At 41.9% G+C, this 57671-nt stretch carries 44 protein-coding genes (2 of these 44 running past the window's edge); 32 read left to right on the top strand and 12 right to left on the bottom strand.

Annotated features, from left to right (window positions below; genetic code table 11):
• The 8 genes in view from AOG27_RS09520 to tldD are tightly spaced (at most 1 nt apart) and all read left to right on the top strand, a layout consistent with a single transcriptional unit that may run on beyond the window.
• A protein-coding gene (locus AOG27_RS09520; RefSeq protein ID WP_054552787.1) for a rod shape-determining protein crosses the window boundary here: on the top strand, nt 1-463 show its 3' end. The gene continues 581 nt to the left of window position 1, outside the view; the window shows 463 of its 1044 coding nt (coding positions 582-1044); its start codon lies beyond the left edge, outside the window; the stop codon is at nt 461-463.
• Nucleotides 463-1305, top strand: coding sequence for a rod shape-determining protein MreC (mreC, locus tag AOG27_RS09515; protein WP_054552786.1), 843 nt, complete (start codon nt 463-465; stop codon nt 1303-1305). Before AOG27_RS09520 ends, mreC begins: the two co-directional genes overlap by 1 nt.
• Nucleotides 1298-1777 (top strand): rod shape-determining protein MreD, encoded by a 480-nt coding sequence (mreD, locus tag AOG27_RS09510; RefSeq protein ID WP_054552785.1) that lies wholly within the window; start codon nt 1298-1300, stop codon nt 1775-1777. Before mreC ends, mreD begins: the two co-directional genes overlap by 8 nt.
• Complete coding sequence (locus tag AOG27_RS09505) at nt 1777-2346, top strand: Maf family protein (RefSeq protein WP_054552784.1); 570 nt, start codon at nt 1777-1779, stop codon at nt 2344-2346. Before mreD ends, AOG27_RS09505 begins: the two co-directional genes overlap by 1 nt.
• Before the next feature lies 1 nt (nt 2347).
• Nucleotides 2348-3820 carry a ribonuclease G gene (gene rng / locus AOG27_RS09500; protein WP_054552783.1) on the top strand — a complete coding sequence of 491 codons (1473 nt, stop codon included), beginning with the start codon at nt 2348-2350 and terminating at the stop codon, nt 3818-3820.
• A complete protein-coding gene (locus AOG27_RS09495; RefSeq protein WP_054552782.1) occupies nt 3820-7677 on the top strand; it encodes a YhdP family protein in 3858 nt (1285 codons plus the stop codon). Before rng ends, AOG27_RS09495 begins: the two co-directional genes overlap by 1 nt.
• Nucleotides 7667-8497 (top strand): carbon-nitrogen hydrolase family protein, encoded by an 831-nt coding sequence (locus AOG27_RS09490; RefSeq protein WP_054552781.1) that lies wholly within the window; start codon nt 7667-7669, stop codon nt 8495-8497. Before AOG27_RS09495 ends, AOG27_RS09490 begins: the two co-directional genes overlap by 11 nt.
• The gene (tldD, locus tag AOG27_RS09485; protein ID WP_054552780.1) at nt 8494-9933 is read left to right on the top strand and encodes a metalloprotease TldD; all 1440 of its coding nucleotides are present in this window, start codon (nt 8494-8496) and stop codon (nt 9931-9933) included. The genes AOG27_RS09490 and tldD overlap by 4 nt, the downstream gene beginning before the upstream one ends.
• Nucleotides 9934-9987: 54 nt before the next feature.
• On the opposite strand, the gene AOG27_RS09480 is transcribed toward tldD, so the two are convergent.
• From AOG27_RS09480 to gorA, 4 genes are all read right to left on the bottom strand, one after another.
• The gene (locus AOG27_RS09480; RefSeq protein ID WP_054552779.1) at nt 9988-10719 is read right to left on the bottom strand and encodes a glutaredoxin family protein; all 732 of its coding nucleotides are present in this window, start codon (nt 10717-10719) and stop codon (nt 9988-9990) included.
• Between the two features lie 125 nt (nt 10720-10844).
• On the bottom strand, nt 10845-12518 hold the full coding sequence (locus AOG27_RS09475; protein WP_161804347.1) for a hypothetical protein: 1674 nt from the start codon (nt 12516-12518) through the stop codon (nt 10845-10847).
• Between the two features lie 205 nt (nt 12519-12723).
• Entirely contained in the window at nt 12724-13764 is a 1041-nt protein-coding gene (locus AOG27_RS09470) for a helix-turn-helix domain-containing protein (protein ID WP_152967132.1), read from the bottom strand.
• 121 nt (nt 13765-13885) lie between these two features.
• A complete protein-coding gene (gene gorA / locus AOG27_RS09465; protein ID WP_054552776.1) occupies nt 13886-15247 on the bottom strand; it encodes a glutathione-disulfide reductase in 1362 nt (453 codons plus the stop codon).
• Nucleotides 15248-15398: 151 nt separating this feature from the next.
• On the opposite strand from gorA, the gene prlC reads away from it, so the two are divergent.
• The 5 genes from prlC (at nt 15399) to AOG27_RS09440 (ending at nt 22159) form a co-directional block, all read left to right on the top strand.
• Nucleotides 15399-17450 carry an oligopeptidase A gene (gene prlC / locus AOG27_RS09460; RefSeq protein ID WP_054552775.1) on the top strand — a complete coding sequence of 684 codons (2052 nt, stop codon included), beginning with the start codon at nt 15399-15401 and terminating at the stop codon, nt 17448-17450.
• Between the two features lie 107 nt (nt 17451-17557).
• Nucleotides 17558-18736 carry a response regulator gene (locus AOG27_RS09455; RefSeq protein ID WP_054552774.1) on the top strand — a complete coding sequence of 393 codons (1179 nt, stop codon included), beginning with the start codon at nt 17558-17560 and terminating at the stop codon, nt 18734-18736.
• Nucleotides 18737-18779: 43 nt separating this feature from the next.
• Nucleotides 18780-19535 carry a class I SAM-dependent methyltransferase gene (locus AOG27_RS09450; protein ID WP_054552773.1) on the top strand — a complete coding sequence of 252 codons (756 nt, stop codon included), beginning with the start codon at nt 18780-18782 and terminating at the stop codon, nt 19533-19535.
• 117 nt (nt 19536-19652) lie between these two features.
• The gene (locus AOG27_RS09445) at nt 19653-21578 is read left to right on the top strand and encodes a methyl-accepting chemotaxis protein (RefSeq protein WP_054552772.1); all 1926 of its coding nucleotides are present in this window, start codon (nt 19653-19655) and stop codon (nt 21576-21578) included.
• A 107-nt stretch (nt 21579-21685) separates the two neighbouring features.
• Nucleotides 21686-22159 carry a peroxiredoxin gene (locus tag AOG27_RS09440; protein WP_054552771.1) on the top strand — a complete coding sequence of 158 codons (474 nt, stop codon included), beginning with the start codon at nt 21686-21688 and terminating at the stop codon, nt 22157-22159.
• A gap of 84 nt (nt 22160-22243) precedes the next feature.
• Here AOG27_RS09440 and AOG27_RS09435 read toward each other — a convergent pair whose 3' ends face one another.
• Entirely contained in the window at nt 22244-24379 is a 2136-nt protein-coding gene (locus AOG27_RS09435) for a S8 family peptidase (RefSeq protein ID WP_054552770.1), read from the bottom strand.
• 323 nt (nt 24380-24702) lie between these two features.
• On the opposite strand from AOG27_RS09435, the gene AOG27_RS09430 reads away from it, so the two are divergent.
• The 6 genes from AOG27_RS09430 (at nt 24703) to AOG27_RS09405 (ending at nt 29165) form a co-directional block, all read left to right on the top strand.
• Complete coding sequence (locus AOG27_RS09430) at nt 24703-25887, top strand: NAD(P)/FAD-dependent oxidoreductase (protein ID WP_054552769.1); 1185 nt, start codon at nt 24703-24705, stop codon at nt 25885-25887.
• 155 nt (nt 25888-26042) lie between these two features.
• Complete coding sequence (locus AOG27_RS09425; protein ID WP_054552768.1) at nt 26043-26570, top strand: hypothetical protein; 528 nt, start codon at nt 26043-26045, stop codon at nt 26568-26570.
• Nucleotides 26571-26598: 28 nt separating this feature from the next.
• Nucleotides 26599-27285 carry a hypothetical protein gene (locus tag AOG27_RS09420; protein WP_054552767.1) on the top strand — a complete coding sequence of 229 codons (687 nt, stop codon included), beginning with the start codon at nt 26599-26601 and terminating at the stop codon, nt 27283-27285.
• Between the two features lie 352 nt (nt 27286-27637).
• Nucleotides 27638-28093: a hypothetical protein gene (locus tag AOG27_RS09415; RefSeq protein ID WP_054552766.1), complete on the top strand. Its 456-nt coding sequence runs from the start codon at nt 27638-27640 to the stop codon at nt 28091-28093.
• Nucleotides 28094-28310: 217 nt separating this feature from the next.
• Entirely contained in the window at nt 28311-28658 is a 348-nt protein-coding gene (locus AOG27_RS09410; RefSeq protein WP_054552765.1) for a hypothetical protein, read from the top strand.
• A gap of 297 nt (nt 28659-28955) precedes the next feature.
• Complete coding sequence (locus AOG27_RS09405; protein WP_054552764.1) at nt 28956-29165, top strand: hypothetical protein; 210 nt, start codon at nt 28956-28958, stop codon at nt 29163-29165.
• Nucleotides 29166-29503: 338 nt separating this feature from the next.
• Here the strand turns inward: AOG27_RS09405 and katG are convergent, their stop codons facing one another.
• From katG to AOG27_RS09385, 4 genes are all read right to left on the bottom strand, one after another.
• Nucleotides 29504-31717 (bottom strand): catalase/peroxidase HPI, encoded by a 2214-nt coding sequence (gene katG / locus AOG27_RS09400; RefSeq protein ID WP_054552763.1) that lies wholly within the window; start codon nt 31715-31717, stop codon nt 29504-29506.
• A gap of 182 nt (nt 31718-31899) precedes the next feature.
• On the bottom strand, nt 31900-34659 hold the full coding sequence (locus tag AOG27_RS09395; protein WP_054552762.1) for a prolyl oligopeptidase family serine peptidase: 2760 nt from the start codon (nt 34657-34659) through the stop codon (nt 31900-31902).
• Between the two features lie 119 nt (nt 34660-34778).
• Nucleotides 34779-36338 carry a histidine kinase gene (locus AOG27_RS09390; protein WP_054552761.1) on the bottom strand — a complete coding sequence of 520 codons (1560 nt, stop codon included), beginning with the start codon at nt 36336-36338 and terminating at the stop codon, nt 34779-34781.
• Nucleotides 36325-36954 carry a response regulator transcription factor gene (locus AOG27_RS09385; protein ID WP_054552760.1) on the bottom strand — a complete coding sequence of 210 codons (630 nt, stop codon included), beginning with the start codon at nt 36952-36954 and terminating at the stop codon, nt 36325-36327. Before AOG27_RS09385 ends, AOG27_RS09390 begins: the two co-directional genes overlap by 14 nt.
• Nucleotides 36955-37180: 226 nt before the next feature.
• Here AOG27_RS09385 and AOG27_RS09380 point away from each other — a divergent pair, with 226 nt between their 5' ends.
• The 3 genes from AOG27_RS09380 (at nt 37181) to AOG27_RS09370 (ending at nt 42673) form a co-directional block, all read left to right on the top strand.
• On the top strand, nt 37181-37423 hold the full coding sequence (locus AOG27_RS09380; protein ID WP_054552759.1) for a YdcH family protein: 243 nt from the start codon (nt 37181-37183) through the stop codon (nt 37421-37423).
• 185 nt (nt 37424-37608) lie between these two features.
• Nucleotides 37609-39855, top strand: coding sequence for a S46 family peptidase (locus tag AOG27_RS09375; protein ID WP_054552758.1), 2247 nt, complete (start codon nt 37609-37611; stop codon nt 39853-39855).
• Nucleotides 39856-39994: 139 nt separating this feature from the next.
• The gene (locus tag AOG27_RS09370) at nt 39995-42673 is read left to right on the top strand and encodes a M14 family metallopeptidase (RefSeq protein ID WP_054552757.1); all 2679 of its coding nucleotides are present in this window, start codon (nt 39995-39997) and stop codon (nt 42671-42673) included.
• Nucleotides 42674-42821: 148 nt separating this feature from the next.
• On the opposite strand, the gene AOG27_RS09365 is transcribed toward AOG27_RS09370, so the two are convergent.
• The gene (locus AOG27_RS09365) at nt 42822-44282 is read right to left on the bottom strand and encodes a Gfo/Idh/MocA family protein (RefSeq protein ID WP_054552756.1); all 1461 of its coding nucleotides are present in this window, start codon (nt 44280-44282) and stop codon (nt 42822-42824) included.
• Between the two features lie 273 nt (nt 44283-44555).
• On the opposite strand from AOG27_RS09365, the gene AOG27_RS09360 reads away from it, so the two are divergent.
• The 6 genes from AOG27_RS09360 to AOG27_RS09335 are packed head-to-tail and all read left to right on the top strand — an operon-like array spanning nt 44556 to nt 51258.
• Nucleotides 44556-45821 (top strand): D-tagatose-bisphosphate aldolase, class II, non-catalytic subunit, encoded by a 1266-nt coding sequence (locus AOG27_RS09360; protein ID WP_054552755.1) that lies wholly within the window; start codon nt 44556-44558, stop codon nt 45819-45821.
• A gap of 23 nt (nt 45822-45844) precedes the next feature.
• Nucleotides 45845-46963 (top strand): SIS domain-containing protein, encoded by a 1119-nt coding sequence (locus AOG27_RS09355; protein WP_054552754.1) that lies wholly within the window; start codon nt 45845-45847, stop codon nt 46961-46963.
• Between the two features lie 17 nt (nt 46964-46980).
• Nucleotides 46981-47904: an ROK family protein gene (locus AOG27_RS09350; protein WP_054552753.1), complete on the top strand. Its 924-nt coding sequence runs from the start codon at nt 46981-46983 to the stop codon at nt 47902-47904.
• Nucleotides 47882-49045, top strand: coding sequence for an N-acetylglucosamine-6-phosphate deacetylase (gene nagA / locus AOG27_RS09345; RefSeq protein ID WP_054552752.1), 1164 nt, complete (start codon nt 47882-47884; stop codon nt 49043-49045). Before AOG27_RS09350 ends, nagA begins: the two co-directional genes overlap by 23 nt.
• Nucleotides 49046-49058: 13 nt before the next feature.
• Complete coding sequence (locus AOG27_RS09340) at nt 49059-50753, top strand: GMC oxidoreductase (RefSeq protein WP_054552751.1); 1695 nt, start codon at nt 49059-49061, stop codon at nt 50751-50753.
• Complete coding sequence (locus AOG27_RS09335) at nt 50746-51258, top strand: hypothetical protein (RefSeq protein ID WP_054552750.1); 513 nt, start codon at nt 50746-50748, stop codon at nt 51256-51258. Before AOG27_RS09340 ends, AOG27_RS09335 begins: the two co-directional genes overlap by 8 nt.
• Before the next feature lie 30 nt (nt 51259-51288).
• Here the strand turns inward: AOG27_RS09335 and AOG27_RS09330 are convergent, their stop codons facing one another.
• Nucleotides 51289-52620 (bottom strand): sugar MFS transporter, encoded by a 1332-nt coding sequence (locus tag AOG27_RS09330; RefSeq protein WP_054552749.1) that lies wholly within the window; start codon nt 52618-52620, stop codon nt 51289-51291.
• Nucleotides 52621-52779: 159 nt separating this feature from the next.
• Here AOG27_RS09330 and agaR point away from each other — a divergent pair, with 159 nt between their 5' ends.
• Nucleotides 52780-53544 carry a transcriptional repressor AgaR gene (gene agaR, locus AOG27_RS09325; RefSeq protein ID WP_054552887.1) on the top strand — a complete coding sequence of 255 codons (765 nt, stop codon included), beginning with the start codon at nt 52780-52782 and terminating at the stop codon, nt 53542-53544.
• Between the two features lie 46 nt (nt 53545-53590).
• Entirely contained in the window at nt 53591-53746 is a 156-nt protein-coding gene (gene tatA, locus AOG27_RS21215) for a twin-arginine translocase TatA/TatE family subunit (RefSeq protein WP_082389242.1), read from the top strand.
• An 11-nt stretch (nt 53747-53757) separates the two neighbouring features.
• On the opposite strand, the gene AOG27_RS09320 is transcribed toward tatA, so the two are convergent.
• Nucleotides 53758-54837 carry a mechanosensitive ion channel family protein gene (locus AOG27_RS09320; protein ID WP_054552748.1) on the bottom strand — a complete coding sequence of 360 codons (1080 nt, stop codon included), beginning with the start codon at nt 54835-54837 and terminating at the stop codon, nt 53758-53760.
• Between the two features lie 122 nt (nt 54838-54959).
• Here AOG27_RS09320 and AOG27_RS09315 point away from each other — a divergent pair, with 122 nt between their 5' ends.
• On the top strand, nt 54960-55925 hold the full coding sequence (locus AOG27_RS09315) for a YihY/virulence factor BrkB family protein (protein WP_054552747.1): 966 nt from the start codon (nt 54960-54962) through the stop codon (nt 55923-55925).
• Nucleotides 55926-56119: 194 nt separating this feature from the next.
• Nucleotides 56120-57671, top strand: the 5' portion of a protein-coding gene (locus AOG27_RS21910; protein ID WP_054552746.1) for a sensor histidine kinase. Its footprint extends 98 nt past the window's final position; only the first 1552 of its 1650 coding nucleotides appear in the window; it begins with the start codon at nt 56120-56122; the stop codon falls past the right edge of the window.

Below are 57671 nucleotides of genomic sequence, written 5' to 3'. Positions count from 1 at the left end.
TGATGAAGCTATCATTAACTATGTACGTCGTAACTTTGGTAGCTTAATTGGTGAAGCAACTGCCGAAAACATCAAACACCAAATCGGTTCGGCTTTCAAAACAGATGAGCCAATTGAAATTGAAGTACGTGGTCGCAACCTAGCGGAAGGTGTGCCGCGCTCATTCACCCTTAACTCACACGAAATCTTAGAAGCACTGCAAGAGCCATTAATGGGTATTGTAAGCGCGGTAATGGTTGCTCTTGAGCAATCTCCACCAGAGCTTGCATCTGATATCTCTGCTCACGGTATGGTATTAACCGGTGGTGGTGCATTATTAAAGGATCTAGACCGTTTATTAATGGAAGAAACTGGTATCCCAGTTGTGGTTGCTGATGATCCATTAACCTGTGTTGCACGTGGCGGCGGTAAGGCACTAGAAATGATTGATATGCACGGTGGTGACGTATTTAGCTACGACTAATGAAGTTACTTTTTGGTCGTACCATCTCTTTGCAACTGCGGCTTTTTGTCGCAGTGCTTTTGAGTGTCGTGCTGATCGTGGGCGATCGCTACACGCAAGGTGGTACAACAATCCGCACCAGCCTAAACACTCTAGTTAGCCCACTCATTTACCTTGCCAACTTGCCCTATGAGCTATTTAGTATTGGCGCGAAGAATCTGCATACCCGCGAACAGCTTTTAACCGAAAACGAAGCATTAAAAAAGAAGCAGTTACTACAAAGCGAACAACTACAACAACTGCAATTTCTATCTCGTGAAAACGATAAATTACGTGCTTTACTCGGTTCATCGGCTAAACAATCAAATCGTAAAATTATTGCACAAGTCCTCTCTGTTCACTCAAATCCGTATAGCCACCAAGTGGTTATTAACCGAGGTACAACCGATGGCCTAAGCGAAGGCCAAGCTGTGATTGACGAAATGGGTGTAGTGGGGCAAATCACTCAAGTGGGGTCAACTACTTCGCGCGTACTGCTGATGACAGATACAACTCATGCCACACCTGTGCGTATTTTACGTAACGATGTGCGTACCGTGGTTGAGGGCATTGGTAAAATTAACGTGGTAAAGCTTTCGCATGTACCGCATAGCCTTGATGTTCGCATTGGCGATATTTTGGTTACGTCTGGTCTTGGTGGTACCTTCCCAGAGGGTTATCCGGTTGCCGTGGTGACCGAAATTAACCGCGATGAAGGGCGTCCTTTTGCGCAAGTTTATGCTGAGCCAATTGCGCAACTTGACCGTATTCGCTTATTGGTTGTGCTGTGGCGTAATCAGCAGGAGAGCATCAGCAATGAATAGTCGTCACTCTTTGCTGATTGCTATCAGTATCTTTTTTGCATTGGTAATGGCACTAATGCCGTTACCAATTTCGTTTGAGCCATACCGCCCAGACTGGGTGTTAATGGTATTAATGTATTGGTCGTTAGCGGTGCCGCACCGTCTAAATATTGGCACAGCCTGGGTCGTTGGTTTATTAATGGACCTTGCATCAGGTTCGCCACTCGGTGTGAACTCACTGACTTATTCGGTGTGTATATTTATCACTGCGAGTAACTTCCAAAAAATTAGAAACTTTTCTTTATGGCAGCAAAGCATTTTAATTGCTTTGTTTTTAACGCTTTACCACCTCATGCAATTTTGGCTTAACCACTTTTTAATGGGCGTTTATTTTAGCCCGCATTATATGTGGCCAGTGCTAACCGGCATGCTTTGTTGGTGGTGGATATTCTTAATTTTGCGTAAATATCGCCGTCATTTCAGGATTAGATAATGCAAACCGCAATTTATTTGGCGTCTGCATCACCGCGCCGAAAAGAGTTGCTCAGCCAACTTGGCGTTGAGTTTTCTCAATTTAGCGTTGATGCTGATGAAAGCCAATTCCCAAACGAAGCCCCGCGTGACTATGTAGAGCGCCTAGCCAAACTCAAAGCACAATCGGGCGTTGCTATGGGTTACACCGACCGCCCAGTACTTGGCAGCGATACCGTGGTTGTCATTGATGATACCGCACTTGGTAAGCCGCTAGATCAAGCTGATTTTACCGCCACCATGAAGCGCTTATCTGGCCGTACTCATCAAGTGATGACGGCTGTGGCAATTGCTGATAGTGAGCAAGTAAAAAGCTGCCTTGTTGTCACCGATGTTACATTTAAACCACTCTGCGATGCTGAAATTGATGCCTACTGGCATAGTGGTGAGCCGCAAGATAAAGCCGGTGGTTATGGTATTCAAGGCTTGGGTGGTCGCTTTGTGAGTCACCTTTCGGGTAGCTATTTTGCGGTTGTCGGCTTACCTTTATATGAGACAGAGCAGTTATTAAACGAATTTTTAAGAGGGTAACATGAGCACCGAATTACTGATCAACGTTACACCGAGCGAAAGTCGCGTTGCGCTTATCGAAAATGGCGTACTGCAAGAAATCCAATTAGAGCGAATTGGCAACCTTGGGATCGTGGGCAATATTTACCTAGGTAAAATCAGCCGCGTACTACCGGGTATGCAGGCTGCGTTTGTTGATATTGGCTTAGAGAAAGCCGCCTTTTTACATGCATCAGACATTGTAAACAGTGCCTCAATTGTAGAAGGCGTTGACGAACAGCCAATCAAAAAAGTACAAGATATTCGAGAGCTTGTGCGCCAAGGTCAACATATCATGGTGCAAGTGGTTAAAGACCCGCTAGGTACCAAGGGCGCGCGCTTAACAACCGATATCACGATTCCTTCTCGTTATTTAGTGTTTATGCCAGATGCAACACATGTAGGTGTAAGCCAGCGTATTGAAACCGAAGAAGAACGTTCGCGTTTAAAGAAAATTGTTGCTGAATATGGTGATGATGACGGCAGCTTTATTGTTCGTACCGCAGCAGAAGGTGCATCTGAAGCAGAGCTACGTCACGATGCGGAATTTTTAAAAAAGCTGTGGCAAAAAATCGTCACTAAGCGCAAAAAAACCAGTAAAGAAAGTATCTTGCATGAAGACTTAACACTGGCGTTTCGTACTCTACGTGACTACGTAGGTGAAGACATGGAGCGTATTCGTGTTGATTCAAAACTAACCTATCAAGAGCTTAAAGAATTTACTGAAGAATTTGTGCCGCTGTTATCGGGAGCATTAGAATACTACCCGGGTGAGCGACCTATTTTCGATTTATTCGATGTTGAAACCGAGATCCAAAAAGCACTACATCGTAAAGTTGAGCTTAAATCGGGAGGTTATTTAATTATCGACCAAACCGAAGCGATGACAACCGTTGATGTAAATACCGGTGCGTTTGTTGGCCACCGTAACCTCGAAGAGACCATTTTTAATACTAATATCGAAGCAACCTCAGCGATTGCTCGTCAGCTACGTTTACGTAATTTAGGCGGCATCATTATCATCGACTTTATCGATATGATTAGTGATGAGCACAAACGCCGAGTATTGCATTCACTTGAATCTGCGCTTGCAAAAGATCGTGCAAAAGCCAACATAAATGGCTTATCTGCACTAGGCTTAGTAGAGATGACCCGCAAACGCACCCGCGAAAGCTTGGAGCACATTCTTTGTGATGTGTGTCCAGCGTGTTCAGGGCGCGGCTCGCAAAAAACGGTCGAAACGGTTTGCTACGAAATCTTGCGTGAAATCGTGAGGGTAAACCGTGCCTATGCAGCTGATAAGTTCATGGTTTACGCAGCGCCTTCGGTAAGTGAAGCATTGATCAATGATGAGTATCACAACCTTGCTGAGCTGGAACTATTTATTGGTAAGCAAGTCAGTATTCAAACAGAAAGTTTATACAACCAAGAACAGTTTGATGTGGTAATGATGTAATGAAGGCAAAAACGGTCTGCTTTTATTGTTTACGTAAGTTATGGCAAGTATTTGCTATTACTCTCGTACTGCTGGCCGTAATTGTCTCTGTGGTAAAGTATTCACTGCCATACGCGAATGACTATAAAGATGACATTGAAGCGTTTTTGTATGAACGTTTTGATGTAAATTTAGCGATTGGCTCAATCTCAGCCAGTTGGCAGGGGAAAGGGCCCGCCTTAGTCATCGAAGATATTTCCTTTGAAGATAACCAAACCTCACCCATTGCACTCACCATTGATAAAGCGAGCCTTGAAGTTAACTTATGGGAATCGGTAAAAACCCGTCAGCTTAAATCGAGCTACTTTGTGATCAATGGTTTTCATGCTGATGTCGATTTACCAACGATGCTTGATTTAGGCAATAATCAACAATCAGGTAACTTTGAGCAAAAAGAACTTATCGAAGGTTTGTTTCTTGGTGAAACAGGGCACTTTGCAGTGCAAGATAGTAGCCTTAACTTTATCCTCAATGATGGTAAAGAGCGTAAGCTCATTCTTGAAAACATTGTCTGGCAAAATACCCCTGAACAACATCAAGGCTCAGGTACATTAGCGTTACCAGGAATTTCTGTTGGTAGCTTTGACGCCCGTATGGCGCTGAATGGGTCGACCCTCGAAACCATGGCAGGTGATATCTATGTGCAAGCGGCGAACGTTGATGTATCTAAATGGCTGGCACAATATATTAATACCGACAAGCAGCATCTTAATTCAGACATCAACTTACAAACTTGGTTTAGCCTTGATAAAGGCCTGATCAGCGATGTAAAAGTGCAGTGGCTACCGAGTTTTATCAACTGGCAACAAAACCAAGAAGCGCATCAAATTAGTTTAAGCGAAGGTGGTTTTCATTTATTTCCAAAGCAAGGTGGCTGGCGCTTAAAAAGCACCGGACTTACCTTTGAAAGCGATTTAAAACAATGGCCAACCTTACAATTTGAAGCTCAGCTTGGCGATAAAAATCAAATTTGGTTAAAGCAATTTGATTTTGCATTGCTGGCCAAGTTATCGCAGTTAAGTAACTTTGAAGTACTTGCCCCGTTTTTAGCTCGTCAACCCAATGGTCAGTTAAGTGATGCCTACCTTGAGTTAGGTCAGCAGGATAACTGGCAACTTTGGTTTCAGGGCGAACAAATTAATTGGCTGTCGCTGCAAGGTGTTCCAGGTGGGCAAGCTATCCGCGTTAATGGCTTAATTAATCAATCAGCTGGGCGAATTCAGCTTTATGGCGAGAATAATCAACTATTAACAAACGGCAGCTTTAGCCAAGATATTGCCTATAACCAATTAAATGTAGAACTAGACCTTCATCATTACGATGATGGCTGGCGCATTAGTAGCGATAATATTTGGCTTGATAACGACGAAGTAACTGTGGCTGCTGAGATGATGCTCAGCCTGACTGATGAACCGCGGTTAGATTTATATGCTGAAGCCTATGCCCCTGATGCCAAAGTCGCAGGGCATTATTTTCCGTTACCTGTCATGAGCAAAAGCCTTGTTAGCTACCTCAATGGAGCCATTAAAGGTGGCGAAGTAAATAAAGCGCAAGTGTTGTTCTCAGGGCCATTTAAAGGATTTCCGTTCAAAGAGCAGCAAGGTCAATTTGAAGTGTTAGCGAATGTTGAAAACGCGAACTATAAGTTTTCACCAAGCTGGCCAGAAGTTGAAGATGCCAACGTCATTTTACATTTCGAAAATGAGCGCATGGATATCTATAGCAAGTCGGGCAAGCTGGTTAATCTAGTCCTTGGCGATAGCGTGCATGTCAGTATTGCCGATTTAATGAATGCAGATGTCTTAAAAGTTGCTATTAATAAACGCGCCCATGGCGATAAGCTTAATCCCTTCTTTTCTGCGACTCCGTTAGCAAAACCGTTAGCTGATGTATTTCAGGTAGTTCAAGCTAAAGGGGAAGCGCAGGCTGAAATTGAATTACTAGTAGATCTAGAATCAGGTCATGTTGATGCGATTGGTGAAGTTGAGTTAGCTAATATTCCGATTTACCTTGCACAGCCTGGGATCACACTTAATCACATGACCGGTATTGTTAAGTTTAACAACGATAAAATCGACTTAAAAAATGCCAAAGCAGATTGGATGGGTATGCCGCTCACTGCAAGTTATAACAGTGAAAGTGTGGCTGATAACTATCGCGCTGAAATTGCTATAAAGTTAGCGCTTGAAGCTGAGCCTTTAATTGAACAGGCCCATGGTTTACTGGCCGGTTACTTAAGCGGTCAAAGTGATGTTGATATTAATGTGTCGCTTAACTTTTTACCGAATGACTTTAATTACCGCGCCGATGTGAGTGGTAATTTAATCGGTGTGACTAGCCAACTACCTGCACCTTATAACAAAGGCGCAGAGCAGAAATGGCCATTAACTGCGGTCGTGCAGGGCGACCGTATTTCTAATTTGATCACCGCAAATGTTGATGAGCAGTTATTTTTTAATGCGATTTTAGATAATGGCGAAAAGAAATTTAGTAATGCCCACCTAATTCTAGGAGATCAAGATTTAGGTTTGAACCGTGAAGGTTTTGCGGTATCTATTGATTTACCAGAAACCGAAATAGTGCCTTGGTTTGGCTTAATTGATCAAATTATTGCGCTTACCAAAGTTAAGTCAGATGCGCCAAGTGTGATGCCTGCATTCAACAACGTAACGGGCAAATTTAATAAACTGGCACTACACAATATCGACTTTAATGATTTTGAATTTCGCTTAGCGCCAAAACAATCAGATTTAGAGTTAAAGCTAAATGCTAAAGAATTACGTGCCGATGCACTGATCCCAACCGGTGAAACACGCAGACCAATTCAAATTTTTACTGACTATCTGCGTATTAATTTTAACGAAGTTGCAGAGCAAACAGAGCAAAGCACTGAACCTGAAGATTTAAGCTGGTTAACCCGAGTCCCAGCCATCGAGTTTAACTGTGAAGATTGTAAAGTCGCTGAGTATCAGCTCGATAAAATTAAAAGTAGCTTAGTTGGGGAGAACGATAAACTTTTGTTTACTGAGCTGGTTATCGACAAAGGCGATCACGTATTGCGCGGTAAAGGGCAATTTGCCGATGGGCAAACACGCTTTAGTGGTAACTTACAAAGTGACGATATTGGTGCGCTATTTGATGAGTTTGATATCACTACTACAGTAAAAGACTCTGACGCCAATATTAAGTTTGATCTTGCATGGCAAGGCGCCCCTTATAGCTTTGATGTACCAAGTTTAGCCGGTGAGTTAGATTGGCGTTTAGGTGAAGGGCACCTTGCTGAGATCAGTGATGGTGGTGCGCGAGTATTCTCATTACTGAGTTTAGACTCGTTAGTGCGTAAGTTGAAACTGGACTTTAGGGATGTATTCTCCAAAGGCTTTTTCTATAACAGCATGCAAGGCACGATGCAGCTAGAAAAGGGCATTGCTTACACTCAAGATACCAAACTTGATGGTGTGCCTGCTGATTTAACGATTAAAGGCCATACAAACTTAAATACCTTTGAAATTGATTACGACCTAGCGGTTGCGCCGCAGGTAACGTCGAGTATTCCAGTGATTGTGGCATGGATGGTTAATCCGGTAAGTGGTCTTGCTGCGTTGGCAATCGACAAAGTGATTCACTCAGCGCGGGTGATCTCAGAGATCAACTTTAAAGTAACAGGCAGTATGAACGATCCTGTTGTCGAAGAAGTTGATCGTAAGAGCCGTGAAGTGACGTTACCGCAAGCCGCGCAAAGCCAGCCGCAGTCGTCGACGCAACTAAAATTAAAAGATGCCGCATCTTCAGCGAGTTTAGATAATAATGAAGGCTAATCCTCACCCACAGGTTGTTGCAGTACAAATGTGCTCAAGTATGAATGCTGAGCAAAATCTCGCTTTTTTAGCAGAGACATTGAATCAGTTACCTGCAACTCGGCCATTGCTAGTGTGTTTACCGGAAAGCTTTTTGATCTTTAGTAAGCAAAGCCAAGCAAGCTATCAATTAGGTCACCAAAGTGAGGCATATAAAGCGAAACTTGCCGATTTATGCAAGCAACATGATATTTGGTTAGCCGCTGGCACCCTGCCTGTTTCGCAGCAAAATGGTAAGTATTTAGCCGCCTCGTTTTTATTTAACAACCAAGGCGATGTGGTTGCGCAGTACAATAAAATTCATTTATTTGATGTAGATGTAGCCGACACTACCCGCAGTTACCGAGAGTCTGATGCGACGCAAGCAGGCAATGATATTGTGGTGGTCGACTCGCCATTTGGTAAAATTGGCTTAGCAGTATGTTATGATCTACGTTTTAGTGGCTTATTCACCGCCATGCAGCGCCAAGGGGCTGAGCTTATTTTAGTGCCCAGTGCCTTTACCACAGTCACCGGCGCTGCTCATTGGCATATTTTATTAGCTGCGCGGGCAATCGAAACACAATGCTATGTGGTTGCCGCAGCGCAGTGGGGCGAGCATGAAAATGGCCGCCACACATATGGCCACAGCATTATTATTTCACCATGGGGAGAAACGCTCAGTGAGCTTGCCTCTGGTACCGGGTTTATCAGCCATGAGCTTGATTTAAACCGCTTGAATACAATTCGCCAAGACATGCCTGTGCAGTCTCAGCAACGATTTAGAGAGCATTTATTATGAACACGGTTGAACAGCATTTATTACATGACAGCCAATTAACAAGAGAAGAATTAGAAAAAACGCTCGCTTTTATTCATCAGCACCAAGTTGACTATGCCGACCTGTATTTTCAATCGAGTCACCACGAATCTTGGGTGCTTGAAGACGGTTTAGTAAAAGAAGGCTCATACAACGTTGAGCGTGGTGTGGGTGTGCGTGCTGTTAGCGGTGAAAAAACCGGTTTTTCATACTCAGATGCGATTAACCTTGAAGCGTTAAACAAAGCTGCAACGGCAGCGCGCAGCATTGCCAATGCTGGCGAAAACAAAACAATTCAGGTGTTCAGTGATGTAGCTGCTAAACAACAGTATGCGCCGCATCAACCAATTCAAAGCATGAGCAACGATGACAAAGTAAGCCTGCTACGCGAACTTGAAAACTATATTCGTCAATTAGCACCGGATGCTGAGCAAGTGATCAGCTCAATGTCGGCGGTTTATGAAGAAGTGTTAATTGCTGCAAGTGATGGCACCTTTGCCACCGATATTCGTCCGCTTATTCGCTTAAACTGCTCAGTGTTACTGGAGAAGAACGGCCGCCGTGAGCGCGGTGGTGCAGGGGGCGGTGCGCGTTTAGATTATGGCTATTTTAAAGAATTAGTCGATGGCAAACCGCGTTGGATGGAATACGCCGAAGAAGCTGTTCGCCAAGCAAAAGTAAACCTTGAAGCAATCGATGCACCTGCCGGTAGCATGGAAGTTGTGCTAGGCGCAGGTTGGCCAGGTGTGTTACTACACGAAGCGGTAGGCCATGGCCTAGAAGGTGACTTTAACCGTAAAGGCGCATCAGCGTTTAGCGGTAAAGTAGGTCAAAAGGTGGCATCTGAACTGTGTACAGTCGTGGATGATGGCACCATTGCTGATCGCCGTGGTTCATTGAACGTGGATGACGAAGGGACACCAGCTGCGTATAACGTGCTTATTGAAAACGGTATTTTAAAGGGCTACATGCAAGATAAGCTAAATGCCCGTTTGATGGGTGTTAACCCTACTGGTAACGCACGCCGTGAATCGTATGCTCATTTACCTATGCCGCGTATGACCAACACCTATATGTTAGGTGGCGAGCACAGCCAAGCTGATATCATCAGCTCAGTGAAAAAAGGTATCTTCGCGCCTAACTTTGGTGGCGGCCAAGTGGATATTACGTCAGGTAAGTTTGTATTTAGTGCCTCTGAAGCCTACTTAATTGAAAACGGTAAAATCACGCAACCTATCAAAGGCGCAACACTGATTGGTAATGGCCCAGAAGTGATGCAGCAAATTTCGATGGTAGGTAACGACTTAGCGCTTGATAAAGGCGTTGGCGTGTGTGGTAAAGATGGCCAAAGCGTACCCGTTGGTGTGGGTCAGCCAAGCCTTAAAATTGATAACCTAACCGTGGGTGGTACGGCTTAATAATCCTCAATAATAGTTAAAATGAACGCGAGGGTAATCCCTCGCGTTTTTGTATTAGCTCATTAGCATCCATATACCTGCGGCTATCATAAATACGTTTTCACTCAGTGATATAAAGCCGAGCGGCACATTACTGTCGCCACCAACACAGGCGCATTTAAGCTCTCGTTTATCGATATACACAGCCTTAATAACTGATACCGCACCTATACCACCAATAAATAGTGAAAATGGTGCTACAGCTAAGGCGGGTAATTTAGCCACCATACCTATCGCTACATACGCCTCTATAAATGGATAAACATAGGCGTAGGGCACGACACGCATGGCTAGTAAGTCATAGGTAATAAATGAGTTAGAAAAGCTGTATAAGTATTGCAGCTTTTGTATCGCTAATACCGCCATGGATAATGCAACAAACAGCAGCAGGTTCTTCATAGAAAATAAAGCCTCACCACTGGCATAAGTGAAACCGCAGCTTAGTAGCATAGCTACTGCGAAAATGGCTAAAACAGGGGTATAACTGGTACCTTGTTGGCCAGCCTCGGGCAGATTAAAAAAGTCGCGTAAATCATCGTAACCACCAATGCGTTTATCGTTGATAAAGGTTTGTGGTGTGGTTTTTACATCATGCTGCTGTTTGAATTCGTCAGTTTGCTCACGGCTGGTTAAGTGACGATCATCAACATCGTAACCATGACGCTCTAGTAAATCTTTTGATTTTAAACCGAATGGGCAAATATGCTCATCGGTCACCATGCGATATAAAATTGCAGACTTAGACACAGTGCCTCCTTGTAAAAATGCCTTGTTTACTGCGTAATAACTACTTAATTACACAGTAAACAAGAGCAAACTCTTGCTATAACTGGTTACTTTATTAACAGTTACAAGGTTTGTGCCAGCACTGGTTATTGCTTAGTTATAGTTAAAACAGCATCCATTACCGGATCGATACCTGCAAAGTAGTCTTTTGCAGAAAGTGTAATTGGCATATCGGGCGCTAACCAGATTCGATGATCTTCCGCTCGGCTTTGCTGGTGGAATTGGCTCGAAATAAGGCCTGTTTGTTTACTGTATGGCAGGTTAAACCAGCCAGCTTCACCTGCCACATTCGGGCGGGTGCCTGATGGCTCACCTACAAAAATCGCTGGCACTATATTGGCAATCTTTACAGCTACATCATGGCCTGCCGAAAACGTATTGCGGCCAATTAATATAAATAGCTTTCCTTGTGGTTTTAATACGTTAAAAAATGCGGCCGTTGCCACCAAAGGCGGGGTGAGCGAGCCATTACCACCACTGTTATGGCGAAGATCCAATACCAGATGCTCAATGTCATCGTGTTTGATTTGTGTTTGTAGCTGCATGGCAAATTCAGCAAGGGTGAGATCTTTGTTATTTCGCACATCATTGAATTGTACATACAGTAATTTATTCGTTTTGATTTGTTCGCTCCAAAACGGCGTATTGTTTTTTGCTAAGTATCTAAGCGTAGGGTGCTCAGCAAGTTTTGGTAACTTAGGAAAACCTGCAAATTGCATTGATTTGAGCGCTGGTGTAACTGTGGTGATAGCGCCTTGTGGTGAGCTGAGCGTAAGTGTTACCTCGCTCCCTTTGCTAATGCCAAGCCCGTTTAGCACATTAAGCAAACTTAAATAATAGGGACCCAACCAAAGGGTTTGCATTTCATTATCGCGAGCATTAATACGTTTAGTTAACTCAAGAGCTTGCTGGGCGGGTGTATCGGCAAATGCCTCAACTTTATAACCAACATATTGCTGGTAATCGCTACTTGCTTTGCTGATGTATAAACCGTCACTAAATTGATAAAACTGAAATGGTAGTTGCTGAAAGTTGCCTGTTTCACCCCATGCTGGGATCAATAGATTATGACCATTGCCAAGTAATGCAATTAGCTCCATAAACTGAAAAACAATTTGCTGATCGGTTAGAATAGGAATCGACTTATCAATCTCAGCTACTTTTTCTGCAAACTGTTGTGAGCTCATGTTTTGATACATTGCCACGTGTAAACGTTTGATCTCTGAAACTAAAAACGCTAAATCGGCGCGCCATTTTTGATCTCGATTGAGTTCAGTATCCAAATTATTACCTGCAAGTGATTTATAACTGGCTGATTGTGCAAAGCGTTCAAAGTAAGGGTTAATACCAGATTTAAATAAGCTGGTGCCAGCAAGTGTTGGGCGGTCATCCCATCTTGCTGCTAGTGCTTTTTTAAGCCAATACTCGGCTTGCTGTTGGTTATCAAGCTCTGCGTATGCCTCTGCAATTTTAACCATTAAATCGTTTGGGTTACTGGCCCCATTAGGAATGCCTTTTAAGCTAGTCCCAATTGCAAGTGCGCGTTGCAAAGCATTGCTGGCATTTTGGTAATCGGCCAATTGAAAATAACTGAGGCCAAGTACATACCAAGTATCGCCATCGTGTTGATATTCATTAATGAGCATTTTTGTGAGTTTATTCACCTGAGCCCAGTTTTGTTGTTTAGCAAATTCTATTGCTGCTGTTTTCGATTGAAAGTAAGCGATTGGATCGCTTGCACCAACACGACTTGGCTGCACTTTTAAAGCTTGATTCGTCACCTCTAAAGAGTGATTCGTTGCTAAAGCAAAACCCGAAAAGTTTATTAATAGGCACAAAGTTAGTAGTAAAAAATAGGACTTGTACATCAGGAGTCTCAAAGTTGTTTTTTGTTTAAATTAGCGTTTGAGTTGTAAAAAAGCGTCCTAAAACAGGATTTAGGACGTTTTTTGTCTGTTTTATGAGCTAATTCTTTTGCGTTTGCTTCTTAAATTGACTCGGTGTTAATCCCGTTTCTTTTTTAAACACGGCATTAAAAGTCGATTTAGAATTAAAGCCTGCTTGAAATGCCAGCTCTATCAGGCTGAGTTTTTGAGGTGAGTCTTGCTCTATTTCGCGTTTAACATCATTCACTCTATGCTGGTTGATGTACTCACAAAAGTTGTTCCCCGTAGAGCTGTTAATAGCCCAAGATATTTCTTTACTACCGAGCCCGGTTTGATTTGCTAAGTCGTTTAGTGAGAGCCTAGGTTGTCGATAAAGCGATTCGTTAATAACCAAGTTATCAATGGTTGAGAAAATTTGCTGCGCTAGTTGCTCGTCAGCCGAATCAGTTTGTTCAGCTTCGGGTTCTTCAGGCAATGTGACTGGTTCGAATTGAAAGCTATTTTTGATGGTGTGAAACAACAAAAAGCTAAACATTAGCAGTAACAGTATTTCGTTTAATAAATACCAGTGCATCTTTAAATCGAGCGGCGTGATTGGTTGCACATTCATGCGCAGCAAATCAAATACGACAATAATGGCAAAAATAAATAATGCTTTGATCAGCCACTTTAATTTAAGGCTCTCAGCATCTGAGCGCGCATGCATAAGTTGTTTGTGATAGCGCTTTAAAATGCCATAAGCAAAGTAAAAGTAGCCAAGTTGACTGAGCGAACCAAGTAAAATGATCGCTTGCGTGTAATGGGTAAAGACCAAGGAAATAGCCGCAGGAATTAAGTGAACCGCGTAGTGTGATGTTTTAAAGGGCTGTTTACCTGTTATAGATAAGGTAAAAAAGTAAATCATAGGCCCATACAGTAATGTAAATGCAGGGGTAATTAAGTAACTAGAAAACCCTAACCCTTCTAGCAGGTTAAAGGCGCACACACAGCCTTGAAATGCAAACAGCAGCACCAAGGAACGACTTTGTTTTTGGCTATTAATTAATAATGCACCAAATAACATTTGGAACAGAAAGATACTCTGTACAAGGTGTACAGGGAATAAAGTGATTGATTGCAAAGTAGTTTACGTTTTTATTCTTTTAGCTGAGTTTAACAACTCCCCCTCACTTTGTAATCATAGGCAATAAAAAACCTTGTGGCAGCACCACAAGGTTTTAACATTGATTCGTAACGCGAGCTTATCTCATCGTTACAAACTCTTCTGAGCCCGTCGGGTGAATAGCCACAACAGCATCAAAGTCTGCTTTGGTTGCGCCCATCTTCATTGCAACGGCAAAGCCTTGGATCATTTCGTCAACGGTAAAGCCAATGCCGTGTAAGCCAACAACTTTTTCGTCTTCGCCTGCACACACTAGCATCATGTTACATGCTTGACGGTGCTGAGTAACCGCTGTGTACATTGCTGCAAAGCTTGATTTATATACTTTAACGTTATCGCTGCCGTATTGATCAATCGCTTGTTGCTCTGTTAAACCAATTGTGCCGATTGGTGGATGGCTGAATACCACAGTAGGTACTAGCTCGTAGTCCATTTTTAAATCATCAGGTAGTTCTTTATTGAATAAGCGCTCTGATAAAATACGACCTGCTTTAACGGCTACTGGCGTAAGTTCGATACCGTTTTCGATGATATCGCCAACTGCGTATACGTTTTCAGCTGTGGTGTTTTGGAATTCGTCTACTTTAACGTAACCAGCTTCAGTTACTTCAACACCTGCCGCAGCAAGATTGATCTTGTCAGTTGTTGGTGTACGGCCAATTGCCCAAATAACTTCATCAACGTTTTGGCTGTGACCATTTTCAAAGTGAATGGTTAAGCTGCCATCGCTTTCTTTAACTACTTCTTTAGGTGTGCACTCAGTGTGAAGAGTTGGGCCTTCTTTTGCCATAATATCGACAAGCGTATCAACAATGTATGGGTCAAAAGTACGTAGTGGTTTGTTTTTACGAACAAACAGGTGTGTTTCTGTACCAAGGCTATGAAGTACGCCTGCGATTTCAACGGCAATGTAGCCTGCACCAACCACAGCAACACGCTTAGGTTGTGCGTCTAGCTCAAAGAAGCCATTTGAATCAATACCAAGCTCAGCGCCTGGAATGTTAGGAATAGTAGGGCGACCACCAACAGCGACAAGGATATGGTCAGCAGTGTATAGCTCACCGTTTACTTCAACTGTTTTGTTATCAACAAACTTAGCAAAGCCATTGATTACAGTTACACCATTGCTAGATAAGTACTTGTTGTAACCTTGGTGAATACGGCCAATATACGCTTCGCGGCTTTCAACTAATTTAGCCCAGCTAAAACCTTTTAATTCAACATCAAAGCCGTAGTCAGGTGCATATGCGTTAATTGCTTCAGCAATTTGTGCGCCGTGCCACATTACTTTCTTTGGAACACAACCCACGTTTACACAGGTGCCACCCATGTGTTTTGCTTCAATAAGAGCGACTTTTGCGCCACGCATTGCTGCACGGTTTGCAGAGGCAATACCGCCACTACCACCACCAATTGCAATGTAATCAAAATGCTGAGCCATAGTTTGTCCTCAAAAATAGATAACTTTTTATTAATTAATCGATTTAGTAATAAGTTGATAATAGCATAATAAAGACCAAGGTTAAGCCCCTTGTATTTCATCAATTCGCCCCAACTTCAAAACCATCTTCGCATAAAATTTGAGAACGAAAATGACAATTGCAGAAAATAACCCGCTCATTGGTTTAGAAGGGCTACCGCCGTTTTCTAAAATTAAACCAGCACACGTAGTGCCAGCATTAAAGGCGGCGATTGCTGAGTGTCGTACCAAAATAGATGAGGTACTGGCAAGCAAATCATACACATGGAATGATTTGGTGCTTCCGCTTGAAGAAGCTGATGACAAGTTATCACGCTTATTTTCACCGGTATCACATATGAATTTTGTCGTTAATAACGACGAGCTACGTGAAGCCTATGAGCAATGTTTGCCGTTGTTATCTGAGTATTCAACCTTTGTTGGTCAGCATCAAGGTTTGTACGATGCTTACAACGCACTTCACAGCAGTGACGAATTTAAAACACTAACGACTGCCCAGCAAAAAACCATTACTAATGCACTGCGCGATTTTGAGCTATCTGGTATTGCCTTAAAGCCTGAACAACAAAAGCGTTATGGCGAAATCAGTGCGCGCTTATCTGAGCTGGCCTCTAAGTTTGGTAACAATGTAATGGATGCAACTCTTGCTTGGCAAAAGCATATTACAGATGAAAGCGAACTGGCTGGTTTACCAGAGTCTGCGTTAGCACTAGGTGCTGATACAGCTAAAAGCAAAGAGCTAGAAGGCTGGGTATTCACGCTAGATTTTCCATCTTACTTACCAATCATGACTTATGCTGATAACCGCGAGTTACGTGAAGAGTTTTACACTGCGTTTGTGACGCGTGCCTCTGATCAAGGCCCTAACGCTGGTGAATTTGATAACTCAGCTATTATGAGCGAAGAGCTTGCCCTGCGTCATGAACTTGCCAAGTTACTTGGTTTTAACAGCTACGCTGATATGTCATTGGCGACTAAAATGGCAGAAACGCCAGAGCAAGTTTTCTCATTCTTAGAAGATTTAGCTGCTAAGTCTAAGCCACAAGCTGAGCAAGAGCTTGCTGAGCTAACAGCTTACGCAAAAGATAAGCACGGTGTGACTGAACTGGCTGCGTGGGACTACGCTTACTACGGCGAAAAGCTCAAGCAAGAGAAGTACGCGATTTCTGATGAAGTGCTGCGCCCATATTTTCCAGCCAATAAAGTTCTAAGTGGCTTATTCACTACAGTTAATCGTTTATTTGGTATTAGTGTTAAAGAAGTGACAGAGTTTGATACTTACCACCCTGATGTACGTTTCTTCGAAATTTACGATAGTAGCAATACTTTACGTGGCCGTTTTTATCTAGATTTATATGCCCGCGATCGCAAGCGTGGCGGTGCTTGGATGGATGACTGCATGGGTCGAAAAGTACGTGCAAACGGCGAATTACAAACCCCTGTTGCGTACTTAGTGTGTAACTTTAATAAAGCAGTGGGTGATAAGCCTGCTTTGTTTACGCATAACGAAGTGACTACGTTATTCCATGAGTTTGGTCATGGTATTCACCATATGTTGACACAAGTAGATGCTGCGCCAGTGGCTGGTATTAACGGTGTTGCATGGGACGCGGTTGAGTTACCAAGTCAGTTCCTTGAAAACTGGTGTTACGAAGAAGAAGCGCTGAGCTTTATTTCGGGTCATTACGAAACAGATGAGCCATTACCAAAAGAGTTACTAGATAAACTTCTTGCGGCGAAGAACTTCCAATCAGGTATGCAAATGCTGCGTCAGCTTGAGTTCTCGTTGTTTGATTTTACTATTCACCATACTTACAAAGCGGGTGAGCCATGTCATATTCAAGCAACACTTGATGAGGTACGCAGTAAAACGGCTGTTGTTAAAGCGCCAGCGTTTAATCGTTTCCAGCATGGCTTTAGCCATATTTTTGCAGGCGGTTATAGCGCAGGTTATTACTCTTATAAATGGGCTGAAGTACTCTCGGCCGATGCGTTTTCTAAATTTGAAGAAGAAGGCATTTTTAACCCAGCAACGGGCGAAGCTTTCTTAAAGAACATTTTAGAAAAAGGGGGGAGCGAAGAGCCTATGGAGCTATTTAAAAAGTTCCGCGGACGCGAACCACAAGTTGATGCACTATTAAGACATAGTGGTATTGCAGCATAATACACATTACTTAAACTAAAGTGCCGTAAGGCGCTTTTTTATTAATAATTCTTAGCAAATTCAATCTTGCGTACTATTCTTTTTAAAAACAGTTGCAGGAATTAAGTATGTCAAAACTTGTATTAGCCATTGATGATGATAAGTATGTCCATCATGTGATTGAAGAATCACTATCGGGCTTTTGCACGTTGATCCATGCTAAAAATGGTGAAGAAGGATTAAGACAGGCGATAAAGTACAGCCCAGACATTATTTTACTTGATGTTGAAATGCCTGCTAAATCAGGGTACGAGGTGTGTAACGAATTAAAAGCTAACCCGCAAACTAAAGATATTCCTGTGATGTTTTTATCGGGTAAAGCGGACTTACCAGACCGTGTAAAAGGCTATAACGCAGGTGCAGCTGATTACATTGTAAAACCATTCAATGCTGAAGAGCTGATGGCACGAATTCGTGTGTTATATCAGTACCGCCAGCATTCAAAAAAATTAACCAGTGACGTTGAGCGAGCGCAAATAACCGCCGAAATAGCGATGACTGATTCAGGTGATATGGGACGCATCATGCGCTACGTTGGGCAGACTTATCATGCGCATGATATCAAAGCGTTATCTGAGCATATGTTTGAGTTTTTTAACCCGATGGAGCTTGATGTCGTGCTGGCGTTTTGGTATCACGATGTTGGCGTGTTTTGCTGTGCAGAAGGTGGAGTATGTCCTTTAGAGCAGGAGTTACTTGAAAAACATCGTGATGCGAATCGCTTTGTTGATTTTAGCCACCGCACCATTATTAATTACCCTAAAGTGTCAATGTTAGTCAAAAACATGCCATTAGATGATGCCCAACTTTATGGTCGTTATAAAGATTTATTCCCGCACATCCTCGAAGTCACAAACGCAAAAGTTCAAGATATGGAAATTAATGAGCGGGCACTGACTCAGGCACAGCAAATTGGGAATGCCTTTAATGAACTATCTCAACAAATGTATCAAAACAGTGACTCACGCGAACGAGCGGTTGAAAAACTAGCTGCGCAATTGGATGAGTTAAATAAGTCAGTCGCACAAAGCAATTTGTCGAGTAGTGATGAAGTAACTTTTCATCTACAGCAACTAGAGCAGACTAAGTTATTATTTTCTTCGCTCAATGATGATTTAGCGTTTATAAAATATCAGTTAAAACACATTATTGAAGCGCGTAGTGATCTTCTCGCCAGTTTGCAAAAAATGGCAGAGCCTAGTCACACTGAAGATGTCACTTCACAAACGGATATCGAGCTATTTTAAGCCATGCTATACTGACGCCGATTAATATAGCTCGGAGTTTTGTGTGGTAATTCATTGTCCTTTTAAAGAAATGCGCCCTTATTTAGATGCAATAGAGTTGCGTTTTGGTTTAGCTAAGTGGGCTGAGCAGAATGCGGGCTTTTCGCTTCATTATGACGACCAAGGTCTTAGCTTGAAAAAAAAGGACGAACCTAAGCTAGGTGCAATCCACGTTGATTTTGTAACGGGTGCTGCTGCTCACCGCCGTAAGTTTGGTGGAGGTAAAGGGCAAGCTATAGCAAAGGCTGTAGGGTTAAATAAAGGTGCCACACCAGTGGTGCTTGATGCCACCGCAGGCCTTGGTCGTGATGGCTTTGTACTGGCATCACTAGGCTGTAAAGTGATTTTACATGAGCGCCATCCACTAGTTGCCGCGCTATTATTTGATGGCCTAGAACGCGCCTATAACGATGCAGAAATTGGCCCTTGGATGAAAGAAAACATGAGCTTAGTGTTTGGCTCTAGTCATACGTTACTGGCGCAATGTAGTGATACTCCTGATGTTGTGTACTTAGATCCTATGTTTCCTCATCGTGAAAAATCAGCCCTCGTTAAAAAAGAAATGCGAGTATTCCAAGAGCTTGTGGGCTCAGATAGCGATGCCGATGATCTATTAGAGTTTGCTTATCCGCTTGCTAGTAAGCGAGTGGTTGTGAAGCGGCCTGATTACGCGCCATTTTTAAATGACAAAACCCCGAGTATGCAAATCAAAACCAAAAAGAACCGCTTTGATGTATATGTAAAAGCGGCAATGGTTTAAATCTAATGTTTTTGGATGTATCTGGTTTTTTCGTGTAGTTGTTTATGGTGGCATTTCATCATATTGTCATAAAAGGTTAATATTCTACGCGCGCAACGTTACTTGGGAATATCGTTTATGCGCGTGTCATCATTTACTCGGCTATTGGCCGTTTTACTTACTCTCGCTAGTATTTTATTAGCAGCCACTCTGTTTTGGGCAAGTCAAACCTTATTCGGTTTAGAGCAACAAGATAACGCTTATAACAAGCTAAAAAACACTATCATTATTGATTTAAAAAGCTACCTTGATGATTATTTAGAACAAGGTGACAGCCAACACTTAAATAAAGCTTCTACGCTGATAAGTGATGTTAAAAAGCAGCATTTAGCTAAGTTGCCTAGTGATCTTGCAAGTCAGCTTAATAGCCAGCTAACAGCACTCGATAAAGACATCAACGGTAAGTATCGCGCTTTAGGTAAGCTATCGGGTAACGAAATGGCACTGCTCGATAACTCGTTAAGACAAATGGCAGGTTCAGCTTCATCATTAATTAGCTATGCAAGTAAAGCCGAGCCGCAAACAACGCTTGCACTTGAGTATTACCAACTAGCTGCTGACTACTACAGCGAAGTCACTTCACTTGCTTTGTACACTTATAAGTTAGTGATCAACTTTGATCAAGACACTAAAAACAGCCTCAATCAAAGTGTTGAAAACCTAAATGCGCTTGGGGCTAAAATCGATAAACTCGAAAATTTAGGTGTAATGAGCGAAGTGGATGAAGACGCTTTATTTTTTGGCGAAGAAGCAGAAGATTTGGCCGGTGACATAAAAGCTGAGTTAAGTAGCTGGCCCAAACGCTTCCCACGTGATTTAGCATCCACTCTTGAGCAAGCAGAGCAGCGTCAAACCGGTATGCAAGCCTTGCGCGAGCAAATCGGCGCCTTGTCTACAACGGTGCTCGGTGCAGAGCAAAAGCTAAAAGATGAACAGAGCGACCTTAAGCAGCAAGTGTTTATCGTATTTTGTGTAGCCATTGGCATGCTGGTGGTTTTAGCAGCGGGTGTGTATTTCGTACAGCGTAACCAAGTGCTTAACCCGCTGCGTCAATTGCGTGATGGCTTTGCTTTCTTAATTGAGAGTAATGAGCTTAAAAACATTGAGAGTAAAAATCCGAAAACTGAAGTCGGTGAAATTGCCCATTACTTTAATCAATTGATTGAGCGCCAGCGTGGTGAAGCAGAAGAACGAGCACAAATGCTTAAGGTTATTAATGACTTTATGCTAGAGATGAGCGAGCACTTACATACGATTGCCCAGCAAACTGATGCTAGCCACTCTCAGGTTGAACAAAACCAAAGTTTACTTACTGATATTCAAGACATTGGTGAACAGGTTAATAACATCAATGGTCAAGTTGCTGATAACGCCAAACAAACCTTTGGTGCGATGGAGCAGAGCCTAGGCTTTGCAGATAGCATGTTAACCGCAAGCTCTCGTACTGAAGAACGCGTTGAGCAAGGCCTAGATAGCTTAAAAGAGCTATTAAAAGGCGTTGATGATGTGGGTCAAGTTATTGAGGTGATTAAAAATATTGCTGAGCAAACAAACTTATTAGCACTGAATGCAGCGATTGAGTCGGCGCGTGCAGGTGAGCATGGCCGAGGCTTTGCGGTGGTCGCTGACGAAGTACGAAAACTTGCCAGACAAACGCAGGGGTCACTTGATGATATTCACAATCAGTTAAACCGCTTAAGTGAAAACTCCACCATGGTATCGGAGCAAATTAGTGCACTGGCTACTGATGCCGAGCTGCAAACACAAAATGCTCAAGAGCTTAAACGTAACTCAGAAGGCGTTGCCGATAACGCGCAAGATGCTAATAAAGTCGCGTTTGATGCTATGGAGCTGGCTAAACAGCAAAACGCCTTACTCGAAAACTTCAGTCAATCAATGCAAAGCATGAAAGGGCAGGTAAGCGAATCAAACTCTCTGGTTAGTGATATTCAGCATCGCCTACAAGAGCAAATGCATACCATTAAAGCCAGCTTAGGTTTATAACCCTCCAAAGGGCGAGCAATGGTTTACGTTGTTTGTCCTTAAAATCATGCTGTATTCAATTTTTTAGGTATATACTCTGTACTCTTATTTTCTTTCAAGGAATTACGATGATCGAACAAGGCCAAACTATACCTACAGCAACCCTTAGTGAATTAACTAGCGAAGGCATGCAAACCTTAACAACAGAGGCATTATTTGCAGATAAAAAAGTAGTGTTGTTTGCCGTGCCGGGTGCATTTACACCAACATGTTCTAATGCTCACTTACCTGAGTTTATTACCCTGGCCGATAAAATTACTGCTAAAGGCGTTGATGCAATCTACTGTGTATCGGTGAACGATGCATTTGTAATGAAAGCATGGGGTGAAGCTCATAACGCTGAGCATATTCGTATGTTAGCAGATGGTGATGCAAGTTTTACCAAAGCACTTGGTTTAGATAAAGACACAGCTGGTTTTGGTGGTATACGTTCTAAACGTTATGCAATGATCGTTGAAAACCAAACTGTAACAGGGCTGTTTGTTGAACAAGACAAAGAGTTTGTAGTAAGCCGCGCTGAAGCTGTGCTAGAAAAGCTTTAATAGCAATTCGTGCTTAAGTTAGTACAAAAAAGCCGGACGTAAGTCCGGCTGAAAGTCCCTGGGGGTGACTTAGGAGATCAACTATTAAGGTTGATATTGCGCATCCAGTGTAACACCCGAGAAAGTACGGTAAGCATTTAAGCTTAAGTGCCAAGTACCTGCTTGTGGATTACTGAACGTACAAGTTTCTGCGTTACCGTTTTTGTAAGGGCGACAATCATAGCTTGATGATGTTGGTTGGCTACCAAACTTAACGAATAAGTCTGAATCGCCAGTACCGCCTGATGTCGTTACTGTAAAGCTTGCCATACCGGCAGGAACATCAATAGTGTAATGCTTCCATTGGCCTGCACTTGCAGAGATATCTGTTACTGTGCCACCACCTGCTTGTGGTGAACCTGAGCCTGAACCACCGCCAGAAGTTGTTAAATCACCTACTAGGCTAACACCTGAGTATGCAGAGTAACCATTCAGCATTACATGGTAAGTACCTGCTGTTGGGTTATCGATAGAACATACTTCGTTGTTACCGCCTTTATACGGGCGACAATCATAGGTTGATGTTGTTGGTGCGCTACCTGCACGAACGTAAAGGTCAGCATCGCCTGAGCCGCCACTCATTGTGAAGGTTACGTTAGTCGCACCTGTTGGCACTTCCATTGTATAGAAAGTTTGGCTGCTAGCAGAGCCACTTAAGCCAGTTAGTGCTTGACCATCTTCTAATACGTTACCCGTTGGTGGTGGCGGTGTTGTACCTGAGGCTGCTGCAACCGCGGCTGCCGCATCAACAATACCTGTACCACAGCTAGTACATGTTGCTGGGAAAGAACGAGTTGTCGATTTTAAGATACTTTCGATTTCATCAGGTGTTGCTGATGGCTTAGCTTGTTTGATTAATGCTGCGACACCCGCAACATGTGGAGCTGCCATCGATGTACCTTGTGAGTAGTGGTATGAATCACTGCTAGGGCTTGAAGAGCCTGAGTTGTGAGTAGATAACACACCTTCAGAGTCATTCGCAAAGCTTTGTGCGCCACCCGGTGCTGCAACGTCAATGTTGCTACCGTAGTTTGAGTAGTATGCACGACCACCGTTACGACCAACAGATGCAACGTTTACAACACCATTACAGTTACCAGGGTTGTAGTTTGCAGAGTTATCGTTGTCGTTACCTGCAGCGATTACAATTACAGAACCGTTGTTACGCGCTTGATTGATTGCATTTTGCGTTGTTGAGCTACATGAACCGCTACCACCTAAACTCATGTTAATAACATCAGCAGGGTTAGCATTTGCTGGTACGCCAGAAACTGAACCACCCGATGCCCAGATGATGCCGTCAGCGATATCAGAAGTTAAACCACCACATTTACCAAGTACACGCACTGGCACTACTTTTGAGTTGTAAGCAACACCGGCAACACCTTCACCGTTATTAGTGACTGCTGCAACAGTACCCGCAACGTGTGTACCGTGCCAGCTTGAGCTTTGTGCACTGTGTGTGTAACCACATTCGTTAGCGCTGATTGCATCACCCGGATCGCGTGCATCGCTATCACGACCACCGCCGTCGTTCGCTACAGACACGTTAGAGATCATGTCATAGCCTTGAAGAATGTTAGCATTTAAATCAATATGAGGGCGGTAACCAGTATCAAGTACCGCTACAACGACACCGCTACCCGTTGCTGTATCCCAAGCAGTAGGAAGGTTAAGACCGCCCGCTTGCTCGTAGTAGTGCCATTGGTCGTCATAACGAGGGTCGTTAGGCGTTGCAAATGGCTTTAACATTTGGTCGATTTCGATGTATTCAACGTTACCAGAAGCGACCATTTCTTGCATAAATTCTTGGGTTTCTTCAGCTGATAGTTTTTTATCAGCACGCATTACGTGGTGATTACTCATCGCCATTGCACGAACGTATTGTGCTTTTACTTTACCTTTTTTGCTGCTGAAGTTTTTAATAAAGCCTTTTGCTTTTTTGTTCATCATAGTCGGCGTTTGTTCTGCTGCCGACATGGTCATCATTTCATCACTATTGTTTTTATACTTGATGATAAATTGAGTACCAAAGCCTTCTTGGCCTTGTAATTTAGCTGCAGTTTCCTGCATAGATGGTGACATAAGTTGATCTGGAGTAGCCATAGCTGCTGTTGTTCCAAACAACGCAGTCAAGCTCAGTGCAATTGCGCATTTCTTCAAGTTGTTGTTAGTTGTCATAATGATCCCTAGATTGTTATGTAAATCTCCACGATGTTTTTCGTGAAGGGGGACAAAGGTAAAATATATGTTAATTTAGTTAAAATATCGTTTTATTATGGTTGTCTCTATTTTGGTTATAACTAAATGTATAGACGTCTAAATCAGTCTTTTTATGGTGTTTTTTGATTGTTTTCTCATAATAAAGTTATAATTTTATGGTTTTGAGTTTTTACTTTATTTCGTTTTTTGGTTTTATCTTTTTTGTAAAAACACCGCTGTGTTAACACCGCAGCGACAATAACTTGTTATAATCAGCTAAATTTTTTTAGTGAGTATGATTAATGACCCAAGTAGATGTAATTGTGATTGGCGCCGGCGCCGCAGGTTTGATGTGCGCTGCACAAGCAGGCTACCGTGGTCGCAATGTTACTGTGCTTGATATGGGCAAGAAGCCGGGCCGTAAAATATTAATCAGCGGCGGCGGGCGTTGTAACTTCACCAATGAAAACGCAAGCCCAGACAACTACTTATGTGGCAATCCTCACTTTGTAAAATCGTGTTTAAGCCGTTATACCCAACATGACTTTATAGAGCTGGTGGACCGTCACGGCTTGGCGTATCACCATAAAACGCTGGGTCAGCTATTTTGTGATAACAGCGCACAAGATATCGTTGACATTCTTTTAACTGAGTGTGAGTGGGCAGGTGTTAACATAGCGCTGCGTAACGAAGTACTCAGCGTGACAAAAACCGATGCGGGTTATGAAGTTATTACCGAGCAAGATAGCTATCAATGCGAGTCGTTAGTTGTCGCATCGGGCGGATTAACCATGCCTAAGCTTGGGGCATCACCAATTGGTTATAAAATTGCCGAGCAATTTGGTTTAACAGTGTTACCAACCATGGCGGCATTAGTGCCATTTACGTTGCACCAGCACGATAAAGATCGCTTTGATGGGTTATCGGGGATCAGCATTCCTTGTCTGGTTACCAGTGAAGATGGCACCCAGTTTAAAGAAAACATCTTGTTTACTCACCGCGGCCTTTCGGGCCCAGCTATTTTACAAATCAGCTCTTTTTGGCGTGCAGGGCAAACTGTGTACATCAACTTGTTACCCGAGCTCGATTTAAAACAGCAGCTTGAGCTTTGGCGTCAAAGCCAAGGGCAAAAGTCACTAAAAAATACCCTAGCGACCATTTTACCAAAACGCTTTGTTGAAATGCTGCACGACACGAAAGCGATCCCAGATTGCAATGTAAACCAGCTAAGCCATGCGCAAATCGACGCGTTACATGACTACATTCACAATTGGCAAATTAAACCAAACGGCACAGAGGGTTATAGAACAGCCGAAGTAACGCTTGGCGGTGTAGAAACCGACGAATTAAGCTCAAAAACCTTCGAAGCGAAAAAGTCACCGGGCCTTTATTTCATCGGCGAAGTCACTGACGTCACCGGCTGGCTAGGCGGCTACAACTTCCAATACGCCTGGAGCTGTGGCTTTGCAGCAGGGCAGTATTGTTGATTTGAGTTGCGAGTTGCGAGTTGCTAGTTGCGAGTTGCAAGGGGAAAGGTGTTAGTGGTTAGGTCATAGGAGCTAGGCTCTAGGAACTAGGTGCTAGGTTAGCACTTGCTTGTAGGTCGTGCTTCAGCGCGTGGCTGTTATTAATGGAGTAATAGATGAATAAAGTTTATAAATTTTATCCAGAATATGAAGATGAATTTATTACTCCGGTTGATACCTCAGAAACGAGTTTTTTATTTTCGACGGCTCTATCAGTTCAAAATCCATTACCATGTGGGAAGGTGTTACAAGTTGAGTTTCAAGGACGAAGAGGCTTTTCGCAAAACTCCTTCTATTGGCTTCATCCTCAATGTTTAGTTTGTGACCTAGTTGCATATAATAAATTAAACGATTTATTGAGTGGTTGCGGGTTTTGGTCGGAATTAATGCTAGATGGTGAAGCTCTATATTTGTTTTCTGTGACAAAAGAAATCAATGTACTAAATGAAGATGATTCTGACTTTGTAGAGCTGAATGGTTTCAAACTCGATATTAAGCGTTATAGCTTCAAATACTTTAATGAGTCTGAAGATCCTATTTTTCTAATAACTAATATGAAAGGTCACTATCCATTAATGTCAGGCTATTTAGTAAAAAAAATAAAAGAGTTTGAAATATCTGGGCTTAAATTCAAGTTACTTTAATTTGTTGTTTTTATTCGGTTATTATTCTATGAACAGCTTTAAAGCTTACTTATTTTTATGTTTTCTACTGGTGGTTACATTTCATTCGCACGCTGATGATGTTAGTTGGCAGTGGCCATCAGATTTGGAAAAAGCGATATTGAAAGCCGATACCTCAGTGCAAAATATAGAGCTTGGTTCTTACTGGGATACACGTTATAGGGCTGCTGTATTTTCTGTTGCAAACTCAATATCAATCGGTTGGTCTAGTAGAGGGTTTAATCCAGAAATATACAATACGGTTTTGAATAATATTTGGAATAATACGAGTCAAAAGCACTTGCTAAATGACAACTTAATTCGCTTATCTTCTTTAACGTGGAGGTTAAACCTTAAGAATAGATGCTTTGATGCTAACGTGAATAAAAGCCGTGCTCGTAAGTACATCATTGAAATGATTAACTCGGATGAGAATGTTTTAAAAAACTCTGCAATCAGTGGGCTCGGGTTATTAGGCGAACGTGAAGATGTTGATATGTTGATTGAGCTATTGATTAACAATCAAAATACCTTTGTTGGATCTTCTGCATTAAGCTCTCTTTTGCTTGTTGAAGGTGATTACGCGCTAGAAATGCTTAGGACTAATATACAAAAAGTCTCCAATGATTCTCTAAAGCAGCAGATTAACGAAGAGCTTAGCTTCATACGAGTCAGTGATGATAAGTGCGCTGAATAAAATCTATCGCATTCATAAAAAGTCAAACTATGCTTGTAGCACCAAGCACCAAGCACCAAGCACCTAGACAAGACTACATAAGGTTACATATTTATTTTTTCATGCATATGATTGGTGATAAGTAGTTAAATAAAACCATTAGAGTTAAGCTAAATTATTTTCTGACGCCATGGGCGAGGTAGTAGCAAAAAGAAAGACCTGACCCCATGAATTTTCAAGAGGTGACGTCAACTTTAGAATTCAAGGCAATGATGTTGTTGTTACCACCCCTAAAAATGAGTTTGTTACAATTTTAAAGGATGGGGTAAATCAAAACACTTCTGTAAAAAATGCTTTGGGAAAACAATAGACTATGATAAATGAAAATTTGAACAAATATTCTGGGAGTAAAGTTACCTCTATTTTATTGCTACTTCATAAAATAGAAGACGAGGTTGATTTTGAACACCCTGTTGAAGTTTGCCTGAAATTTGATAACGAAGAATTGCTAACTATCCAGTGTGCAAGAAATGGGCAATCAATAGATATAACTTCAGAGCATCCAAAAGAAATTAAAATGGAAGAATTGGGCGATTATGTGATTGCAGAGCTTCCAACTGATAGTAATCTAAATAATCTGGTAGGCAGTCGCCTCGTTAAAATATCAGAAGTATATTCAGAATACTGTAAATCAGTAATAGGTCTATTTTTTGAAACTTCTAGAAGCAAAAGCAGTATACTTAATTTGGGAGATGAGTTGTTTATTTTCTCTGACATTCCATCTGAAGTTATAAGCGAAGAAAAGTTAATAATAAGAAATTCAAAATAACTTTTACTTAGCTTAACGGGACATCCTCAGAGAATTTTGAATCCAAAGCCTCGCACTAGCGGGGCTTTGTTTTTTCTAGCTGTGGTGGCTTGGATTTTGTTTTCAAGACTGGCTAAGCTGCTCAATGAAAAAACGTTTTCTGGTATGGGTGAGGTAGTGACAAAAGCAAAACCTGCTCCCATGTGTTTGAAGCGCAGTAAAAGGAGCATGATTTATAATGACTGAAATTACAAAAACTCAAAGATTGGTCTGTAATGAATTTAATGCTGACTTTGTATCATCTCCCGAAGATATGAAAGTTGGGATTTCTCGTAACGTCAAGCAAGGGGTTATTCCTATTAATGGACTAAGACACTCCCCTGAAGGAGATGCAACAGGTTGGTACATTTGGGGGGGAGAAGAGTTTTCTGAAGAACCTGATTTTTTCGTTCCTCTTCATGTTGCTCATTTAGGTGAGTGGTGTCCTGATATTAAAAAGTATCTTGCGCTACCTCCGGGTTATAGGTTTTTAATCGCAGGAGACTATGTTGATGTTTGGTTTGATGGGTCTTTATTAAATATTTGACGACATAGTTTGAATTCTAAGCTTCGCACTCTAGGGTTTCGTTCTTAATAAACAGTGACTCAAAGAAGAAACTCGATATCTTATATTTGCACCTAGCTCCTAGCCCCTAGCCCCTAAACTAGACAACTATAAGGTTACCCATTTATTTTTCATGCATATGATAGGTGATAAGTAGTTAAATAAAACCATTGGGGTTAAGCTAAATTATTTTCTGACGCCATGGGCGAGGTAGTGGCAAAAAGCAAAAGCCCATGTGTATGTAAACACCTAGATCAGTAAGTATAAAGCTGGAAGAAAATGATTATTGAAATTACGAAGTGGTCCACGGGCTTTAGAAAAATATCTTTTAATAAGGTATTGCGTCGAGAGTTGAAAATGACGATTGCAGAGGCAAAGACCACTGTGAATGAAATTCTTGTGGGAAATACTGTAAGACTGCCATATACAAAAGAGTTGGAACTTGAGGTTAAGAAAGCAGAATTATCTTACGACCTTATTGATGATTAAAAATTAAGAGGATTCTACCTTAGTTTGAATCCAAATATTTTCTAACAGGAATCTGGGTTTGTTTTCAAAAAACAGCGACTCAAAGAAGTTACTGGATATCTTATATTTGCACCTAAAACCTAGACTTGCCACCATAAATAGCAACCAACATTATCGAACTTATAGCTAACATCTAATGTTACGGTGGCTTCATGCTATTGAGTAATGAGCTGAACTCGAGTGCCTGTAAATCTCAAAGTGCTCTAATAACTCGGTTTGAAATAAAAAAGCCGCTAACTTAGCGGCTTTGTTGGTTGCGAAAATATGATACCAATCGACTTAACACGATTGATATAGGGTTAACGTAGGTCGAAACGATCTAGCGTCATCACTTTAGTCCACGCTGCTACGAAGTCATCAACGAACTTCTGTTTAGCATCGTCAGAGGCATACACTTCAGCAATTGAACGTAGCTCTGAGTTTGAACCGAAGATTAAATCTACTGGTGTTGCTGTCCACTTAAGTTTGCCTGATTGACGGTCACGGCCTTCGTAAACACCTTCTTCAGAAGACTTAGACCACTTCGTTGACATATCTAATAGGTTAACGAAGAAATCGTTGCTTAATGTGCCAGGTTTTTTCGTGAATACACCGTGTTTAGTTTGGTCAGTATTCGCGTTAAGGGCACGCATACCACCTAGTAGTGCAGTCATTTCTGGTACAGATAAGCTTAGTAAATCAGCACGTTCAACTAACATTTCAGCCGGTGATTTCCATGCTGTGCTGTAGTAATTACGGAACGCATCTGCTGTTGGCTCAAGTACTTCGAATGATTCAACGTCAGTCATTTCTAATGATGCGTCCATACGGCCTGGCTTGAACGGTACTACGATAGAGAAACCTGCGTCGCTTGCTGCTTTTTCGATTGCAGCCGCACCACCAAGAACAATCATATCTGCAAGTGAAATTTCTTTACCGCCAGGTGCTTTTTTGTTGAACTTAGTTTGGATTTTCTCAAGTTTGCTAAGTACTTTAGCCACTTCTTTCGGGTTGTTTACCGGCCAATCTTTTTGCGGAGCAAAACGAATACGTGCACCGTTTGCACCACCACGCATATCTGTGTCGCGGTAGCTTGCTGCTGATGCCCAAGCAACACGCACTAGTTCAGATACAGATAAACCTGAATCTAAGATGCTAGCTTTAAGTGACGCGATATCTTTGCTGTCTACTAGTTTGTGATCAACCGCAGGGATGTAGTCTTGCCAAATTAATACTTCTTCTGGCACTAGGTCACCTAGGTAACGAGCACGTGGGCCCATATCGCGGTGGTTTAGTTTGAACCATGCTTTAGCAAATGCCAGTTCGAACTCTTTCGGGTCGTTTAAGAAACGCTCTGAGATCTTACGGAATTCAGGATCTGCTTTTAACGCGATATCAGTTGTGAACATGATAGGCGCATGACGCTTACCTTTAATGTGTGCATCTGGCACTAGGTTAGACGCTTGACCATTTTCAGGGATCCATTGAGTCGCACCTGCAGGGCTCTTAGTTTTAACCCATTCAAAAGCAAATAAGTTTTGTAGGTAGTTGATTGACCAGCGTGTTGGTGTCACTGTCCATGCACCTTCAAGACCTGAAGTGATGGTGTCTTCTGAGTGACCTTTACCACATTTGTTTTTCCAACCTAAACCTTGCTCTTCGATACCGGCTGCTGCAGGCTCTTTGTCTAAGCAGGTCGCTTTTTTCGCACCGTGTGCTTTACCAAAGCTGTGACCACCGGCGATTAGTGCAACGATTTCTTCATCGTTCATTGCCATGCGGCCGAATGATAAACGGATGTCGTCTGCTGCAAGTAGTGGATCAGGGTTACCGTGAGGGCCTTCTGGGTTTACATAGATTAAGCCCATCTCAACTGCCGCTAATGGGCCTTTAAGTTTGCCTTTTTTGTCACGACGTTCGTCAGTTAACATTTTGCCTTCAGGGCCCCAGTATACGTAATCTGGTTCCCAATCGTCTTCACGACCACCGGCATAACCAAAGGTTTTGAAGCCCATTGATTCAAGCGCAACGTTACCTGTTAACGCCATCAAGTCAGCCCAAGAAATGCTGCGACCGTATTTTTGTTTTATAGGCCAAAGTAAACGACGTGCCTTATCAAGGTTTGCGTTATCAGGCCAGCTATTTAGCGGGTCGAAACGTTGTTGACCACCGCCTGCGCCACCACGACCATCAAACGTACGGTAAGTACCTGATGCGTGCCACGCCATACGGATGAAGAATGGACCATAGTGACCGTAGTCAGCAGGCCACCAATCTTGAGAATCAGTCAATACTTTCTCAATATCAGCTTTCACTGCGTTTAGGTCTAACTTTAAGAATTCTTTTTTGTAATCAAAGTAAGGACCCATAGGATCAGACTCTGCACCATGGGCACGAAGTTGGCTAAGATCTAATTGCTCTGGCCACCAGAATTGGTTTGATTTGATGTCGTTTGTAGCTTGTACGCCTGTTGCCACCAACAGTGATACCGCAACAGCTACTTTAGACAAAGCTGACGTTGATTTTTTAAACATTGTGTAGTCTCCAGTTAGAAGTTGGGTGAAATATAGATTTGTTCAGATTAACTTTCCACTTACAAACTGGGGTTTAAATCGATTGATAAAATCGAAAAAACAGATGGTTTAATTGATTTTATAGAACAAAGCCAGCGAAAATGCTGGCTCTAGGGGAGGTGTGCAGTAAGCTTAAATTTAACTTATTGCTTATTCTTCAATAAGGGTACGCCGTTTTTGATCCACTCAGCGGCTGGTTTGCCTTTTAAGTAGTGATCAAAATATTCCATCATGCGTACTGAGAAATCCACTTGGTTAGGGAATTTCTTCAGGTGATGTGGTTCACCTTCGTATTGTAAGAAGGTGGCATCTTTACCCGCACGACGAAGTGCTAGGTAGTATTGAACACCTTCGTGCCATGGCACAGCATCATCTTTGTCGCCAAACATAATCAGAATTGGGGTATTCACTTTATCGGCGAAGAACACTGGTGAGTTTTCGATGTATAGCTCTGGCGCTTCGAATAACGTTTTACCAATGCGGCTTTGCCCTGTTTCGTATTGGAACTGACGAGCAAGACCTGATTTTAAGCGAATACCGCTGTATGCACTGGTCATGTTAGATACTGGCGCACCCGATACAACCGCCTTAAACATATCTGTTTGCGTGATCATAAAGGCACTTTGGTAGCCTGCCCATGAGTGACCTTGTAAACCAATTTTATCTGGATCAGCAATGCCTAAATCAATTAACTTTTGAGTTGCGTTGATCATCGTTTGAGTTGACGATTTACCCGGATGACCAATTTCAAAACGGATATCAGGTAAGAAAATCGCATAACCATTTGAAGTAAACATCGGGAAGTTAGGACGATGATTTAACTCCATTTTCGGGAAGTCATACATGCGTTGGCTCATATAGCGGTAGAAGTACACAACCACTGGCACCTTATCGCCTTTTTTGTAGCCCGCAGGTTTGATCAATACACCTTGTAAGTCTTCACCATCAAACCCTTTGTAGCTAATAAGCTCTGGTTTTTCGCCCCATGCAAAGTTGCTAATTTGTGGGTTGAGGTTGGTAACACGCTGTGGATTTTTGAAGCTAAAATCAGCTTGGTAGTAATCAGGGAATTGCTGATATGTTTGCGCTGTGAATAGGTATTTGTCGGCATTTTTCGCCTTTTTAACTACATCATAGCGCTTTTTACCCGAAAGTACTTTGCTTACTTTATTGCTTGTTAAATCAAGTTTTGCAATTTCAGTTTGCTTATCTTGCAGGTTGGTTGCGCTTAGTAATAATGTTTCGTCTTTGGCAAAGCCCACTTGGTCTTTATCTAGTTTAATAACACGATATTGGGTATTGCTTTCTTTACCTTGAGTTAGGCGCGTTGCCTTTTGTGTTGCGACATCAAAAGCCCAAATATCAAATTTACTGTAAACCAGTACTTGGCTGCTGTCGTTTAACCAGCCTGCAAAACCATAACCCGGCTGAGGTGATGGGTAGTCATGTTTATCATCAGCAAAAATAGCGTTAATTGCTTTAGATAAGGTTGAAACCTTGTTGTTACCTAAATCTTTAAGCTGTACTTGGCTGTCTTGGAAAAATGCTGCAAATTGACCATTTGGCGCAAGGCTTGGTCTAAACGGATAGTCGCTGACGATAGCAGTTTGTTTACCAGTTTTAACATCAACACTGAAGTAATCTGCGTAAAAGCCGCCATACATAATACGTTCTAGGTAAGGTCGGTCTGAATAGCCTAATAGCGCTTCGCGATGAGTATTAAGTGAGACCTCAGGCATGCTCGGCGTGCTTAACTGCACAACTTGCTGACCATTTACATGATATACCGCTTGGTAGTGGCGAAGCTTATTCGCTTTGTTCCATTGCTGCTCTTCGCGTGGCTTAATTTCAGCGTCTTTATTGTGCCAAACGTTAAGGCCCTTTTGGTCGCGAATGGTATCGAAATCATATAAAGAGGCTTCATCTTTGTATTCTTTTAGGGCAACTTTTGCAGCGAGTTTAGGGTGGTTTTCAAAGTATAAACGAGCACCATCTTCAGACCATTTTAGCGATGCTGTTTTGCCAATAGTCCAGCTGCTATCTGCAGAATTAATGGTTGAAAGTGCCCCATTTTGTAAAAGCTGTAAGCTGTGGTCACGACGGCGTGTATCATCATTAACGTAATTACCAATTAACAGCGCTGCGGTATTGCTGTTTGGCTGCCAAGCAATTTTGTTTGCCACAACGCCCGGCTCATCAATCAGTATACTCGTTGCAAAGTCATTATTAAGATTAACTAATACAACTTGGTTGTCGGCACCATCACTGTAGCTTTGGCTTGCTAATAACTGCTCACCGGTACTGCTCATCGCATAGCTGAATACGTTGTTGAGAGTGTGCGTGGTTTTGTCTTGAAGGTTAACAAGCACTAAATCAAAGCTTTTATCTTTTTTGTCTGGCTTGATTTCGCTGCTGTTTTCGTCTTTTTCTTCGCTGTCTTTTTTATCTGCTTTTTTATCGAGTCGGTAAGCAAGCCATGCACCATCATCCGATAATACATAGTCTTTTACATCGTTAAAGGTCTGTTGCTCACCACTTTTAGTATTCACTAAAACAAGGTTGTTCTTTAGCTCATCTTTTTTCTTGGTGGTTTCTTTTTCAAGTAAGCTTGGTACCTGAGTAAAAGCCACCCAGTTTGCTGCTTTATTAATAGTTGGGCGAGTACCGCGCTCAACGCTAGTTAGTAGGGTGTTGTTGTTTAATGTATAAACCTGACCTTGTGCATTACCGCGATAAGGGTCGGCACTAAAGCTAAGAATTTGGCCATCTTCAGAAAGTTGGGTGCCTTTTGCGTATTTAAAATCAAACACGTCTTTAAATTGCAGAGCTTCTTTCGCACTAATCTGTGCACTACCAAGGCTTGTCACCAAGGCTAAGCTCAAAAGTGATAATTGCGCTTTCATTCATCTTTCTCGTTGTTTTTAAATTGACGCACCCAGTGTAGCGTTTTTAATAAACAATTCGAGTAGAAACGATAAATCGCATATTTATCACGTTGGTTACGTAACTCTAATACATGAAGTTAAAAAGATACTTTAATAGTGAAGCCACCCTGCGTGTCAAAACTACACTTACCACCTAAAGCAAGCACTCGCTCTTCAATAAATAAAAGGCCATAGCCACCAGATTCTGCGTTGTTACGCACTTGCTCACCATTATCTTTAATTAAGAGATCTATGGCTTGCTTATTTACACTCAACTGAACTAATAATTGTGAGGCGCTGCTGTGTTTAATGCAATTGGTAACAGCTTCTTGGCAGATTCTGTAAATAGCCGTTTGGTGTTCATCAGCCAAGGTATTGTTGATATCTAAGTTCGTTTGATACTCGATATCAGCTTTATTTAATAGGGATTTTAATTTGCCATTTTTTAGAGCGTGTTCAAGGCCTAACTCGTCAAGCTCTCTCGGTCTCAAATGATGCATAATTTGATACACAGAGTCATACATAGCTTTGGCATTTTCTCTAAGGGTAGCAATGATTGAATTATTGCTGTTTTGTTGTGAGAGTGATAATACTGCTAAATCTGTTTTTAGCGCTGTGAGATTTTGCCCTAATTCGTCATGTAATTCTTGAGACAGATATTTGCGCTCGTCTTCTTGGATTGTAACCATCCGTTTTGCAAGTTGTTTGTTTTTAGCAAGTAATTGAGAAAGTTGTTCATTGCTTTGTTGTAATTCAGCGTTTTTTAATTTGAGTTCATTTGTTGCAGTACCAATTAAAAGCCCAGTAATTGAGTTTGCTAAGATAAATAACTGACTTATATAAGTATTCGTTGCATCTTGTTGGATGCCTGCTTGTACAACAATTAGACTATTGCTGAGTAAAGCACTCAAAATAGCACCTGTTGTAGCAAACTTATAAGAAAACCAAAGAATAGGCAGTAAAGAGAACAAGCGTAGCAGAGAATATAGGTCAGGCCTATGTATATAGGCTGCAAGGTAAACTATGGTCAGGGCTAACAGCGCAATTACGAGTAAATAGTTGTTTAGCGTAATTTTATGTTTATAGCTTGCCTTAATACTTAGCAATATTGGCGCAACGAGTAGTGTCCCCGTTAAATCACCTAGGGTCATATTGAGTTGGTATTGTAATAACTGCTTACCAGCTAACCATGTAGTGAACTCAAAAGCACTAGCAAACAAAAACCACTTGATAGCGGCTGTTGAAGTAGCCAACAAAACGATTGAGATAATGCCGGTATTAGCATCGATCTTGGGTGGCCAACGACTTTCTTTAAAGCAGTGTACTATTATCATGTAGGTAGCTTCTTGCCAAAAGCCATGTAATAAATCGAAGTGCCAAGCATCGTTATAAAACATGCCGATATAAGCAGCATAAAGCCTTGAGCTAAACCAAAGAATTGGCCAAAACCTAATTGGGAAGATAATAAAAAAAGCGAGCTTAACTCCCGCAGGCAAGAATATGGCGCTACTTTGCGCCACCGTTTCTAAATGATTACTTACCCAAGAAGAAAAGCATAAGGTAACAAAGTAAATAACAGCGACTAGAGCTTGTTTTGTAAACTCAGCAAAAGCTTGGTTTACAGATACATTCACGAAAGGAAAATTATGCCAGTTCATCAAGCGCAATGAGTCCATTATCTATTGCAATTTTGAGTAAATCGAACGAGTTAGATACTTTTAGTTTTTGGTAAATATTAGCCTTATGAACATGAGCAGTTTTAGGCATCATGTCTAACTGTTGCGCCACTTGTTTTGCGTTAAGCCCTTTTGCAAATAGAGGTAAAGCTTCCTTTTCTCTTGGTGTTAGTAAAGCGAGTTTATTAGAAGGGTCTTTATAGTTAAACTTCACATCTTCACTTATATACCTGCCGCCCTTAATTACAGAATTGACAGCGTCGATTAAGGCTTCTGATGCTGAACGTTTAGAGACGTAACCTTGCGCGCCCAAGCTAAGAGCGTTGCTTACATAAGGCTCGTAGTCATACATGGAGGCAACAATTGTTTTAATTTCAGGGTAGTAACTATTTAAGTAGCTTAAAAATGCTAGGCCAGTTTCTCCTTCATGCATTGAAATATCAACAATAAAAATATCAGGTTGTTCAATTTCAACGGCAAGTTTAGCCTCGCTAACCGTGCAGGTTTCAATAATTACCTGCCACTCCTGTTGTAGTTCTAGTAACTTTTTAAAGCTATCCCTTACTAGTTGGTGATCTTCAATAATACCAATACGCATGTTTCCCTCCATCAAATTTGATTATATCTCTAATTCAAATGGTTATGTCTAGGAATAATTCTTAGAATTTTGTGCGAACTACATCTTCTTTGTTGCTTATTCCATGAGTTTCAGAAACTTGTATGAATCGCTGTGTTATTGATCTTGGACAAGGTTGCGACATTGACTCTGTATGTTAGGGTGATACATTGAAATTGAACTGAAATTCTAGCTAAAGGAGTTGCCCATGTTAGGTGAGAAACACTCGTTATTGAATGAATTCCCTGAGTTTAATGAACTAATCCACAGCCTTGCGAAACACGATGCTCATTTCAAGAAAACCATGCAGCGTTATGATGATATGGATAAAGAAATTCGTGAGCTTGAATTGCAAAACTCGCCGATTGAAGATGCGGATATGCATGAAAAAAAGCATCAACGCGCCGTGCTTAAAGATGAACTTTATGACCTTTTAAAAGCCAATGCTTAATAATTGAATCGAAGCTAATGCTCCTGCTTACTGCATTCTTACGGTAGGAGCTTTTTCTCCCCTCTATTTTTACTCTCCAATTGTATTTAATCGCAATATGTCTTGAGTCAATCAAGGTTATGGTAGTCTTAGCGCGATTTTCTAAGGCAACAATGGAATAGTGCTTTGCACTGACTGGGATTAACATGATTAAAAAAAATATTATTACAACTTCATTAGCACTCATGGGTGTTGTCGCTGTCGGTAGCGCGCACGCTGATGAAGGGCAGTGGCAACCGCATCAATTAAAACAATTACAAAGCGAGTTTGACCGCGTTGGTATTGAATTACCGGCATCACAAGTGGCAGATCTTAACCAATACCCACTCAATGCAGTGGTTGGTTTAGGCTATTGTTCAGCGTCATTTGTGTCACCAAAAGGCTTAGCGGTAACTAATCATCACTGTGCTTATGGCGCGATTCAAAATAACAGCACACCAGAAAACAACTTAATTGAAAAAGGTTTTTTAGCAGCTGATTTATCAAAAGAGCTACCTGCAGGCCCGCAAGAGCGTTTGTATGTAACTGAACAAGTGGATGATGTTACTGAGCGCGTACTGGGTAACTTACCTGCAGAACTACACGGCAAAGCGCGTTATGAAGCAATTCAAGCAAACCGCAAAGCCTTGATCAGCGAGTGTGAGTCAGATCCTAACTATCGTTGTACCGTGCGTGATTTCCACCATGGCTTAGAGTACTTCATGATCAAACAACTGATGATCAAAGATGTGCGCTTAGTGTATGCTCCGGCAGAAGCGCTGGGTAACTTTGGCGGTGACATCGATAACTTTGAATACCCACGTCACACGGCTGATTTTACTTTTGTACGTGGTTACGTTGGTAAAGATGGTAAGCCTGCAGATTACAGCGAAGATAACGTACCTTATGAGCCAAAGTCGTTCTTAAAAGTGAATGCAAGCGGCGTAAGCTTAGGTGATGGTGTGCTGGTGGCGGGTTATCCGGGTCGCACTAGCCGCTATAAACTTGCAGACGAAGTAAATTATTCAGCGAGTTGGTATTACCCAACATTGCTTAATACTTATAACATGACCCTAGACGTAATCGCCAAGCAGAGCGAAGGCGATGAGCAAGCACAAGTTAAATATGCTTCTCGTGTAAAAAGCACTAACAACCGTTTAAAGAAACTGGAAGGCTTACAAGATGGCTTTAAAGTAACGGATATTCCGGGTATTAAAGCTGCGCAAGAGCAAGAGTACCTCGCTTGGTTTGCACAAAGTGCTGAACGTAAAGCATACGCAGATTCATATCACGCATTAAAGTCATTATTAGTTGAAGCACATGCACAGCAACAAAGTCACTTTTACTTTGATTATGCAAAACGCGCAGACTTACTAAGCACCGCGATTCGTTTATATCGCTTAGCAAAAGAGAGCGAAAAACCTAATGCAGAGCGCGAAATGGGTTACCAAGAGCGTGACCTTCCAATGCTTAAAGCGCGTTTAGAGCGTTTACAAAAACAGTTTACGCCTGAAGTCGATAAAGCCTTATGGTTAAGCTACTTAGGTAACTATTTAGCGCAAGATAAAGCAGCGCAAGTTGCGGCATTAAACGACGGCTTAGGTATTACAGATACCACAACACAAGCTGAACTTGATGCGATTATTGCTTCTTTTTATGCTAATACAGAGCTTACAGATGTAGAAGCACGTGTTAACTGGATTGGTAAATCTGTTGCAGAGTTTGAAGCATCAAACGACCCATTCATAAAGTTAGCTGTTGCTCTATACGATACCAACATGACACAAGAAGCTGACGAAAAAGAAATGGCGGGTCGTTTAGCAGAAATTCGCCCGCAGTATATGCAAGCCGTGATCGCTTTCAATAATGCTAAAGGTAAGCCAGTTTACCCAGATGCAAATGGCACATTACGCGTAAGCTACGCACAAGTTGATGGTTACCCAGCAGCAGATGCTGTGTATAAAACGCCATTTACATCACTACGTGGTTTAGTGGCTAAACACACAGGTGAAAAACCATTTGTTGTTACCGATAAAGTACTTGAAGCATACAAAAAGCAAGCGTTTGGTGCGTATTATCGTGGTGACTTAGGTCTACCAGGCGTAAGTTGTAGCTTATTCAGCTTTGGTTGTGAGCCACAAGCGGCTAAACCTCTTGAAGTAAACTCAGTACCAGTCAACTTTTTGAGTAGTGCTGATACCACAGGTGGTAACTCAGGTTCGCCAGTCATGAATGGTAAAGGTGAATTAGTGGGTCTTAATTTTGACTCGACTTATGAATCAATCACCAAAGATTGGTACTTTAACGCCAAAATCACCCGTGCTATTCACGTTGATATTCGATACATGCTTTGGTTAATGGAAGAAGTTGATAACGCAGGTTACCTACTTGATGAAATGACCTTAGTTAAATAGCCCTGCTATTTTGAAAATAACCGCAGCAATTGCTGCGGTTTTTTTATGTCTTTAATTTTTGCCAATCTAACGTTTTTAATTTGTTTATTTTCAATACTTTTGTAATGTACAAAGCAGATACTTTTACTTGGGAAAAATAATGAGCGCCAAACAAATAATAAAAGCCATTTCAGTGAGTGTTGTGGCAATAACGGCAAGCTTTAATGCCAGTGCAGCGAATACCGAAGCAATGTGGCCAGGCACGGCTTATAATCAGCAAATACCAACATTTAAACAAGTGCTCGGATACGATGTAGGTGAGCGCATTACCAATTACAACGATATGCGTCGTTATTTAAGCGCCCTTGAACAAGCTGCGCCTGATCGTATTAAAGTGTTTAAGTACGCAAACAGCTGGGAAGGTCGTGAACTGGTTTATGCGGTGGTTGGCACTGCGGAGCATATTCGCTCATTAGAAACCCTCGCCAATAACACCCAAGCCTTGGCTGATCCGCGTATCACCTCTGAAAAAGAAGCTAAGTCGCTAATTAAAAATTTACCGACCTCTGTGTGGCTTCAGTATGCCGTGCACGGTAATGAAATTAGCTCAACCGATGCTGCATTATTCACTGCATATCACTTACTAGCAGCCCCGAATGATGCCGTTAACAGCAAAATTTTAAACAACACCGTGGTGTTTATCGACCCATTGCAAAACCCTGATGGCCGTGAGCGCTTTGTTACTCGTTATTATGCGACCGTAGGTCTTGAGCACAGTGCAGATAGGTTAAGTGCAGAGCATAATGAGCCGTGGCCAAGAGGCCGAACAAATCATTATTTGTTTGATATGAACCGCGATTGGTTAGCACTTACTCAACCTGAAAGTAAAGGCCGAGTGGCTGCAATCAATAAATATAAACCGCAAGTAGTGGTTGATATTCATGAAATGGGCGGCGACCAATCTTACTACTTTGCACCGGCTGCTCAGCCATTTAATCCGCATATGACGAAAACTCAAATCGCCAACATGGATGCGATTGGGCAAAATCATGCGAAGTATTTTGATGAATTTGGCTTTGATTACTTTACCCGTGAAATTTTTGATGCCTTTTACCCAGGCTACGGTGATAGCTGGCCAGTATTTTATGGTGCATCAGCATCAACTTACGAAGTAGGCTCTGCGCGTGGCCATGTTTTTGAGAAAAATACCGGCGAACTACTCACCTATTTTAATACTGTAAAGCGTCAGTTTGTGGCCTCAATTTCGACTGCCGAAGGGGCTGCCAATCAACGTGAAAAACTACTAGGTGACTTTTATCAATATCAAGTTGATGCGATTGATTCGGGTAAAGATAGCAAAGAGCGTGTTTATATCTTACCTAAACAAAGTAACCGTGAAGGCGCTCATAGACTCGCAACCTTAATGGCTGAACATGGTGTTGAAGTTAAACAAGCAACTGAAGACTTCAAAGCCTGTGGCGTTAAGTATAAAGCAGGCAGCTATTTTATTGATACTGCACAGCCACGCGGGGTATTTGTACGTACCACCTTTACTGACCAAGTAGATATGGCAGAGGCTTTTGTAAAAGAGCAAGAAAGACGCCGCGCTCGTAACCTAGGTGATGAAATTTACGATGTCACAGGTTGGTCGCTGCCGATGATGTTTAATGTTGATAGCGATAGTTGTGGTCGCGCAGTTAGCGCAGATAGTAAAGCGGTTCAGGCCGACGACACATTGCTTGGTAAAGTGAATAATCCAGAAGCCTCAGTGGCTTATATTGTTGCATGGGGTGATACGGCCGCAGCACGCTTTTTAACAGCAGCACTGCAAGCTGGCATTAAACTGAAAAGTGCTGACCAAGCATTTGTATTAGGTGATAAAACTAACTACCCAGCGGGTAGCTTAGTAATCGAAAAGCGCCTAAACGATAGAGACTTACTGACTAAAATTAGCCAAATTGCCGAGCAAACTGGTGCAATAGTTGATGGTGTTGATTCAAGTTGGGTGATTAAAGGCCCAAGCTTTGGTAGTAACAAAACCGTGCCTATGGTAGCACCAAAAGTGGCGATTGCATGGGATGCAGCCACTCGAGAGCTAAGCGCCGGTAACACTCGTTTTGTTATCGAAAGACAGCTTAGCTACCCGGTGACAGCTATTCGCACACCCATACTTGCTTGGGCTGATTTAAGTGATTACCAAGTGCTTATTTTACCAGAAGGTAATTACGAGCAAGCACTCGGTAAATCGGGCGCGGCTAATTTAAAAAGCTGGGTTGAAGCAGGTGGCGTGTTGATTGCCCTCGGTAATGCTAACCGTTTTACCACCAACGCTGATTACGGTTTGTTAGATGTTAAACGCGAGCAAGCTTACCGAGAAGATAAAGCCGACAGCAGCGATGATAAAAGCAGTAAAGTGGCAGGGCAGTTATTCGCTTCTCGTGATGATTTAAAAGCAGCGAGCATTGAGCCACATACATCGCCAGACTATGTAGCCGGTGTACTTGCTAATGTTGAAGTAGACCAAGAGCACTGGTTAACCGCTGGGGTTGATAAAGACCTTGTTGCGGTAGCTTACGGTAATGATATTTACACGCCTATAAAACTGAACTCAGGTAAAAACCTAGCGTGGTTTACAGGTAAAGATGATGTGCTAGCAAGTGGTTATCTGTGGCAGCAAAATAAAGCACAGCTTGCGTATAAGCCATTGCTTGTTCATCAACCGCAAGGCAAAGGCATGGTAATAGGCTTTACACAATCACCTACCTACCGCGCCTACCTTGAGGGCATGAATGTACTTTTAGCTAACACGATTTTCCGCGCTGCAGCACATGCTCAGTAAGCTAAAGGCCTAATTAAAAAGCCCGCTGACGTTGCGGGCTTTTTTGTGGGTAAAGTTTTATAGAGTAAAGCTCTAAAGGGAGTGAACAATGAAATAAAAAAGCCCGCAGGGCAAAGGGCGGGCTTTTAGTTTTTCAGGAGAGAAAGTGTTAAGACACAATTCCCAGAGGCTTACCTGTTTGCCAAGCGCCACGGGTAAAGTCTGGAATTGTTTTACTGTTACTTCTATCAGCAACCGATGCCATACTTTGCGGGAAGATTGATGACCATGCTGCGGCATCGTATACATCTTGATCGAGTGGCTCATTATTGCGTAAGCAGTAGATCATGCGCCAAAGCATAATGAAGTCCATACCGCCGTGGCCACCGTTACGTACTGCTTCTTCACCCATGCGTTTCCACAGTGGATGATCAAACTCAGCACGCCATTTTTCCATATCTTGATCCCAGCTATGGAAGTTTTGCATATGTGGCTTACGACCCTGTGAACCTGCTTTCTCCCAGGCAGTGAGCTCTGCTTCATATTGCTGTTGGTAAATTTTCGCGATGGCTGGTGGCACATCTTCAAGAGCAATACGATTAGGAAAGCCAGCAAATGTGCCATTAGTACCTTGAATTAGGTTATGGCGGCTGTACGGGCGAGGGCTTGTGGTGTCGTGCTGAACCATTATGCTACGACCTTTCACTGTTTTAATAATGCTGGTGTTCATGTCGCCAGCAGTAAATTTCAGTGAACGGCGTTCGTGGCCTGCAGGGAATTCGCGCTCTGCATAGGCGGCGCGGCCAAGTGCAGGTGAGCTGACTGAGGTAACAAAGTCAAAGCGGTCACCACGGTTGATGTTCATATATTGAGAAACCGGGCCTAAACCATGGGTTGGGTATAAGTTACCGTTTACTTTGGTATGCCAGTAAGTACGCCATGAGCCTGTGCTGCGGTCAATTTCTTTCATTTGCCAACGCAGGTCGTGAATATAAGCTGCTTCACCATGTAGTAACTCACCAAATACGCCTTTACGAACCATGTTTAAAACCATTAACTCGTCACGGCCATAGTTAACGTTTTCCATCATCATGCAGTTCTTTTGCGTGCGCTCTGCGGTGTTTACTAGTTGCCAACACTCTTCCATCGTGGTTGCTGCAGGTACTTCAACAAAGGCATGTTTACCACTTTCCATGGTCTCAACACTCATCGGTGTGTGCCATTTCCAAGGCGTTGAAATGATCACAATGTCGATGTCATCGCGAGCGAGCATATCTAAATAGGCTTTATCTGAACCCGTATAAGCAGTTGGTTTAGGTAAGCCTTTTTCAACAACATAATTAACAGACTTATCTAGCATTAGCTTATCTGTGTCGCAAATAGCTTTGATTTCAACACCTTCAATATGGCAAAGATGTTTCACATGGCCGCTACCACGTTGACCAACCCCAATAAAACCAACACGCACCACATCCATTGCAGGCACAGCTAAGCCCATTACGCTTTTACCTTGTGCTGCAAGAGGTGTGCTTTGATTATCACCTTGTTGGCTTTTCGCACAGCCAGTCACGACTGTCGCGGCGGTAATGGCTGCGGCAGATTTTAAAAAACTACGTCTATCTATTGTCATAACGATACCTAAATCACTGAGATTATTTTAATAGTGGGTTTCAGTTGTTTCTGTTATATCGCAACTAAAAGTTAATTACAATTAAATGCTTTCAAAATCTTTCAAATTGGCAGCTGCATTACCCTTAATGCCTTTTTATGGTTTTTTAGGTCAAATTTTAGCTTTGATTTACACTTTCGTTTTCTTTCATTTTGTTGCGTGGTGTTTCGCTGTGTGCTACTGTAATTTCAAATCACGTATCTAACCTTTGATGTAAGCTGCTTGGAGAGAACCATGAATGCATTAAAAACGATTATTAATAACAATCGAGTAGGGCAAGCGCAGGGAATTTACTCTGTATGCTGCGCGCATCCACTCGTTATCGAAGCAGCGATGTTGCAAGCTCTTAATGATGACACTGAAATTTTAATTGAAGCGACAGCGAATCAAGTTAATCAGTTTGGTGGCTACACGGGTATGAAGCCTCATGACTTTGTTGAATTTGTTTATGCAATAGCCGAAAAAGTGGGTTTAGATACCCAGCGCATTATTTTAGGTGGTGATCACTTAGGTCCTGTGTGTTGGGTGAATGAGCCTGCAGAGGTTGCGATGGTAAAAGCTGTTGAACTTGTTAAAGCCTATGCGAGTGCGGGTTTTAAAAAAATTCATCTAGATGCCAGTATGCCATGCGCTGACGATGGAGAACGTTTAGCTGATGCAGAAATTGCCAAGCGTGCAGCATTGATGTGCCAAGCTGCCGAGTCGGTCTCAAAAGATAACGATATTCTTTATGTGGTTGGTACTGAAGTTCCTCCTCCGGGTGGGGCAACAGAAGAGCATGAAATTATTGAGGTATCCCATGTTGAAGGGGTACAGCAAACAATCGAATTACATCAGGCAGCATTTGCTAGCTTAAACATAAGTGACGTGTGGTCGCGTGTTATTGCTGTTGTTGTGCAGCCAGGGGTTGAGTTTGATAATCATCAAGTTTTTAATTACCAACGTAATGAAGCGCAAAAACTGAAAGAGTTTATCACTACTGTCGATAATCTTGTGTATGAAGCTCACTCTACTGATTACCAGCCAGATCATTGCTATCGCGAGTTAGTACAAGATCACTTTGCCATATTAAAAGTGGGGCCACAGCTTACCTATGCACTACGCGAAGGTTTATTTGCTTTAACTTATATTGAAGATCAGTTAGTTGAACCTGCTAAGCGTTCTAATTTACGTGATGTCTGTGAGCGCATCATGCTAGAAAAACCACATTATTGGAATAAGTTTTACCCATCGCAGGGTGCTGAAGCTAAGCTGTTTAGGGCTTATAGTTATAGCGATCGCATCCGTTATTACTGGCCTGAAGATGAGATAAAACAAACAGTAGAAACGCTGTTTGAGAACTTAGAAGGGCAAATTATTCCACAGACCTTACTTAGCCAATTTATGCCAATGCAATACAAAGCATTAACTAAGGGCCAAATTAACTCATCACCGCGTGAGTTAGTACTTAACAAAATAATGGAAGTGACGAATAGCTATTCGCTTGCTTGTAATCAATAAGTGGTGTTGAGAGAGAATTTAATATGACACAGTTTTTATCCTTAAACGAAACAGAACTTAAGCAACAGAACGCTTATTGGACCGCAAGAGAAATCACACAACAACCCAAATCATGGTGTAATACGGCAACAGTGATTGATAACAAGCGAGCTGAGATTAATGATTTTTTAGCGCCGATTTTAGCACTTAATAACTTAAAAGTTGTTTTAACAGGCGCTGGTACATCAGCTTATGTGGGCGAGGCTTTAACACCTCATTTAACTGCGAAAACCGATTTGGACGTATGTGCTGTCAGCACCACTGATATTGTCTCAAACCCATATGGTTTTTTACAAAAGGGCACGCCAACCTTACTTATTTCTTATGCGCGCTCTGGAAATAGCCCTGAAAGTGTCGCAGCGGTCGATATTGCAGAGCAAGTCGTTGATGAATGTTATCACTTGGTTATTACCTGTAATGAAAACGGTGAGTTAGCTAAAAGCGCATCAGTTAAAAGCAATAGCTTAAGTGTGATAATGCCAAAAGAAACACTTGATGAGAGCTTTGCAATGACAAGTAGCTTTACCTCAATGCTGATTTCAACACTGTGTATTTTTACTCCAGATAGCGTTCAATTAGAAAAAGTTGTGGCGCATACTAATCAGCTACTCGATACGCAAATTGATGACATTAAGCGTTTTGCACAAAGTAACGTTGAGCGCTTAGTGTTTTTAGGAGCCGGGTCTTTACTTGGCTACGCCAAAGAAGCTGCATTAAAGTGTTTAGAGTTAACAAATGGTGAATTAATTAGTTATTTTGAAACGCCTTTGGGTTTTAGGCATGGCCCGAAAACCATTATTAATACCAAAACTGCCGTACTATTGATGTCATCAGGAAATCTATACAGCAGTTTATATGATACTGATTTATATAATGAATTAGTCAATGAACAGCAATGCCTGCGCATAGAAAAATTATCGGTAGGTACAAAGCAGCAACCGCTGGATGATGTGTGGCAAGGTCTGTATTATATTGTTTATTGTCAGATTTTTGCATTTTTTAAATCAATCTCACTCGGTTTAACACCTGACAATCCTTGCCCAACGGGCGAAGTTAACCGTGTTGTACAAGGGGTAACTATTTACCCGTTAACTTCTTGTTAGAAAGTGTTAGGTAGAGTATGGCTGTTTATGGACTCGATATTGGTGGAACAAAAATAGAAACCGCCATTTTTAATAATAATTTAGAGCAACAGCAGAGTTGGCGTATTACTACGCCAACTGATGATTATCAGCAATTTTTGCAGGCAATATATCAGCAGGTGCTAAAGGCCGATGAATTAACAAGTAGCCAAGGTGCGGTGGGCATCGGTATGCCAGGTATCATTAATGAGGCTGGCAAAGTGTTATCTGCCAATGTGCCTTGTGCCACAGGTAAGGTGATTGCCGACGACCTACAAGCATTATTAAAGCGCCCTGTTGCGATATTAAATGACACCCGCTGTTTTGCTTTATCAGAAGCAAATGGCGGAGCCGGTGAAGGTTATAGCCGAGTATTTGGTGCCATTGTTGGTACAGGTGCGGCGGGTGGTATGTGTATTGATGGCACTTTGTTTAACCAAGGTTTAGGTATGTCGGGAGAATATGGTCATTTACCGCTTTCTGCGTATCTGCAACAAAAATATCAGCTGCCCGTTTTAAAATGTGGCTGTGGTTTAAATGGCTGTGTAGAAAGCTATATTGCAGGGCCCGGTGTACAAACTCTGTATCAACATATTACGCAATCCCCTAAATCAGCGATTGAATGGGCAAACGATATTAAGCTAGGTGATGAGCAAGCCTTAAAGGTGCTCGCCTGTTACTTAGATATTCTTGGCGAAACCTTTGCTGCCATTAGTAAAAGTTTGCACCCAGAAGTTATCGTACTTGGCGGGGGGTTGTCGCTCATTGATGCAATAGTAGAAAAGCTCCCTGATGCGATTCAAACTCATTTATTTTCAGGTTTTGCCGTGCCCGACGTGAAGCGTGCAAAGTTTGGTGATTCTAGCGGCGTAAGAGGCGCTGCAATAATAGGAAGTGTTCATGCTAATTCCAACGGATCTTAATCGCTATTACTTAAAAGCCGCAAAAGTGGTGACTGCTGAGAAGGTTTTACTCGATCATGCGGTCTTGGTCGAGCGAGGTAAAATTAGTGCTATTACCACGCAAATTGAGCCAGAGATTAAAGTAATCGATTTAGGTGAGCATAGCTTATTTCCGGGCTTTATCGATTTGCATATTCATGGTCGTGAAGGCTGCGATATTATGGACGGCACCCCAGAATCACTAGAGATTATTTCTCGTTCTTTAGCAAAGCATGGCGTAACGGGGTTTGTTGGCACAACGGTGACTGCGGACTGGGACGTCTCAATTCAAGCTTATAAAAATATGGCGAGTGCCTATCAAAAAGGCTTGGCTGGGGCGCAGTTGCTAGGGGCTTATAACGAAGGTTTATTCTTTGCAGAAGCGCATAAAGGCGCGCATAACGAGTCATTTTTTTTAGAACTTACTAAACAGCGATTTGATGAAATTTATGCCGCATGTGAAGGTTGCTTAAGTTCATTTGCGTTGGCGCCAGAACTACTTAAATCGCCCGATATGATCCGCTATATCACCGATAAAGGTGTGCGTGTGATGCTGGGTCATACAGATGCTAATTTTGAGCAAACAACACAAGCTCTTGCCCATGGTGCTTGCGGTGGTGTGCATATTTTTAATGGTATGCGCGGTATTCATCATCGTGATCCTGGTTGTACTGGCGCACTGTTGATGGACAAGGATGCCATGGTTGAGCTTATTCCTGATGGTATTCATTTGCACCCGAGCATCATGAACATGGTTTACCGTTTAAAAGGGGCAGATAAAATTGCTCTGATCACAGACTGTGTGAGCGCCGGAGGCTTACAAGATGGTCGCTACCGCTTAGGTGAGCTTCCTATTGTGGTTGAGCAAGGTGTTGCACGAACTGAGAGCGGTTCTTTAGCGGGCAGTACATTAACCATGGAAGTTGGCGTTGAGCGTTTTTATAACTTAACCGACGCAAGCCTAGTTGAAGCAACTAAAATGGCCAGTTTAGTACCCGCTGAGTTTTTAAATAAAGCGGAGCAAATAGGCAGTATTGCGGTAGGTAAACAGGCTAATTTTGCCCTGCTCGATAAAGACTTTTCTGTTCAAGCAACGATCTGTGCGGGTAAGCAAATCTTTTAAAAGTTAAGTGAGAATGCAGGCAAAAGTATTCGATGCCATTGTTATTGGCAGTGGCATTACTGGCGGCTGGGCTGCTAAAGAACTGACCGAAAAAGGGCTCAATGTACTGCTACTTGAACGTGGTAGGCAGGTTGTGCACGGTACTGACTATATCACTGCCTTTAAAGATGATTGGCAACTGCCATTTCGCGACAGGCCCAGCTTACTAGAAAAACAGAATCAAGCTAAACAAGCACGCACTGGCTATGCCACCAAGCAATCAATAAAACACTGGTTTGTGAATGATTTGCAGCACCCTTATCAAGAATCACAGCGTTTTGATTGGATCAGAGGGTATCATCTTGGTGGGCGCTCATTAACTTGGGGGCGGCAATGCTTGCGCCTCAGTGATATAGATTTTGCAGCCAACAAACAAGATGGTCACGGCGTTGATTGGCCTGTGCGCTATCAAGATATTGCGCCTTGGTACGATAAAGTCGAAGCCTACATCGGGGTTATCGGCGAAGCGCTGAACTTACCTCAGCTACCAGATGGACCTTACTTACCTCCTTTTGCGCTTAATGCCGTAGAGCAGCAGCTTAAACAAAGTTTATTAACTCACTACACTAATCGGCACCTCACCATCGGGCGAGTTGCGCATTTAACTAAGGCCAAGCCTGAGCAAGGTCGTGCTCCATGCAGCAAGCGCAACCGCTGTATGCGAGGTTGTCCAACCGGTAGCTATTTTAGTAGTTTAGCCTCGACCTTACCTGCAGCGATGCGTACTGGGCGACTCACTATTCAGACTCACTCCATTGCTAAAGAGATTATTTACAATCCAGAAAGCGGGCAAGCCACAGGTGTGAAAGTAATTGATGCTGAATCTAAAAAAGAGCGTATCGCGCAAGCGAAGATTATCTTTTGCTGCGCATCAACGGTGGCTACAACAGCCTTGTTATTAAATTCAACCTCTGCACGTTTTCCTAATGGCTTAGGGAACGATAGTGGAGAGCTTGGCCATAACCTCATGGATCACCATTTTAGGGTTGGCGCAACGGGTGAACCAAAAGGTTTTGCTGATGACTTTAATGATGGCGATAGACCCGTTGGCTTTCATATCCCGCGTTTTCGAAACCTTAATGATAGCGAGCAGCATAGCTTTATTCGCGGCTATGGCTATCAAGGATACGCAACACGCAAAGATTGGCGACGGGGCTTTAAAGAACTTAGCTTTGGTAAGGCTTTTCGAGAAGAGCTTGCCAAGCCTGGGCCTTGGCAAGTTGCATTGATAGGCTTTGGTGAATGCCTGCCTTATCATCGTAATAAAATGAGCTTAGATCCGGTATTAAAAGATCAATGGGGGCTACCTTCAGTTAATTTTGATTGCCAATTTGCTGAAAACGAGCAACGCATGCGCGAGGATATGAAAACGCAAGCCGTCGAGATGCTAAGCAAAGCAGGTTATCAAAATGTACAAGCGTACGACAAGGGCTCTGCGCCGGGGCAAGCCATCCACGAAATGGGAACTGCGCGCATGGGACATGATGCTACAACCTCAGTGCTTAATCGTTATAACCAAATTCATAGTGTGCGTAACGTCTATGTCACTGACGGCTCGTTTATGTGCTCGTCGGGTTATCAGAACCCTTCGTTAACCTATATGGCATTTACTGCAAGAGCCGCCGATCATGCTGCACGGCATTATCAAAACGGGGTGTTTCATGGCTGATCTACAAAGGCGAAATGCCATTAAATGTTTAGCTGCATTATTCGGTGCGGCTATTACGCCAGTGGCTGCGACTCAGTTATTTGATAAAACGGATGACAATCATTTTGAGGTGCTTAAAGCAGCGGCGCATCGGGATGTGGTCACGCAAATGCAGGCTGTTATTTTAGAGCTAGAGCCAAATGATCAGCTGTATTTTAATTTAGTCGCTTTCACAGATTTAATGCTGGCAAATACACTAACTCTGACTGAACGTACGGCATGTGTAAAAGGCGCTGAGCTGATTGCAGAAGGTGTTCTTTCATCGTCGCAATTAGTAAATAAACTCACAAGTTTATTTACTATCTCTTCGCAGCAGCAACAGCGCATAATAGCGCAGCAAGCCTTACCTTTTTCAGAAGTGAGCCTTGATAAGCGTGACGAGTATTTAATTTATAAGTGTATTTTTACTGTGCGTGAATTTTTGCTACTGGGCTATTTCACATCAGAAAAATTGCAGGCTAGTTAAAAATTAAAATAACTAAGCCTGCCCATGTCGTTACTTTCGCCAACTTGTTAGTTTGTGACCAATCAGTGCGTAATAAAGAATAAACGCATAGCAAGGGATCAACAGATAGTAAGCTTGTTGTGCATTGCTCGTATATTCTGCAAACACACCGTATACCAAAGGCAATAGAGCGCCACCAGAAATCCCCATAATCAGTAATGCCGCGCCGGTTTGAGTTTTATCACCAAGGTTTGCAAGGGCCATAGGCCAAATGGTCGGCCATACCAGCGCATTCGATAAACCAAGTAATGCAACAAATAACACAGTATCTGGAAAACTGTTATCAGCAAGCCAAAAGAGCACTACGTTTGCAATCGCAGTTTGTTGCGGATCAATCAAAATGATGCCAAGTGAAAACACACAACCACTTAACGCGGAAAATATCAGCGCCTGTTGCTGACTAAAAAAACGAGGAATTAACACGATACCTAACACATAACCTAGCACCATAAAGCCCATGGTGTAAGAGGTGAGTTCAGCGAACTGCAATACCCCTTGTTCTTTGCCGTAAAGGCCAATGGTGTCGCCGGCAATGACTTCTGCACCTATGTAAAAGAATAGAGCTATCACGCCTAAAACCAAGTGTGGGAATTGCAGTACTGATTTACTCTCGCTGTTGTTGCTAGTTTTTGGTTGCTCAATATCAGGTAATGGAGCCAGCATAATCAACGCAGCTAATATCGCTAACGCAATTGCCATTACAAAGTAAGGCGTTATTAAACGATTAGCCAATTCTTGCAACTGTAATTGCTTTTGAATGCTGTTCAATTGGGCGAGAGCTTCAGGGCTAAAGCTGGCAATGTCGCTAAACACAATCGCAGAGAAGAGCAATGGAGCAACCACACCTGCGCTCTTATTGAGAATACCCATGATGCTAATGCGTACGGCTGCCGTGTCTTTAGAACCAATTAGCACGATGTAAGGATTCGCAGCGGTTTGTAATAAGGTGAGGCCGCTTCCTAAAGTAAATAAGGCAACCAAAAATAACCAATAAGCCTGAATTTGTGCAGCAGGAATAAACAACAACGCGCCAAATGCCATGGTGCCTAAACCAAATGACATACCATGCTTATAACTAAATAATTTCAATATCTTAGCGCTCGGCAGTGCCATGACGGTATAGGCGATATAAAACACCAATGTCACCATGTAAGCTTCAATATGGTTGAGATCACAGACCATTTGTAGAAATGGAATCAAAGATCCATTGAGCCAAGTTATAAAGCCAAATAAGAAAAACAAGCCACCTATGATCAACATAGGTAGTAATTGTGTACGGTTGGTGTGTTCTGTTTGCTCTAATAGTGAGCTTTGTGTTGTCATTTTTGTCACCAATAAGTTAACGGTAGATTAATAATAAAACATTTTTCGTAAGTTTTGAAAGTTTTATTTTATTTCGAAACTAAGCTTGGCTTTGAAACTGTAAATTGTGTAATATTGAACTACGAATTTGAAAGCAGCTATATAAACAACAGGCCAGCTATGCTAACCACAATAGAAAGAAGACAAAAAATCGTTCTGATGACCGAGGAAAATGGCAAAGTAAATGTTAAAGATCTTGCGAAAACTTTTGATATTTCTGAGGTTAGTATTCGCCATGATCTTAACGAACTGGGCAAGCGTGGTCTGGTTGTTCGTTCTCGCGGCGGCGCAATTGCTTGTGATAAATTGGTCAAAGAGTTATCAGTTAAAGATAAGCATAACGAAAATTATGCTGTGAAAGTTCTACTGGCAAAAGCTGTTGCAAATTTAGTTGATGATGGCGATTCACTAATTATTGATTCGGGCACCACAACCGAAGAAGTCGCGAAAGCATTGACCAACAAACAAGACTTAACCGTGATGACAAACGGCCTCAATATCGCACATGTACTGGCTGATATAGAGGATGCCAATGTATTTATGCTGGGTGGGCAATTGCGCAAGAAATCAATGTCTTTTTACTCAAATGAAGTTGAACAAGCACTCAGTAAATATAATTTCAAAAAGGTTATTTTAGGAGTGGATGGCATAGATCCTGAAGCGGGGATCACCACCCATTATGAGCCTGAAGCAATGTTAAACCGAACAATGTGCACACGTGCAGATCAAGTGATTGCTGTAACTGATTCAAGTAAATTTGGTAAACGGGCTTTGTATAATGTATTACCACTAAAATCAATCGATGTGCTAGTAACCGATAAAAACATGCCAGCTGAATTTGTTGAGTCATTGGTTGCTTTGGGGATCGACGTAATCACTGTTTAGAGCTAGTAGCATACTGACAAATTACCTAAACCTTAAGGAGGTTATTATGGCAGGAATAAGTGTTTGGCAATTAGCTATTATTGCCGCAATTGTGGTGCTTTTATTTGGCACAAAAAAACTGTCACGGATCGGTGGTGACTTAGGGACATCAATTAAAGGGTTTAAACGTGCAATGCAAGATAAACCCAAAGACGAAGCCTGATAATCTTTGTCTCAAATAATGTTATTACCCTGCTCTGGGTCGCGAGATTGATCTGCTTGCACACGGATATCATCGGCATCACTGCTAACATCATCAAGGCTATGGTCGTCGAGTGATTTTGCTGTTTTTAGCTCTGCGCTTACATTATTGTTTGGCTGTTCGGTATCGTTTTCGCTATTTAAAATAATTCGCTCGCGAGCATCATCCGGCATGCTTATTTGCTCCGCTAAATAAGTATTGACCAACTCTCGCATCAATTGTGAGGCCACTTTGATAGTACTGTGTTCGTTACTATTTACCCAAAAATAAATGGTTAGATTAAGAGTTGCTGAGCCTAATGAATCAATTAATATTTGGCTTGGCGGATGATTAATAACAGCAGGGTTTTGATTAACCACTTTCATTGCTAATTGTTGGGCATAGCGAATGTCATTATCGTAGCCAATGCCAACATTAAAGTGACCCCGCATTTTTGGGTTTGCGGTGAGATTTTTAATGACGTTTTTATAGACGGTCGCATTGGGAATTTGAATGTGATTGCCATCAAAATCAACCAAGGTGGTGGCGCGAGCCGTAACCTTTTTAACTACTCCTAAACGACCATCTACTTCAATAACATCATCAATACGAAAAGGGCGCTGCACACTAAGTAGCATACTTGAGATAAAGTTTTCGGCAATATCACGAAAAGCAAAGCCTAAAATAAGCCCAACTAAGCCAGTGCCACTCATAATCGCCACGGCAAAGCTGGTGAGCCCTGCAAGACGCAAAAATAAGTACACGCCAAACAAGATAATAATAATGCTAAAAAAGCGCCTAGTCACCACATGCAAAAGTTTGCTTTCGCTCACAAAGCCAAGCGGTTTTATTAATAGATAAGATAAAGGGCGGGCCAACAAGTAACAGATAATGATGGCCGCAATACCAAGTGTCAGTGCAGGTAACATTTGCCATGCAGTATGTAAAAACTGCGTAATTTGAAAGTTTAAGTCTTGCCAAGATAAGCTTTCAGAAACTGTTTGAGATGCTATGGAAATTGATGCTGTTAAAACGTTAGCTAGTTGATTTTCAGTAAGTAAATAATAACTCATTGCACCGCTCCATGGATCTTTAAGTTGCTTCAATAAGTTTAGTTCAATGCAATTCAGGCGCCATAATTACTGGCAAGTTGTTTGCAGCATTGTACTTTTCACAGTCATTCTTTGGGTCACTTATGGCGAATGGTAACCGCGGTTTTCAAGCTCGTTCACCGATGGAAATCCCAATTCGAGGTTGGTGGGATATCAGTAAACGGGTTTATCACAACCTATCACAAGACAATTTATCTTTTGTAGCAGCTGGCGTGGCATTTTATGCTCTTTTAGCTATTTTTCCTGCTCTGGCAGCTATTGTATCCGTATATGCCTATTTTGCTTCTCCCACAGATATCCATGATCAGTTAGATAAGGTGATTGCGATATTACCTGCAAGTAGTCGTGACATCATTTTGCTTCAAGTTAGCGATATCACTCAGCAGTCAAATAAGGTATTGAGTGCAAGTGCCATAGGTACCTTGCTATTAACTATTTGGAGTAGCAGTAAAGGCTGCCAAGCACTTATTACCGCCTGTAATATTACTTATCATCAGCGTAATAAGCGTCAGTTCTTTATGGCATTAGTGGTGCGTTTTTTATTTTCTCTGGGTGCTATTGTAGTTGCGCTGGTGGCATTATTGATCATTGGTATCTTACCGATTGTACTCAACTTAGTTGGTTTAACAGAGCTTATCGACTTAATGATTCAGCTCATTACTTGGCCATTGTTAGCCATTATTTTTAATCTCGCTTTAGCGTTTTTATATCGTTATGCGCCTCATCGAACTCCAGCTAAATGGCGCTGGATCACGCCGGGCTCAATGCTTGCTACGTTAATGTGGATCATCGCATCAATTGGTTTTTCATATTATGTATCTCAATTTGCTAGTTATAACGAAACCTATGGATCGCTAGGTGGTGTGGTGATCATGTTGATGTGGCTTTATATCAGCGCATATATCATCATTTTTGGTGCGGCTATCAATGCTAGTACAGAGCAGCAAACTCTAGTTGATAGCACTATTGGGCCAGAAAAAGCTGTAGGGAAACGCGGCGCGATCGTGGCCGATAGATTGACAATTAAACAACGAGAAAATGAGCAATAAGACGCAGTCGAGTTACTCCTAGACTTAAGGTAACCCCTAGGCCCTAATTGACATTTTTAGAATTGACTTCTATTAAATATTTAATCCTAAAGTTCGATTTTGGTTTTTATGACTCGTACTGTGATTTTACGTATCAGTAGGTCAGAAAGTTAAATCTGCGATCTCTAGCTGTAATCATATTTATAGGTCATGAAATGCAAAAAGAGCTCCAACTTAATATTAAGCGTTTATCTTTACTTAATTTGGTTGCTGTAATTCTAGCTGGGTTAACGGCTTTGTCAGTTTATTTAATGTATGGCAGTTTAAAAACCATAGAGGCTGAAACTAAGGTTAGGTATCAGTCTTATATTTTGGCTGAGCAAGTCAGACAAAGTTCAGATCAATTAAGTTTAATGGCAAGGGCTTATACGGTAACAGGTAATGCTAAATTCTTAGGCTTTTTCAACCAAATTCTAGCTATTCGAAATGGTGAAGCTCCACGTCCAGAAGATTATCACCGCGTTTATTGGGATATGTTAATGCCTCATAACGGTAAGGCTCCATTTCCTGACGGTGAAAAAAAATCACTCCAAGTTATGCTAAATTCCATTGGTATAACAGATGAGGAGATGCAACAAATCCGGCTTGCAGAAAAAGCATCAAATGATTTAACAAAAATTGAGTACGCTGCTTTTCAAACTTTAGCAAATAAACCTGACGAGAATATGGAAAAGGAGCAAATTGACGCGATTCTGAGTTTGTATAGTGATGATTACTTTTTGGCAAAGTCAGAAATAATGAGTCACATTAATAACTTTTTGTTTATGTTAGATTATCGAACCGAACAAAACCTTGATATCGCGACGCGAGATCACTACTTGATGTCGCTTTTCTCTTTTTGCTGCTTTATTACCATTTTAATTGTGCTGTATTTTATCGGCCGTTTGCGCAAATCACTTAATCATTTATATGTATCTTCACTTGAAGCTGAAGTGGCAGAAAAAACATCTTCTTTGACTGAGAAAAACGTGCAGCTTAAAGAATCTATGGATTTAATGGCAAAGACTCAAAAATACTTAATGGAAGCAGAAAAAACAGCAGCACTAGGTCGTCTAGTTGTTGGGGTAGCACATGAAGTCAACACGCCTGTAGGTATATGTATAACAGCTGTCAGTTACCTTGAAGATGAAAATAAAAAGATGGGAAAAGTGCTAGCTGATAAACGCGTTAGTAAAGGCTCACTTGAAAAATATGTACATACTTCAGAAGAAATTAGCTTATTACTTCATTCTAATTTAGATCGATTAGTTGAATTGATAACAAGCTTTAAACAAATTGCCGCTGATCAGCATTGTGATGAATTAAGGGTAATTAACTTGAATCCGCATCTGCATGATATTGTGATGTCGTTTAAGTCAGATTCTAAAAATAAAAATGTTGAGGTGATTTTTAACATACCCGATGATTTAAAAATTCAAAGTTACCCAGGAACATTTAATCACGTTATGACAAACTTGTTTTCAAATGTTTTTTTTCATGCGTTTGATGGGCAGATAGAAGGCGCAAAAATAGAAGTTTCAGCAAGTTTTAAACATAATAATGTTTTTATAAGTGTTAAAGACAATGGCTGCGGCATAAGCGAAGATATTCAAGATAAAATATTTGATCCTTTTTTTACTACTAAGCGTGTCCAAAAAAATACTGGTCTAGGGCTTTATGCTGTTATGAATTTAGTTACGCAAAAATTAAAGGGCTCGATTAGTTTCG

Source organism: Pseudoalteromonas lipolytica (genome assembly GCF_001306915.1).
In the GTDB taxonomy this organism is placed as follows: domain Bacteria; phylum Pseudomonadota; class Gammaproteobacteria; order Enterobacterales; family Alteromonadaceae; genus Pseudoalteromonas; species Pseudoalteromonas simplex.
The sequence above is the reverse complement of the archived record's forward strand: the minus strand, read 5'-3'. Positions and strand labels throughout refer to the sequence as shown.

Bases quoted from the DNA above. Each gene is read 5' to 3' on its own strand.
- mreC (WP_054552786.1), top strand. From the start codon at position 463: ATGAAGTTACTTTTTGGTCGTACCATCTCTTTGCAACTGCGGCTTTTT.
- mreD (WP_054552785.1), top strand. From the start codon at position 1,298: ATGAATAGTCGTCACTCTTTGCTGATTGCTATCAGTATCTTTTTTGCA.
- AOG27_RS09505 (WP_054552784.1), top strand. From the start codon at position 1,777: ATGCAAACCGCAATTTATTTGGCGTCTGCATCACCGCGCCGAAAAGAG.
- rng (WP_054552783.1), top strand. From the start codon at position 2,348: ATGAGCACCGAATTACTGATCAACGTTACACCGAGCGAAAGTCGCGTT.
- AOG27_RS09495 (WP_054552782.1), top strand. From the start codon at position 3,820: ATGAAGGCAAAAACGGTCTGCTTTTATTGTTTACGTAAGTTATGGCAA.
- AOG27_RS09490 (WP_054552781.1), top strand. From the start codon at position 7,667: ATGAAGGCTAATCCTCACCCACAGGTTGTTGCAGTACAAATGTGCTCA.
- tldD (WP_054552780.1), top strand. From the start codon at position 8,494: ATGAACACGGTTGAACAGCATTTATTACATGACAGCCAATTAACAAGA.
- gorA (WP_054552776.1), bottom strand. From the start codon at position 15,247: ATGGCTCAGCATTTTGATTACATTGCAATTGGTGGTGGTAGTGGCGGT.
- prlC (WP_054552775.1), top strand. From the start codon at position 15,399: ATGACAATTGCAGAAAATAACCCGCTCATTGGTTTAGAAGGGCTACCG.
- AOG27_RS09455 (WP_054552774.1), top strand. From the start codon at position 17,558: ATGTCAAAACTTGTATTAGCCATTGATGATGATAAGTATGTCCATCAT.
- AOG27_RS09445 (WP_054552772.1), top strand. From the start codon at position 19,653: ATGCGCGTGTCATCATTTACTCGGCTATTGGCCGTTTTACTTACTCTC.
- AOG27_RS09440 (WP_054552771.1), top strand. From the start codon at position 21,686: ATGATCGAACAAGGCCAAACTATACCTACAGCAACCCTTAGTGAATTA.
- AOG27_RS09435 (WP_054552770.1), bottom strand. From the start codon at position 24,379: ATGACAACTAACAACAACTTGAAGAAATGCGCAATTGCACTGAGCTTG.
- AOG27_RS09430 (WP_054552769.1), top strand. From the start codon at position 24,703: ATGACCCAAGTAGATGTAATTGTGATTGGCGCCGGCGCCGCAGGTTTG.
- AOG27_RS09425 (WP_054552768.1), top strand. From the start codon at position 26,043: ATGAATAAAGTTTATAAATTTTATCCAGAATATGAAGATGAATTTATT.
- AOG27_RS09420 (WP_054552767.1), top strand. From the start codon at position 26,599: ATGAACAGCTTTAAAGCTTACTTATTTTTATGTTTTCTACTGGTGGTT.
- AOG27_RS09415 (WP_054552766.1), top strand. From the start codon at position 27,638: ATGATAAATGAAAATTTGAACAAATATTCTGGGAGTAAAGTTACCTCT.
- AOG27_RS09410 (WP_054552765.1), top strand. From the start codon at position 28,311: ATGACTGAAATTACAAAAACTCAAAGATTGGTCTGTAATGAATTTAAT.
- AOG27_RS09405 (WP_054552764.1), top strand. From the start codon at position 28,956: ATGATTATTGAAATTACGAAGTGGTCCACGGGCTTTAGAAAAATATCT.
- katG (WP_054552763.1), bottom strand. From the start codon at position 31,717: ATGTTTAAAAAATCAACGTCAGCTTTGTCTAAAGTAGCTGTTGCGGTA.
- AOG27_RS09395 (WP_054552762.1), bottom strand. From the start codon at position 34,659: ATGAAAGCGCAATTATCACTTTTGAGCTTAGCCTTGGTGACAAGCCTT.
- AOG27_RS09390 (WP_054552761.1), bottom strand. From the start codon at position 36,338: ATGAACTGGCATAATTTTCCTTTCGTGAATGTATCTGTAAACCAAGCT.
- AOG27_RS09385 (WP_054552760.1), bottom strand. From the start codon at position 36,954: ATGCGTATTGGTATTATTGAAGATCACCAACTAGTAAGGGATAGCTTT.
- AOG27_RS09380 (WP_054552759.1), top strand. From the start codon at position 37,181: ATGTTAGGTGAGAAACACTCGTTATTGAATGAATTCCCTGAGTTTAAT.
- AOG27_RS09375 (WP_054552758.1), top strand. From the start codon at position 37,609: ATGATTAAAAAAAATATTATTACAACTTCATTAGCACTCATGGGTGTT.
- AOG27_RS09370 (WP_054552757.1), top strand. From the start codon at position 39,995: ATGAGCGCCAAACAAATAATAAAAGCCATTTCAGTGAGTGTTGTGGCA.
- AOG27_RS09365 (WP_054552756.1), bottom strand. From the start codon at position 44,282: ATGACAATAGATAGACGTAGTTTTTTAAAATCTGCCGCAGCCATTACC.
- AOG27_RS09360 (WP_054552755.1), top strand. From the start codon at position 44,556: ATGAATGCATTAAAAACGATTATTAATAACAATCGAGTAGGGCAAGCG.
- AOG27_RS09355 (WP_054552754.1), top strand. From the start codon at position 45,845: ATGACACAGTTTTTATCCTTAAACGAAACAGAACTTAAGCAACAGAAC.
- AOG27_RS09350 (WP_054552753.1), top strand. From the start codon at position 46,981: ATGGCTGTTTATGGACTCGATATTGGTGGAACAAAAATAGAAACCGCC.
- nagA (WP_054552752.1), top strand. From the start codon at position 47,882: ATGCTAATTCCAACGGATCTTAATCGCTATTACTTAAAAGCCGCAAAA.
- AOG27_RS09340 (WP_054552751.1), top strand. From the start codon at position 49,059: ATGCAGGCAAAAGTATTCGATGCCATTGTTATTGGCAGTGGCATTACT.
- AOG27_RS09335 (WP_054552750.1), top strand. From the start codon at position 50,746: ATGGCTGATCTACAAAGGCGAAATGCCATTAAATGTTTAGCTGCATTA.
- AOG27_RS09330 (WP_054552749.1), bottom strand. From the start codon at position 52,620: ATGACAACACAAAGCTCACTATTAGAGCAAACAGAACACACCAACCGT.
- agaR (WP_054552887.1), top strand. From the start codon at position 52,780: ATGCTAACCACAATAGAAAGAAGACAAAAAATCGTTCTGATGACCGAG.
- tatA (WP_082389242.1), top strand. From the start codon at position 53,591: ATGGCAGGAATAAGTGTTTGGCAATTAGCTATTATTGCCGCAATTGTG.
- AOG27_RS09320 (WP_054552748.1), bottom strand. From the start codon at position 54,837: ATGAGTTATTATTTACTTACTGAAAATCAACTAGCTAACGTTTTAACA.
- AOG27_RS09315 (WP_054552747.1), top strand. From the start codon at position 54,960: ATGGCGAATGGTAACCGCGGTTTTCAAGCTCGTTCACCGATGGAAATC.